Origin of the sequence: Micromonospora sp. DT68 (assembly GCF_049847245.1) — a bacterium.
Lineage (GTDB): Bacteria > Actinomycetota > Actinomycetes > Mycobacteriales > Micromonosporaceae > Micromonospora > Micromonospora profundi.
This window is the reverse complement of the sequence record NZ_JBNCNZ010000009.1, coordinates 1-56,580: the sequence shown is the minus strand read 5'-3', so window position 1 is coordinate 56,580 and position 56,580 is coordinate 1. Positions and strand designations below refer to the sequence as shown.

Annotated in this window: 53 protein-coding genes (1 of these 53 only partly in view); 21 read left to right on the top strand and 32 right to left on the bottom strand. The window is 70.3% G+C overall.

The features are described from left to right. Together ACPXB1_RS18015 and ACPXB1_RS18010 are read right to left on the bottom strand one after the other, a co-directional pair. On the bottom strand, positions 1-1,177 hold the 5' portion of the coding sequence (locus ACPXB1_RS18015; protein WP_425735554.1) for a helix-turn-helix domain-containing protein. It extends 113 nt beyond the left edge of the window; 1,177 of the gene's 1,290 nt are visible here — the first part of the coding sequence; its start codon is at positions 1,175-1,177; its stop codon lies off the left edge, out of view. Then, positions 1,164-1,325, bottom strand: coding sequence for a hypothetical protein (locus ACPXB1_RS18010; protein ID WP_425735553.1), 162 nt, complete (start codon positions 1,323-1,325; stop codon positions 1,164-1,166). The genes ACPXB1_RS18015 and ACPXB1_RS18010 overlap by 14 nt, the downstream gene beginning before the upstream one ends. A gap of 222 nt (positions 1,326-1,547) precedes the next feature. Between ACPXB1_RS18010 and ACPXB1_RS18005 the strand changes: the two genes are divergently transcribed. The 4 genes from ACPXB1_RS18005 to ACPXB1_RS17990 all read left to right on the top strand — a co-directional run bounded on the left by ACPXB1_RS18005 (position 1,548) and on the right by ACPXB1_RS17990 (position 7,461). Beyond that, positions 1,548-2,906, top strand: coding sequence for a hypothetical protein (locus ACPXB1_RS18005; protein ID WP_425735552.1), 1,359 nt, complete (start codon positions 1,548-1,550; stop codon positions 2,904-2,906). 40 nt (positions 2,907-2,946) lie between these two features. Continuing rightward, the gene (locus tag ACPXB1_RS18000) at positions 2,947-3,468 is read left to right on the top strand and encodes an NUDIX domain-containing protein (protein ID WP_425735551.1); all 522 of its coding nucleotides are present in this window, start codon (positions 2,947-2,949) and stop codon (positions 3,466-3,468) included. Between the two features lie 226 nt (positions 3,469-3,694). After that, a complete protein-coding gene (locus ACPXB1_RS17995; protein WP_425735550.1) occupies positions 3,695-6,688 on the top strand; it encodes a hypothetical protein in 2,994 nt (997 codons plus the stop codon). Positions 6,689-6,858: 170 nt separating this feature from the next. Beyond that, entirely contained in the window at positions 6,859-7,461 is a 603-nt protein-coding gene (locus ACPXB1_RS17990; protein ID WP_425735549.1) for a hypothetical protein, read from the top strand. Positions 7,462-7,534: 73 nt separating this feature from the next. Here the strand turns inward: ACPXB1_RS17990 and treZ are convergent, their stop codons facing one another. From treZ to glgX, 3 genes are read right to left on the bottom strand one after another with little or no spacing between them, the layout of a single operon-like run. Next, entirely contained in the window at positions 7,535-9,259 is a 1,725-nt protein-coding gene (treZ, locus tag ACPXB1_RS17985; RefSeq protein ID WP_425735548.1) for a malto-oligosyltrehalose trehalohydrolase, read from the bottom strand. Beyond that, on the bottom strand, positions 9,256-11,586 hold the full coding sequence (gene treY / locus ACPXB1_RS17980) for a malto-oligosyltrehalose synthase (protein WP_355594938.1): 2,331 nt from the start codon (positions 11,584-11,586) through the stop codon (positions 9,256-9,258). The genes treZ and treY overlap by 4 nt, the downstream gene beginning before the upstream one ends. 1 nt (position 11,587) lies before the next feature. Continuing rightward, on the bottom strand, positions 11,588-13,705 hold the full coding sequence (glgX, locus tag ACPXB1_RS17975; RefSeq protein WP_425735547.1) for a glycogen debranching protein GlgX: 2,118 nt from the start codon (positions 13,703-13,705) through the stop codon (positions 11,588-11,590). A 331-nt stretch (positions 13,706-14,036) separates the two neighbouring features. Between glgX and ACPXB1_RS17970 the strand changes: the two genes are divergently transcribed. The 4 genes from ACPXB1_RS17970 (at position 14,037) to ACPXB1_RS17955 (ending at position 16,922) form a co-directional block, all read left to right on the top strand. Continuing rightward, a complete protein-coding gene (locus ACPXB1_RS17970; protein ID WP_425735546.1) occupies positions 14,037-15,518 on the top strand; it encodes a glycosyltransferase family 4 protein in 1,482 nt (493 codons plus the stop codon). 239 nt (positions 15,519-15,757) lie between these two features. Further along, positions 15,758-16,102, top strand: a complete 345-nt coding sequence (locus tag ACPXB1_RS17965; RefSeq protein ID WP_355594942.1) for an ArsR/SmtB family transcription factor — start codon at positions 15,758-15,760, stop codon at positions 16,100-16,102. Continuing rightward, positions 16,099-16,569 (top strand): SRPBCC family protein, encoded by a 471-nt coding sequence (locus tag ACPXB1_RS17960; protein WP_355594944.1) that lies wholly within the window; start codon positions 16,099-16,101, stop codon positions 16,567-16,569. The genes ACPXB1_RS17965 and ACPXB1_RS17960 overlap by 4 nt, the downstream gene beginning before the upstream one ends. Next, on the top strand, positions 16,566-16,922 hold the full coding sequence (locus ACPXB1_RS17955) for a nuclear transport factor 2 family protein (protein ID WP_355594946.1): 357 nt from the start codon (positions 16,566-16,568) through the stop codon (positions 16,920-16,922). Before ACPXB1_RS17960 ends, ACPXB1_RS17955 begins: the two co-directional genes overlap by 4 nt. A 590-nt stretch (positions 16,923-17,512) precedes the next feature. On the opposite strand, the gene ACPXB1_RS17950 is transcribed toward ACPXB1_RS17955, so the two are convergent. The 9 genes from ACPXB1_RS17950 to ACPXB1_RS17910 all read right to left on the bottom strand — a co-directional run bounded on the left by ACPXB1_RS17950 (position 17,513) and on the right by ACPXB1_RS17910 (position 29,111). Continuing rightward, positions 17,513-18,796 carry a citrate synthase gene (locus ACPXB1_RS17950; protein WP_053659603.1) on the bottom strand — a complete coding sequence of 428 codons (1,284 nt, stop codon included), beginning with the start codon at positions 18,794-18,796 and terminating at the stop codon, positions 17,513-17,515. A gap of 242 nt (positions 18,797-19,038) precedes the next feature. After that, complete coding sequence (locus ACPXB1_RS17945; protein ID WP_425735545.1) at positions 19,039-21,189, bottom strand: sulfatase-like hydrolase/transferase; 2,151 nt, start codon at positions 21,187-21,189, stop codon at positions 19,039-19,041. After that, the gene (locus tag ACPXB1_RS17940; RefSeq protein ID WP_425735544.1) at positions 21,182-22,609 is read right to left on the bottom strand and encodes a methyltransferase; all 1,428 of its coding nucleotides are present in this window, start codon (positions 22,607-22,609) and stop codon (positions 21,182-21,184) included. The genes ACPXB1_RS17945 and ACPXB1_RS17940 overlap by 8 nt, the downstream gene beginning before the upstream one ends. Positions 22,610-22,625: 16 nt before the next feature. Then, positions 22,626-22,775, bottom strand: a complete 150-nt coding sequence (locus ACPXB1_RS17935; RefSeq protein WP_192902051.1) for a hypothetical protein — start codon at positions 22,773-22,775, stop codon at positions 22,626-22,628. 164 nt (positions 22,776-22,939) lie between these two features. Further along, positions 22,940-24,166 carry a glycosyltransferase gene (locus ACPXB1_RS17930; protein ID WP_425735543.1) on the bottom strand — a complete coding sequence of 409 codons (1,227 nt, stop codon included), beginning with the start codon at positions 24,164-24,166 and terminating at the stop codon, positions 22,940-22,942. Then, positions 24,163-26,481 (bottom strand): ArnT family glycosyltransferase, encoded by a 2,319-nt coding sequence (locus ACPXB1_RS17925; protein WP_425735542.1) that lies wholly within the window; start codon positions 26,479-26,481, stop codon positions 24,163-24,165. Before ACPXB1_RS17925 ends, ACPXB1_RS17930 begins: the two co-directional genes overlap by 4 nt. 45 nt (positions 26,482-26,526) lie before the next feature. Beyond that, positions 26,527-28,032: a sensor histidine kinase gene (locus tag ACPXB1_RS17920; RefSeq protein ID WP_355632245.1), complete on the bottom strand. Its 1,506-nt coding sequence runs from the start codon at positions 28,030-28,032 to the stop codon at positions 26,527-26,529. After that, entirely contained in the window at positions 28,010-28,756 is a 747-nt protein-coding gene (locus tag ACPXB1_RS17915; protein ID WP_355594958.1) for a response regulator transcription factor, read from the bottom strand. Before ACPXB1_RS17915 ends, ACPXB1_RS17920 begins: the two co-directional genes overlap by 23 nt. Before the next feature lie 103 nt (positions 28,757-28,859). Next, the gene (locus ACPXB1_RS17910; protein ID WP_355594960.1) at positions 28,860-29,111 is read right to left on the bottom strand and encodes a hypothetical protein; all 252 of its coding nucleotides are present in this window, start codon (positions 29,109-29,111) and stop codon (positions 28,860-28,862) included. A gap of 157 nt (positions 29,112-29,268) precedes the next feature. Here ACPXB1_RS17910 and ACPXB1_RS17905 point away from each other — a divergent pair, with 157 nt between their 5' ends. From ACPXB1_RS17905 to ACPXB1_RS17895, 3 genes are all read left to right on the top strand, one after another. After that, entirely contained in the window at positions 29,269-30,210 is a 942-nt protein-coding gene (locus tag ACPXB1_RS17905; protein WP_355594962.1) for a serine/threonine-protein kinase, read from the top strand. Positions 30,211-30,279: 69 nt separating this feature from the next. Then, positions 30,280-30,705 (top strand): OsmC family protein, encoded by a 426-nt coding sequence (locus tag ACPXB1_RS17900; protein WP_355594964.1) that lies wholly within the window; start codon positions 30,280-30,282, stop codon positions 30,703-30,705. A gap of 283 nt (positions 30,706-30,988) precedes the next feature. After that, positions 30,989-31,837: a hypothetical protein gene (locus ACPXB1_RS17895; protein WP_355594966.1), complete on the top strand. Its 849-nt coding sequence runs from the start codon at positions 30,989-30,991 to the stop codon at positions 31,835-31,837. 21 nt (positions 31,838-31,858) lie between these two features. On the opposite strand, the gene ACPXB1_RS17890 is transcribed toward ACPXB1_RS17895, so the two are convergent. The 5 genes from ACPXB1_RS17890 to ACPXB1_RS17870 form a co-directional block, all read right to left on the bottom strand. After that, positions 31,859-32,386 carry an ATPase gene (locus tag ACPXB1_RS17890; RefSeq protein WP_355594967.1) on the bottom strand — a complete coding sequence of 176 codons (528 nt, stop codon included), beginning with the start codon at positions 32,384-32,386 and terminating at the stop codon, positions 31,859-31,861. 156 nt (positions 32,387-32,542) lie between these two features. Then, complete coding sequence (locus tag ACPXB1_RS17885; RefSeq protein WP_053657802.1) at positions 32,543-32,986, bottom strand: response regulator; 444 nt, start codon at positions 32,984-32,986, stop codon at positions 32,543-32,545. 69 nt (positions 32,987-33,055) lie between these two features. Continuing rightward, entirely contained in the window at positions 33,056-33,403 is a 348-nt protein-coding gene (locus tag ACPXB1_RS17880) for an STAS domain-containing protein (protein WP_053657804.1), read from the bottom strand. 116 nt (positions 33,404-33,519) lie between these two features. Then, a complete protein-coding gene (locus ACPXB1_RS17875) occupies positions 33,520-34,569 on the bottom strand; it encodes a cobalamin B12-binding domain-containing protein (protein ID WP_355594970.1) in 1,050 nt (349 codons plus the stop codon). After that, positions 34,566-36,392, bottom strand: coding sequence for a SpoIIE family protein phosphatase (locus ACPXB1_RS17870; protein WP_355594972.1), 1,827 nt, complete (start codon positions 36,390-36,392; stop codon positions 34,566-34,568). The genes ACPXB1_RS17875 and ACPXB1_RS17870 overlap by 4 nt, the downstream gene beginning before the upstream one ends. 206 nt (positions 36,393-36,598) lie before the next feature. On the opposite strand from ACPXB1_RS17870, the gene ACPXB1_RS17865 reads away from it, so the two are divergent. Together ACPXB1_RS17865 and ACPXB1_RS17860 are read left to right on the top strand one after the other, a co-directional pair. After that, positions 36,599-37,003: an STAS domain-containing protein gene (locus ACPXB1_RS17865; protein ID WP_425735541.1), complete on the top strand. Its 405-nt coding sequence runs from the start codon at positions 36,599-36,601 to the stop codon at positions 37,001-37,003. Positions 37,004-37,070: 67 nt separating this feature from the next. Then, positions 37,071-37,418 (top strand): STAS domain-containing protein, encoded by a 348-nt coding sequence (locus ACPXB1_RS17860; RefSeq protein WP_355594976.1) that lies wholly within the window; start codon positions 37,071-37,073, stop codon positions 37,416-37,418. A gap of 102 nt (positions 37,419-37,520) precedes the next feature. Here the strand turns inward: ACPXB1_RS17860 and ACPXB1_RS17855 are convergent, their stop codons facing one another. Beyond that, positions 37,521-37,835 (bottom strand): hypothetical protein, encoded by a 315-nt coding sequence (locus tag ACPXB1_RS17855; RefSeq protein ID WP_355594978.1) that lies wholly within the window; start codon positions 37,833-37,835, stop codon positions 37,521-37,523. A gap of 201 nt (positions 37,836-38,036) precedes the next feature. On the opposite strand from ACPXB1_RS17855, the gene ACPXB1_RS17850 reads away from it, so the two are divergent. From ACPXB1_RS17850 to ACPXB1_RS17840, 3 genes are all read left to right on the top strand, one after another. After that, positions 38,037-39,014: a DUF2267 domain-containing protein gene (locus ACPXB1_RS17850; protein ID WP_355632234.1), complete on the top strand. Its 978-nt coding sequence runs from the start codon at positions 38,037-38,039 to the stop codon at positions 39,012-39,014. A 100-nt stretch (positions 39,015-39,114) separates the two neighbouring features. After that, entirely contained in the window at positions 39,115-39,894 is a 780-nt protein-coding gene (locus ACPXB1_RS17845) for a spermidine synthase (RefSeq protein WP_355632406.1), read from the top strand. A gap of 117 nt (positions 39,895-40,011) precedes the next feature. Beyond that, the gene (locus ACPXB1_RS17840) at positions 40,012-41,169 is read left to right on the top strand and encodes an AI-2E family transporter (protein WP_425735540.1); all 1,158 of its coding nucleotides are present in this window, start codon (positions 40,012-40,014) and stop codon (positions 41,167-41,169) included. Between the two features lie 26 nt (positions 41,170-41,195). Here the strand turns inward: ACPXB1_RS17840 and ACPXB1_RS17835 are convergent, their stop codons facing one another. Next, on the bottom strand, positions 41,196-42,497 hold the full coding sequence (locus ACPXB1_RS17835; protein WP_355594986.1) for an NAD(P)/FAD-dependent oxidoreductase: 1,302 nt from the start codon (positions 42,495-42,497) through the stop codon (positions 41,196-41,198). Between the two features lie 115 nt (positions 42,498-42,612). On the opposite strand from ACPXB1_RS17835, the gene ACPXB1_RS17830 reads away from it, so the two are divergent. Beyond that, positions 42,613-44,064: a M20/M25/M40 family metallo-hydrolase gene (locus ACPXB1_RS17830; RefSeq protein WP_355632411.1), complete on the top strand. Its 1,452-nt coding sequence runs from the start codon at positions 42,613-42,615 to the stop codon at positions 44,062-44,064. A 129-nt stretch (positions 44,065-44,193) separates the two neighbouring features. Here the strand turns inward: ACPXB1_RS17830 and ACPXB1_RS17825 are convergent, their stop codons facing one another. The 4 genes from ACPXB1_RS17825 to ACPXB1_RS17810 all read right to left on the bottom strand — a co-directional run bounded on the left by ACPXB1_RS17825 (position 44,194) and on the right by ACPXB1_RS17810 (position 46,996). Next, positions 44,194-44,721: a GNAT family N-acetyltransferase gene (locus tag ACPXB1_RS17825; protein ID WP_355594990.1), complete on the bottom strand. Its 528-nt coding sequence runs from the start codon at positions 44,719-44,721 to the stop codon at positions 44,194-44,196. Between the two features lie 172 nt (positions 44,722-44,893). After that, positions 44,894-45,610: a VOC family protein gene (locus tag ACPXB1_RS17820; protein WP_355595082.1), complete on the bottom strand. Its 717-nt coding sequence runs from the start codon at positions 45,608-45,610 to the stop codon at positions 44,894-44,896. Positions 45,611-45,733: 123 nt separating this feature from the next. Next, positions 45,734-46,591 (bottom strand): alpha/beta fold hydrolase, encoded by an 858-nt coding sequence (locus tag ACPXB1_RS17815; RefSeq protein ID WP_355594992.1) that lies wholly within the window; start codon positions 46,589-46,591, stop codon positions 45,734-45,736. Between the two features lie 117 nt (positions 46,592-46,708). Next, a complete protein-coding gene (locus ACPXB1_RS17810) occupies positions 46,709-46,996 on the bottom strand; it encodes a hypothetical protein (protein ID WP_355594994.1) in 288 nt (95 codons plus the stop codon). Positions 46,997-47,005: 9 nt separating this feature from the next. On the opposite strand from ACPXB1_RS17810, the gene ACPXB1_RS17805 reads away from it, so the two are divergent. Together ACPXB1_RS17805 and ACPXB1_RS17800 are read left to right on the top strand one after the other, a co-directional pair. Then, positions 47,006-47,833, top strand: a complete 828-nt coding sequence (locus ACPXB1_RS17805) for a DinB family protein (protein WP_355594996.1) — start codon at positions 47,006-47,008, stop codon at positions 47,831-47,833. Between the two features lie 206 nt (positions 47,834-48,039). Beyond that, complete coding sequence (locus ACPXB1_RS17800) at positions 48,040-48,630, top strand: carboxymuconolactone decarboxylase family protein (RefSeq protein ID WP_355632417.1); 591 nt, start codon at positions 48,040-48,042, stop codon at positions 48,628-48,630. Between the two features lie 67 nt (positions 48,631-48,697). On the opposite strand, the gene ACPXB1_RS17795 is transcribed toward ACPXB1_RS17800, so the two are convergent. The 5 genes from ACPXB1_RS17795 to ACPXB1_RS17775 form a co-directional block, all read right to left on the bottom strand. After that, positions 48,698-48,991 (bottom strand): DUF6510 family protein, encoded by a 294-nt coding sequence (locus ACPXB1_RS17795; protein ID WP_355595000.1) that lies wholly within the window; start codon positions 48,989-48,991, stop codon positions 48,698-48,700. An 82-nt stretch (positions 48,992-49,073) separates the two neighbouring features. Continuing rightward, positions 49,074-49,853 (bottom strand): ferredoxin reductase, encoded by a 780-nt coding sequence (locus ACPXB1_RS17790; RefSeq protein ID WP_355632420.1) that lies wholly within the window; start codon positions 49,851-49,853, stop codon positions 49,074-49,076. Further along, a complete protein-coding gene (locus tag ACPXB1_RS17785; protein WP_355595004.1) occupies positions 49,846-50,445 on the bottom strand; it encodes a sulfite oxidase-like oxidoreductase in 600 nt (199 codons plus the stop codon). Before ACPXB1_RS17785 ends, ACPXB1_RS17790 begins: the two co-directional genes overlap by 8 nt. Before the next feature lie 76 nt (positions 50,446-50,521). Next, positions 50,522-51,544, bottom strand: coding sequence for a TerC/Alx family metal homeostasis membrane protein (locus tag ACPXB1_RS17780; RefSeq protein ID WP_355595006.1), 1,023 nt, complete (start codon positions 51,542-51,544; stop codon positions 50,522-50,524). Positions 51,545-51,751: 207 nt separating this feature from the next. Further along, complete coding sequence (locus ACPXB1_RS17775) at positions 51,752-52,162, bottom strand: DUF2267 domain-containing protein (protein ID WP_355595008.1); 411 nt, start codon at positions 52,160-52,162, stop codon at positions 51,752-51,754. A 155-nt stretch (positions 52,163-52,317) separates the two neighbouring features. Between ACPXB1_RS17775 and ACPXB1_RS17770 the strand changes: the two genes are divergently transcribed. Next, the gene (locus tag ACPXB1_RS17770) at positions 52,318-52,593 is read left to right on the top strand and encodes a DUF2795 domain-containing protein (RefSeq protein ID WP_355595010.1); all 276 of its coding nucleotides are present in this window, start codon (positions 52,318-52,320) and stop codon (positions 52,591-52,593) included. A gap of 33 nt (positions 52,594-52,626) precedes the next feature. Beyond that, positions 52,627-53,295 (top strand): DUF1345 domain-containing protein, encoded by a 669-nt coding sequence (locus ACPXB1_RS17765; protein WP_425735539.1) that lies wholly within the window; start codon positions 52,627-52,629, stop codon positions 53,293-53,295. A 410-nt stretch (positions 53,296-53,705) separates the two neighbouring features. Here the strand turns inward: ACPXB1_RS17765 and ACPXB1_RS17760 are convergent, their stop codons facing one another. Next, positions 53,706-54,680: a pirin family protein gene (locus ACPXB1_RS17760; RefSeq protein ID WP_355595014.1), complete on the bottom strand. Its 975-nt coding sequence runs from the start codon at positions 54,678-54,680 to the stop codon at positions 53,706-53,708. A gap of 57 nt (positions 54,681-54,737) precedes the next feature. Next, the gene (locus tag ACPXB1_RS17755) at positions 54,738-55,553 is read right to left on the bottom strand and encodes a hypothetical protein (RefSeq protein ID WP_355595016.1); all 816 of its coding nucleotides are present in this window, start codon (positions 55,551-55,553) and stop codon (positions 54,738-54,740) included. Positions 55,554-56,580 lie beyond the last annotated feature (1,027 nt).

Sequence of the window (56,580 nt, the reverse complement as noted above, 5' to 3'; positions counted from 1 at the left end):
CCGGCGCGACACTGTCCGCGTCCACCAGCGCCCGCGCCGCCCCACGCACGTCACCCACCTGCAGGTACGCCCGCGCGACGTCAACCAGGTACGCGCCCCGATACTCGGCCGGCAACCGCCGCCACCCCTCCCGCCGCACCACGATCGCATGCCGCCGCACCGCCTCGGCGGCATCACCCCGCGAGGCCGCCACCAGCACCCGAGCCAGCTCGACGGCGATCGGCCCGAAGCTGGTGCGGTGCGTGTCGTCGTACCCCCGAAGGCCGGCGGCGATCCCCGCAGCCCGGCCGATCAGCTCGTCAGCGCGGCGGTGCTCCCCACACCCGGCAGCGGCGAGAGCGGCCTGAACCAGCAACGCCCCACCCACAGCCCACTCCCCCAGCCCCGCACCCCCGCGCCGGTGATCGCCCCCGCCCTCGACCTTGGTCCCGGCCCCGGTCCCGGTCCCGGTCCCGCTCCGGTGATCATGAGGTTGACGGGCGCTTTGATCTCCATCCCACCCGCCAGCCTCATGATCACCCGGGCGGGAGGAGGGTGGGAGGAGGCGGTTGGCTGCACTTTGGGTTGCGGTTAGGGCCAGGGGGTCGCGGTTGGCCGTGCGGAGCGCCTGGGCTACCGAGATCGTCGCTGTTGCCGCCAGCACCAGGTCGTCTCCGGCGGCGGCCATCGCCCGGTCGGCCGCCAGCCAGGCGAGGTCGGCCTCGCCGAGCTTGACCAGCAGGGACGAGGTGATCCGGTACGCCTGCACCAGCAACTCCGCCGACCCCGCGCCCTGGGCGGCGTCGAGCAGACCCGGCAGCACCCGCACCAACTGCCCGTAGTGCGCGTGCTGGTAGGTCAACCAGGCGTGCCCAACCTGCCGTCTCAGCTCGTCCGTCTGCGGTGGAGCCTGCGGGGTGTCGTAGCGGGCGAGAGCGGCCCGGATGTCGTCCACCCCGTCCGGCGTGCTCGCCGGGGTGCCCTGCGGCTGGCCGAGCAGCACCTCCGGATCGACCCGCAGCACGTCGGCCAACTCCTGGATCACCGAGTATCGGTCCAGGGCGCGGGCACCCCGCTCGATCTTGTCCACCCAGGACTTCGACCTGCGGACCCGGTCGGCGAGCATCTGCTGCGTCATCTGCCGCCGCACCCGCCAGTTCGCCACGCGGCGGCCGATGGGGAGGTCATCGTTGGTCACGCCGCCACCGCCGGTCCGGGACCGCGCGGGTCGTGTCCTCCACGGGTACGCGCTCCGCCTCGGCCTGGGCGAGAAGGCGCTGTTTGGCAGCCTCCCGCTCGGCCGCCTCACCCTGTTCACCCTTGTTTGCCGTGTCGCCGTCCTGCATCGCCACCTCCGTTAGCCGGGGCGCGAAGTTCCGACTTCGCCGCCGCTCAGGACCCCTCGATCAGCGAAGCGGGCCGCCGGTCAACGGACCAGATGGCAAGCGATGCGCTCGGTTGCGCTGCTCAGGACGTGGGTTGCGCATGGTTGCGCGGGTCCCCACAGGACCACAGAAGCCCATAGGCTCGTGACTGTTGGTAATTGGCTGATGCTTGGAGGCGGAACCATGGCGCGACCGGTGACCAACTCGGCGTTCGAGGGACTCCTGTTTGCTGCCGGCTACAGCAACGCTCACGCCGCCTTCGCTCGCCAGCTCAATCACGCCGGCCGCAACGAGGGCGCCTGGCGGTACGACGCTGCCAGCGTCTACTGGTGGCTGCGCGGTCGCCGACCTGGCGAACACGTACAGGCCGCCATGGCCGAAACGCTTGCCCGCAAGCTCGGTCGCCCAGTCGCCGCCGCGGAGCTGGGTTTCGGTGCAGTCGACAGCATCGAGATGTGTGTCTACCCCGAGTCCCTCGATGGGGCGATCGATACCGCCGTGCAGGTCTGGACGAGGTTGGCTGAGCGCATTAACCACCATGCCAGCGGAAGGTTCGACGGTGGCAAAGCGCGTGAGGCGGCGCTCGGCTGGCGGTATGACCTGCCCGATGAGACCGTCAGCCGCAGAGGCCGGCAGCAGATTACCGCCACCGACGTTCAATCGCTGTACGTGCTGGCGGACCACTTCACCGACCTCGACCGACGTCACGGCAGCGGTTTTCCGCACACCCGTGCAGTCATGGCCGACTTCCTCGTACGTCAGGTCGCGCCCATGTTGCACGGCACCTACACCGATACCGTCGGGCGCGACCTCATGCGCGCAGCGGCAACGCTTACCGGCCAACTCGCATTCATGTCGTACGACGCGGGCGACCACGCCACTGCACAACATCATGTGGCCCTCGGTCTGCGGCTCGCGAAGGCCGCAGGCGACCGCCTCTACGGCGCTCACCTGCTGGGTAACCTGGCCACCCAGGCTGTGTTCCTGGGACACGCCCGGGAGGCGGCACGGCTCGTCGAAGCAGCCCTGGATGGAGCTGGGCGGGCACCCGCCGCAGTCCTCGCTCGACTGCACGCCACCGCCGCTACCGCCTACGGGCAGACTGGTGAGCGGCGTGCCTGTCAAACCGCCCTCGCCAAGGCTGAGCGTGCTTTCAGCCGGACGGGCACAAATCACGGGCCGCGCTGGGTCGCCTACTTTAGCCCTGCCCACCTAGCCGGAACCGCATTAAGGTGCCTGGGCGACCTGCATCTACACGCCCAGGCTCTCCGCCACGCTCCCGAAGCGCTTGGCCTCGCCAGCCAGAACAGCCGGACCCGTGCCCTACACACCGCCCTCGTCGCCGTGACTCATGCCCGCGCGGGGGACACCGATGCTGCCTGCAATTGGGCATTGAAGCTCGGCCAGCGTGTCGAGGGCATCCGATCGGTGCGCGTTCGACAACGCGTCTGCGAGCTCATGATCACGCTCAAGCCTCAGGAGGCATCACCCCAGGTCAACGAGGTCCTGCATACCCTCGCTGCCATGCCGGCGGCCGTCTAGACCAGGAACGCACCCGCACCTGTCCGCTAGCGTCACCAAGGTGACCTGGACGGAGCCCGCCAAATGGTACGCCAACCTGGCTTCCTTCTACGCTGCCGCCGCCGCTTTCATCACCGACCCGGCTGGCAACGTCCTGCTTGTTAAGCCCGTCTACCGTGACCATTGGTCTTTCCCAGGCGGCTACGTGGACGAGGGCGAGTACCCACACGAGGCATGCGCCCGTGAGATCCACGAGGAATTCGGTGTGTCTCTCACGGTTGGCGATCTGCTCGTCGTGGACTGGTCGCCGCCTAATAAACCACGACCGAGAGCGATAATCAGCTTCACGTTCGACTGCGGTCCCATCGCCAACCTCGATGCATTCGCGCTAGCCGACCAGGAATTGGAGGATATCGCCCTTTTCGCGCCCCGCGAGGCAGAGCAGCTTCTGCCCTCCAACGTTGCTCCGCGAGTCCGTGCCGCGATTCGTGCACGCCACCGGGACGCTCCCGTGTACCTAGCTGGAGGCTCCACAACGCCGCTACCATCGCCAACTCCACGGCCGCTCGGTGAACCCGAGTAGCGGAGCGTAGGCACGCTTTCGCGAAGCCAGGATGACGGAGTGTAAGACTGCCACGAATTTTGGCGGCTTCGATCAACGACTAACATCAGCAAACTGTTGATCAATGTCGCCTTCCCGACAGCCGCCACCTTCGACCCATCGCGCTACTAAACAAGCCTATCGTTCGGGAACGCCATGCCTTAGCATGCATACGAGACATTGGTCCGACGCTGCACAGGGAAGGCAAATGGGCGGTCAAGATGCTCTGAGAGGTTTTGAGTATCAGTTTATGCGAACCCTCGAATACGCATTCGCGGCGCTCGAAGACAAGACAATCGGAGCGACGAGCCTCTGCGTCGAGAGCCCCACAAACTTGGACGGCCAAGGGATTGACTCAGAAGCTGTTGACTTCACGGTGCAGCGTGGAGAGCAGTGTATCATTGCAGCCCAGGTCAAGAGTGGCCGAACAAACTCCAGCCTCTCAGCATCGTCCGCACTACCGATTCTAATCCGCCTCATAAATACTCCAGCGGAGCAATACCTCCTCCTAACGAATCGTGCGCCAGGCAAAAATCTCATCGCACTTGCGGACACCCTATCGGCGGCCGTCTCCGAACCAAGAGGGCTGTCTGACAAAGTACTCCCATTGGTCGAACATGCGCCGAATGTTCGAGCACAACTGCTCGAACTAACCGCTCACGAATGGCAACAACTTGCACGATGTCGAATAAGTGTTGACGTGCGGACGAATGTTGATCTCCGCCGTCAGCTGCGTGAGTGGGTGCGCCTTCTGCGCCCAAAATACTCCGTCGAACGGCCAGGATGGGATGCCGCAGGCCTACTGCTTGGTTACTTGCTCTCACACATTCTCGCAAAGGCGGCGGGCGATAACGCCACCCTGACTCTCGATGAATTGCGTAAGCTCCTAATTGTCGACAACGAAACACTTGCGACAGCGGTCGCCGGGAAGAATTGGGCGAGTACGGTTAATGCTGCTCCACGACTGACTGACGTTGCACGACCTGACCTCTTGGAAGAAATTGCAAAATCTCTGAAGATCCCAAATCCAACGCCGCAAGTTCCAGCTTGCATTCTCAGTGGACTCTCTGGGATCGGGAAGACGAGCATTGCGGCAGCGTGGGCTGCAGATCGAGCCGATGACTATAAAGCCGTCTTTTGGATTGACGCCTCAGATAAGGCCTCCCTAGAAAATTCGTTCCGTTCCGTTTCTTTCTGGCTAGAGCGCAACGGTGATACAGATATGCCAGGCGACCCACTTTTGGATCGAGTTCAGGGGGGACTTGCCGCGCTGAGACAGCCTTGGTTGATTGTTTTCGACAATGCTCCTGATAGTCGAACCATTAAACCCTGGCTTCCACGATCAGGGCTTGGCCATGCTCTCGTCACAACTACAGATCCGACTGCATGGCATGGACCCTACGTGTCACGTATCACTGTTCCTTCCATGACACCTACTCAGTCCACACAACTGTTGAAGCGCCGACTTTTTGAAACAATCGACCTACCGCTCGACGCAGAGCGGAAACTCTTAGAGCTTGCAAAGGAGTTGCAGAACTGGCCCCTTGCTCTTGAATTGGCTTCGGCATACCTCGCCGACTGCCACGACGGCCTCGATGGAATTGCTGAATATCGCCATCTAATTATGCGATCGTTAAGCGATGAGGAAGCCATCCCGGTTGGATACCCACGGACCCTGGTCGGCGCTGTGCTGTTCGCGCTGCAGCGGATGCGCGAGCGCGCGGAGACAAGAGACTCTGCTAAATGCGCCCTGGGCGCTCTGTACTTTTCTTCGTTCCTTCCATCCCGTTTGATTCCCTTACACCTGCTGATGGCATGCATTTGGCTTGAGCCTCGCGAGGCTCTTCAACTTGAGCACCAAGGGCCCCTTCCATATCGTGGACAGGATCCCCCGATCGGCGAAATCTATCGAGATCTAATTAGGGATTCTCTGGCGTCTTCGGACCAACCGATCTTCTACGACGGCACTGGACGAAACAGCCCTCAATCAGTTGGCTACTCCATAGCAGTAAACGAAATCGTTCAAGCTGTCGTCCGATCCGAATTAGAAAGGCTGGACGTTACTAAGCCCGTCGTGACGCAACTGGCATTTTTCGCTCAACACTGGCTCGTGGGGCTTCTCGATAGAGACCACCTCGGCCTAGGAATGACCTTACTCGGACAATGCTGCCACCTTTCCGAATTCGCCATTGTGCACGGCATCGGCGCTTTCGAAATTGCCCTACTGTGGGGCAACACAGCGGCCACGCTGGCCCGAGTCGATGACTGGCCACGAGCTTTGGCATATCTTCGTGCCGAAGACGCCTACCTTTCAGAGGCAGGTTCAGATGATCCGACAATCGCATTTATAACTAAAGCTCAGCTTGCGGCCGCCATTACCAGGTCCGCACATCGCCCGTCCGATGTTATAGATGAAGTGACAGCCACGCTGAGTTGGCTGGCTGCTCGCACTGAATCCGCGATGCAGCACAACGCCACACAGGTCTCACTGCAGATTATTAACTGCTCGTCTCTTGCCACCGAACTGGCGCAGGAATGCCCTTATAGGTCAGACATTCTTGAACTTCGCCAGTTTTTCGAGTCGCGAGCTACTGCACTACAGTCAGAGCAGGGTTTTGATACACGAGGCCTTGAAGTCCTAAGGATCAACACCCTCCTGAGAGAGGGCATGAACGAGGAAGCCCATGACCTTGGGACGCGGCTGGCAGCAGAATCTGCCTTTGCTTTTTATCACACTACGATCAATCGATTACTCCTCGAGGCCAAACTGGCACTTGAGGATTGGTCTGGAGCCCTCACTATCGCTGACAACCTTCGGGAGGGCGTCGAGCGGGACGAGGTTGACTACTTGGATGCGAGCAGCCTCGTCATCAATGGCGGCATCAGGTGCCTTAGCTTCAACTCGGCACACAATCCCAAAGCGCTCCAGGTGCTGGAAGTTCTAATCAACACAGTTGACATATTCGCCGAGTTGCGGCATCCGTTTAGGCCGGGCGACGAGGCGAAAGTGAACATCTTCCGAGCTTACCTTGCTGCGATTAATGGGACCCAAATGGAGGCAGACATTTGGCTAACCTGGGTAGATGCTGCCGAGCTAGAGCTAGCCGAAAAAGGGAGACAAGTGGGGCTCGTGCAACTACACCGGACCCTTGTTCGGTGGTCGTCGACGGCAGCGCAAATTGTGTCGAGGGCTGAGTCTTGAGCCGACGACGAAAAGTTCCTCTAAGAAAGCCTATACCGGCACCACGGCCTACTGTTCCTCTAGCTCTCCACGTACCACAAGTACCCATGTGGAAGTCGCATTGGTGGACTACTGATGGGGTTCCATCGGAACAGAAGGTATTGCAGATCGTTGTGGCTATGCACCGACACGTGTTTGATGGAACGCCCGTTCGTTCGGCCGCTGAATACTGCTACGTCCTTGCTCGGGTATTAAATATCCTGGGCTATGATACGAAGATTGTTCGTGCCAGAGCCTTAATAAGGCATGCTACGGAGCGACAGGCGCCGCCGGTAGCGCTTGTCGGAACAGACAGTGAAGGGAACTATGCAACTACTGCGTCCGGGCGCTCACATGTGATCGTCCTGGCGCGCCATTTTCGGCGGTTCGTTGATGTTGCGCTATTCCTAAGACCGGAGTTCCGACGCGTTTACCCGACGAAGCCCGAGATTTCCTGGCCGGTTGTGTTTGGTTCTGCTACCGACGAGTTTCCTGAAACCGAGTTCTCGGCCATGACGGTCAGAGACACGTTCGCCATCCAATACGTGGTGGAACCCGAGCTTGCCATGGATCTGCGCCAGCTTGGATTCAGGCGCGAGACGGTGGTCGAACTTGAGCGCTTAGTAGCCGGAATCACATGGAAAGCTACTTCCGCGCTGCTGTCCGTCTACAGCAGCGATCCAAACCAGTTCACTCCGAACGAGCCAGTGTTCCCCATCCTCTTCGATCCTCCCCAACGAATACCAATGTCTTGACACATCTGAGTGGTTGCGCACCTCTCAAGCGGGACCTTGATTTGGGCCAACCTTAAGCTGCTCGTCGAACGCGTCAGAGCGCCACGATCGCCGCAGTCTCCGCAGGCAACTCGATCCGGTCACGCATCACCGTGACCCCCTCACCCGTGGCCAGCAGCACCCGCCGCGCCACCCCCGGCAGCGACACCCCCTGCCCCCGCCCAGCGAAGTTGGCGACGACAAGCGTCTCCCCCCGCCGCATCAGCAGGAACTGGTCCCCGTGCTGCACAGAAACCGTATGCATCCGAGGATCAGACAGGTCCGGCACCGACCGCCGCAGCGCAATCAGCCGCTGGTAAAACGACAACATCGAGGCATGCTCGGGCTTGTCCAGCTCCGCCCAGTCCAACCGCGACCGTACGAACGTCTCCGGGTCCTGCGGGTCGGGCACGTCTCCCTCGGGCCACCCGTGCGACGCGAACTCCCGCCGCCTCCCGGTCCGCACCGCAGAGGCCAACTCCGGCTCGGGGTGCGAGGTGAAGAACTGCCACGGCGTGGAAGCCGCCCATTCCTCCCCCATGAACAGCATCGGCGTAAAGGGCGCGGTCAGCAGCAAGACAGCGCCAACCCGCAGCAGCGAAGGCGACAGCGACGCCGAGATCCGATCCCCGGTGGCCCGGTTGCCGATCTGATCGTGGTTCTGCAGGTAGGCGACCAACCGATGCCCCGGCACCCGCGAATCCAGAGGCCGCCCATGGTGACGGTTGCGGAAACTCGACCAGGTTCCCGCGTGGAAGAACCCACCGGTCAACACGTCCGACAACGTCTCCAGCGAGCCGAAGTCCCCGTAGTAGCCCTGCCGCTCCCCCGTCAGCAACGTGTGCAGCGCGTGGTGGGCGTCGTCGTTCCACTGCGCGTGCAGCCCGAACCCACCCGCCTCCCGGGACGTGATGAGCCGTGGATCGTTGAGGTCCGACTCGGCGATCAGCGACAGCGGGCGACCCAGGTGCGTCGACAGGGACTCCACAGAAACGGCCAGCTCTTCGAGGAGCGGCACAGCCCGCGAGTCCGGCAGGGCGTGTACGGCGTCGAGGCGCAGCCCGTCGACGTGGTAGTCGCGCAGCCACATGAGGACGCTGTCGATGATGTAGCGGCGTACCTCGTCGGAGTGCGGGCCGTCCAGGTTGATCGAGCGGCCCCAACTGTTGCTCTGCTCGGCAAGGTAGGGCCCGAACTGCGGCGCGTAGGCCCCGGAGGGCCCGAAATGGTTGTAGACAACGTCGAGGATCACCCCCAACCCGCGAGCGTGGGCGGCGTCGACGAACCGTTTCAGGCCATCCGGGCCGCCGTACGGCTCGTGCGGGGCGAACCAGCAGACGCCGTCGTACCCCCAGTTGTGTTCGCCGTTGAAGGCGTTGACCGGGAGCAGCTCGATCAGGTCGACACCCAGGTTCACCAGGTGGTCGAGGCGGCCGATGGCCGCGTCGAAGGTGCCCTCCGGGGTGAACGTGCCGATGTGCAGCTCGTAGAGGATGCTGCCGGGCAGTTGCCGACCCGTCCAGGAGGAATCACTCCACTGGAACGCATGATGGTCGTAGCGGCGGCTCGGCCCGTGCACGCCCTCAGGCTGCCACTGCGACCGGGGGTCGGGCAGTGGGGTTTCGTCGTCGTTCAGCAGAAAGGAGTAGTCGGGGCCGGCGTCGGGCACCTCGACCCGCCACCAGCCGTCGGCGGCGGCGCGCATCTCGTGGTCGGTGTCGCCGGCCAGGCGCAGCCGCACCCGGGTGGCGTCCGGCGCCCACACGGAAAATTCGGTCATGAAACGGCCTCCTCGGCAGCGGTGGGAGGAGCCAGCAGAGCGACGGGGTAATCGGCCAGGAGGGTGTCCAGCGGCGTCTCTCCGCCACTGTAGACCCGCCCGGTAAACAGGTCCTTCATCTCGTTAACGGGAAGCGACAGGGCTGTGTCACACCACCCACCGGCACGCGCCAATCCGAGCGGCAGGCGGGTCGCCACCGCGATCGCGCCGCCCCTGTCGAACGCCACCACGTGCCGCCCCTGCGGCCCGTGCGCCGGCACCGGCCGGTAGGAGGTGAACAGCTCCGGGTGCGCCCGCCGCAGGCGCAGGGTCCGCGACACGACGAGGAGCTTCGCCGCTCCGTCGGTGTCGACAGCGGGACGCCAGCCGCCGTCGAGGCGTGCCAGCATCTCCCGGCGTACGTCGAAGTCGACCGGGCGGCGGTTGTCCGGGTCGACGAGGGAGTTGTCCCACAGCTCGGTGCCCTGGTAGGTGTCCGGCACACCGGGCATGGTGAGCTGGATCAGCTTCTGCCCGAGCGAGTTGCACCAGCCGGCCGGGGTGATCGCCGCGGCGAGTTCGGTCAGCTCGTCGTGCAGGCTCGGGTCGTCGTACATCAGGTCGACAAGGGTGTGCAGGGCCTGCTCGAAGCCCGGGTCGGGGTCCGCCCAACTGGTCGAGGCCGCGGCCTCCCGGGCTGCCTTCTCGGCGTACGCGTGCAGCCTCTCCCGCTCGATCGGCCACGCGCCGACGGCGGTCTGCCAGAGCAGGTGGGCGAAGGCCGGGTCGGGCAGCGGCGCGTACTCCATCCAGGCCTTGACCTGCTCGGCCCAGCGGCCCGGCAGTTCGCTGAGCACGGCGAGGCGGGCACGGACGTCCTCGCCGCGTTTCGTGTCGTGGGTGGAGACGGTGGTCATGCTGGCCGGCCAGCGGACCTGCTGGGCGGCGGCGAAGCGGTGGAACTCCGCCGGTGGCACCCCGAAGCGGGTGGGGTTGTCGCCGACCTCGTTGAGCGCCACGAACCGGGTCCAGCGGTAGAACGCGGTGTCCTCCACGCCCTTGGCCATCACCGCGCCGGTGAGCTGTGGGAACCGTTGGGCCAGCTCGTCCTCGCTGTCGCGCAGCCTGCGGGTGACCGCGTCCAGGGCAGCGGCCAGGTCGGGGCGGCGGCGGCCCGCCTCGGAGCGCGCGGCAGCGAGGTGCCGGGCACCGTGCGGCGGGTAGCCGCGGTAGACCGCGAACGCGGCGGCCAGCTCGGCGAGCGCCGCGCGGGCCAGCTCGGTGGGCACCTCGGGGGCGAGGGCGGCCAGCCGGGTCAGCTCGGCGGCGAGCAGTCGGGTGGCGGCGGCCAGCTTGGTGGCGTGGGTCAGGTCCTCCCACGAGGTGTGGTGCCCCGCGAGGCGGGTGTCCAGCGCGGTGAAGTCACCCTCGGCGTCGGTGTCGACGAAGAGCCCGCCGACCAGTGCCAGGGCGTCGTAGCCGGTGGTGCCGTCCACCGGCCAGTCCGGCAGCTCCTCGCCGTACTCCAGGATCTTCTCCACCACGAGCCAGACGTCCGGCGCGGCCTCCCGCAGCCGCGCCAGGTAGCCGGCCGGGTCCCGCAGCCCGTCCGGGTGGTCGACGCGGATGCCGTCGACCTCCCCGTCGGCCGCCCAGCGCAGGATCAGCTCGTGGGTGGCCGCGAACACCGCCGGGTCCTCCACGCGCAGGCCCGCCAGGCCCGTGATGGCGAAGAACCGGCGGTACGTCAGCTCGGCGTCACCGCGCCGCCAGGAGATTAGCTCGTAGTGCTGCCTGTCGTGCACTTCCCGCGCGCTGCCGTCGCCGGTGCCGTCAGCGATCGGGAAGCGGTGCTCGTGGTAGCGCAGCTCCCCGTCCACCAGCTTGAGGTCGTCCAGGGCGGCCGGGTCGTCGGCCAGCACCGGCAGCAGCAGCCGGCCCCGGTCCCAGTCGATGTCGAACCAGTCGGCGTACGCCGAGTCACGGCCCCGGCGCAGCACGTCCCACCAGGCCGGGTTGGCCGGCGGCACGGCAACACCCGCGTGGTTGGGCACGATGTCGACGACAAGGCCGAGCCCCGCCTCGCGCAGGGCGCGCAGCAGTCGCTGCCGGCCCGCCTCGCCGCCCACCTCCGGGTTGACGGTCCGGTGGTCGACAACGTCGTAGCCGTGCGCCGACCCGGGAGTGGCTGCCAGCAGGGGCGCGCTGTAGAGGTGACTGACGCCCAGGTCGGCGAGGTAGTCGACGATGCCGGCGGTGGCGTCCAGGTCGAAGCCGGGGCGGACCTGGACGCGATAGGTGGCTTGTACGGTGGCGTGTTCGGTGGCCTTTGCAGGGGTGGCCGCCATCTCAGATCGTCCTCTCCAACACCACGAGGGAGCGGTCCGGCACCCGGATGGTGCCGCCCGCGCTGATCACCGTGACGTCGTCCGGGGCGGGCTCGGCGGTGCTGATCACCCGTTCCCACTTCTGGCCGTACTCGCTGCCCGGCATCGTGAAGTCCAGCGCCGCGTCGTGGGCGTTGAAGCACAGCAGGAACGAGGCGTCGACGTGACGCTGGCCGTACTGGCCGCGCTCCCGGATGCCCTCACCGTTGACGAACAGCGCGACCGAGCGGCCGAAGTCGTTACCCCAGTCCTCGCCTGTCATCTCCCGCCCGTCCGGGGTGTACCAGGCCAGATCGGGCAGCGGCTCGTCGCTGCCACGCCCGCCCACCGGCAGGCCTGTGAAGAACCGGCGGCGGCGGAACACCTGATGCCGTTTACGGAAGTCGGTGAGCGTACGGACGAAGTCCAGCAACTGCTCGTCGGCGTTGTCCCAGTCGATCCAGGCCAGCTCGCTGTCCTGGCAGTACGCGTTGTTGTTGCCCCGCTGGGTGCGACCCAACTCGTCACCGTGGCCGATCATCGGCACGCCCTGCGACAGCATCAGCGTGGCCAGGAAGTTGCGTCGCTGCTTGGCCCGCAGGGCGAGCACCCCCTCGTCGTCGGTTTCACCCTCTACACCGCAGTTCCACGATCGGTTGTGGCTCTCGCCGTCGCGGTTGTCCTCGCCGTTCGCCTCGTTGTGCTTGTCGTTGTACGACACCAGGTCGTTGAGCGTGAACCCGTCGTGGACGGTAACGAAGTTGATGCTGTGGAACGGCCGGCGCCCGTCGTCCTGGTAGAGGTCGGCCGAGCCGGAGATCCGCGACGCGAACTCCGCGAGGGTGGCCGGCTCGCCGCGCCAGAAATCCCGCACCGTGTCGCGGTACTTGCCGTTCCACTCCGTCCACAGCGGCGGGAAGTTGCCCACCTGGTAGCCGCCGGGACCGACGTCCCACGGCTCGGCGATCAGCTTGACCTGGCTGACCACCGGGTCCTGCTGCACCACCTCGAAGAACGTCGACAGCCTGTCGACCTCGTAGAACTCGCGGGCAAGGGTGGCCGCCAGGTCGAAGCGGAAACCGTCGACGTGCATCTCGGTCACCCAGTACCGCAACGAATCCATGATCAGTTGCAGCGAGTGCGGGCTGCGCACGTTGAGGCTGTTGCCGGTGCCCGTGTAGTCGACGAAGTAGCGGCGGTCCTCCTCGCTCAGCCGGTAGTAGCTGGGCGCGTCCACACCCTTGAAGCTCAGCGTCGGCCCCAGGTGGTTGCCCTCGGCCGTGTGGTTGTAGACCACGTCGAGGATGACCTCGATACCGGCGGCGTGCAGCGCCTTGACCATGCCCCGGAACTCCTGCACCTGCTGGCCGAGACGGCCCAGCGCCGAGTAGCCGTGGTGCGGGGCGAAGAAGCCGATCGTGTTGTAGCCCCAGTAGTTGCGCAGCCCCAGATCGGCCAGGCGGTGATCGTGGACGAACTGGTGCACCGGCATCAACTCGATGGCCGTCACCCCGAGCCGGGTCAAGTATTCGATCATCGGCGGGGAGGCGATTCCCGCGTACGTGCCGCGCAGTTCCTCCGGGATGTCCGGGTGGCGCATCGTCAGCCCGCGTACGTGCGCCTCGTAGATCACCGAATGGTGGTACGGGGTGCGCGGCGGCTTGTCGTTGCCCCAGTCGAAGTACGGGTTGACCACCACCGACTTCGGCATGAACGGCGCCGAGTCCGTCTCGTTCATCCGCTCCGGCTCGGCCATGTCGTAGTCGTAGACCGCCGGGTCCCACTCCACGTCACCATCGATGGCCTTGGCGTACGGGTCGAGCAGCAGCTTGTGCGGGTTGCAGCGCAGCCCGTTCGCCGGGTCGTACGGGCCGTACACCCGGTAGCCGTAACGCTGCCCCGGCTCGATGCCCGGCAGGTACGCGTGCCACACGTAGGCGTCCACCTCGCGCAGCTCGACCCGGCGCTCCGCGCCGGTGTCCCACTCGTCGAAGAGGCACAACTCGATCCGCTCGGCCACCTCGGAGAAGATGGCGAAGTTGGTGCCCATCCCGTCGTAGGTGGCGCCCAGGGGATACCGCTCGCCCGGCCAGACCTGCATGTCGCTCCTTCAAAGCATGGTCATGTGCGCACCGCGCCACGGCGCGCCGGCAGAGGTCGCCCGCGCGCACGCGGGTATTGCCCCCCACCTCGGCGCGCCAATCCATCCTTTCAGGCGGCGACCGGAATCGGCCTGTCTGATGCGCGCAACGCCCCTCAGGTGTCCTCCGTCACGAAGATGCCGTTGAAGATGCGGTATCGCGCTCGATGCCCTTTGCTTGTCGGGGGACACGCGCGCGCATGGCCCTACTCGGCCCTGCGCCACCCCCTCCACTTCTCGCTTCGCCGCCACCGACGTCGGCGCGTACCACCATGCATGGACGGAGATTGATGTGACGACCCTGCGGGTCGACCAACAGCTCGCCGCTACCGTGGACCGCGCACACCGGCCCACAGTGACCTCCCGGCCCCAGATCCCGGCCCAGACCGGCCTTCCCGCGCAGGCTGACATGTCCGCGCAGGCCGTCCTTTCCCCGCAGCCCGGCGCGATCGTGCCGGCGCAGCCCGGCCCGGGAGTCCCCCCGCAGACCCGCCGCATCCTCATGCTGTCCTGGGAGTACCCGCCGGTGCTCGTCGGTGGCCTCGGCCGACACGTCCACGCGCTGTCGGTGGCGCTGGCCGCCGCCGGCCACGAGGTCACAGTCGTCACCCGCCACAGCGAGGGCGCGCCCCTTGAGGAGTACGCCGACGGCGTGCGCATCCTGCGCGCCCCCGAGGACCCGGTGACGTTCCCCCTCGCCACCGGCTCCCTGCTGGCCTGGACGATGGCGTTCAACCACACCCTCACCCGCACCGCGCTGCGCGCCACCGAAGCCGGCACCTACGACGTCATCCACGCCCACGACTGGCTCGTCGCCCACACCGCGATGACGTTGCGCGACCACCTGGACATCCCGCTGGTGAGCACCATCCACGCGACCGAAGCCGGACGGCACCAGGGCTGGCTGCCCGAGGAGATGAACCGCACCATCCACGGCGTCGAGCACTGGCTCAGCAGCGAATCCGGTCGGGTCATCGTCTGCTCCGGCTACATGCGCGACGAGGTGAGCGCCCTGTTCGGCGTACCGGCCGGTCGGGTCGACGTCGTCGCCAACGGCGTGGAGCCACACCGCTGGAAGGTCCCCGCACGCGCCGTCGCCGCCGCCCGCACCCGCTTCGCCGGAGACGGCCCGCTTGTCACCTTCGCCGGCCGCCTCGTCTACGAGAAGGGCGTCCAGCACCTGATCGCCGGGCTGCCCCGACTGCGGCAACGGCACCCGGGGCTGCGTGCCGTGATCGCCGGCGACGGCCCGTACCGTGCCGAACTGGAGGCCGAGGTGCACCGCCGCGGCCTCGGCGGCATGGTCAGCATGCCGGGCTTCCTCGGCGGCACCGACCTGCCGGCCCTGATGGCCGCCTCCGACTGCTTCGCGGTGCCCAGCATCTACGAGCCGTTCGGCATGGTGGCCCTGGAGGGCGCCGCCGCCGGGGCACCCCTGGCCGTCGCCGCCACCGGCGGCCTCGCCGAAATCGTCGAACCCGGCGTGACCGGAATGACCTTCCGCCCCCACGACCCCGACGGGCTCGCCGACGCCGTGGACGCGCTGCTGTCCGACCGCGACCGCTCACGCGCCATGGCACGCCGCGCCCGCCGGATGGTGAACGACAAGTACGGCTGGTCCGCCATCGCCCAGCACACCGCCGCCAGCTACGCCGCAGCCATCAGCACCGACGCCGAGTGCACCGCCGAACGCGCCGAGCAGCGCATGTCCCAGGGGCGGGCGCTGCCGGCGCTACCCGAAGGCAACCTCCTGGCCGCCGCCGGCCTGCGCTAACCGCCCCGACCCGACCTCCCGGGTCGACCGTCTCGGGCCTTCCGTCTCGGGCCTTCCGTCTCGGGCCTTCCGTCTCGGGCCGGCGGTGATCGACTCGCCTTCCTTGAAACCGGGGTGTCCCCGCCTTGCGGACACCCCGGTTTCCGTGAAGCCGGGTCGATCACCGCCGGCCTGAACGGATCGGGCGACTTTTGCAAGCGGTTGTTTGTGCAAGCGGTTGTTTGCGTTAGGGTCGGGTCGTGTCCACCTCACTCGCGGTGTCTGAGCCTGACCTCGACCTGGCCTTCGCAGCCCTCGGCGACCCCGTCCGTCGTGCGCTGGTGACCCGCCTCGCCCAGAGTGACGCCACGGTGGGTGAGCTAGCCGAGCCGTTCGACCTGACGCCGCAGGCCATCTCCCATCACGTCGGCGTGCTGCGGCGGTGTGGTCTCGTCGAGCAGCGACGCGAGGGCACCAGACGTCCCTGCCGGCTGCGGGCCGATCAGTTGTCGGTGCTCAGCGGTTGGATCGACGAGCAGCGGCGGGCCTGGGACGACCGACTCGACGCGCTCGAGCGACACCTCGCCGACGGAGCAGACCGATGACCGCCCGCGCGACACTGCACGGCGACGAACTGATCGCCCGGCGCCACCTGTCGGCAAGCCCCGAACGTGTTTGGGCCGCCTTCACCTCCCCGGCGAGCATCGCGGCGTTCTGGGGCGGTTCACACGCCACAGTGCCCGGCGAGTCCGTGACCGTCGACCTCCGTCCCGGCGGAGAGTTCGCGCTCGACACCCGCGCGCCGGACGGCGCGACCCACCGACTTCGGTTCGTCTACGTGAGCATCACCGCGCCGCACGAACTCGTGTTCGACGAGCCCGTCACCGGCCTGCGCACGACCGTCACCATCCAGCCCGCTGACGGCGGCGGCGCGGATCTCACGGTCCACCAGCGTCGGCTTCCCCCCGAGTTGCGCAGCACCCAAGCGGTCGACGGGCTCGCCTCGATCCTTGACGCCCTCGCCGCACACCTACAGCACGACCAGACGACACCGCCACGGAGGACTGCATGAACCAGACCACCCAACGCGACCTCGTCGCGGAATACTTCGCCGGCTTCCGGACCAGCGACCACCCGCGCATCCTCGCGACCCTCACCGATGACGTCGAGTGGGTCATTCACGGGCACCGGACGACCCGCGGCAAGGCGGAGTTCGACGGCGAGATCGAGAACCCGTCGTTCACCGGCAGCCCTCAACTCGACGTCCAGCGCGTACACGAGGACGGACCTGTCGTCGTCACCACCGGCGAGGGCCACGGCGTCAGCGTCGAGCACGGGCCGTTCCGGTTCGCCTTCAACGACCTGTTCACGTTCCGCGACGGGCTGATCGCCCGCGTCGACTCCTACGTCGTACCCCTGCCGTAGAGGCCCGCAACCCGCAATTCGCGGCCGCAGGTCCGCTTGAGCGCCGATGTAGACCGCCTCTCGCGCCGACCCACGGTTAGCCGCCCATGCCCACGCCCACGCCCACGCCCATGCGAGCCTGTCGAGCTGCCCCACCAATGGGGCGGGCGGCGGCCCTCTACCAGAGCCACGACGCTCCACATCCTGCGAGCCCCGTCGAGCTGCCGAGCCCCGTCGAGCTGCTGAGCCCCGTCGAGCTGCCGAGCCCCGTCGAGCTGCCGAGCCCTGTCGAGCTGCCGAGCCCTGTCGAGCTGCCCCATCGATGGGGCGGGCGGCGTTCCACCAGAGATCTACCAGAGTGCGACGCGCGCCGCACATCTTGCGAGCCCTGTCGAGCTGCCCCAGCAATGGGGCGAGGCGGCGGCGCTATCTACGAGGGCGGCGACGCGCGCCCCAGATTTGGGGCAGCTCGACAGCGGCCGAATACAGGTACCAGGGGGCAGGCACGGCGACCTGGCGAACACGACGGGACGGGCGGCGAAACGAAACGCGGCAGGCCGCCCACCCGATCCCGGGTCGACGGCCTGCCGATGATGCGAAGAGCGGAGGCGTCAGCGCTCGCTGAAGGGGACGTAGTCCCGCTCGGCGGAGCCGACGTAGACCTGCCGCGGACGGCCGATCTTGGTCTCCGGGTCGTTGATCATCTCACGCCACTGAGCGATCCAGCCGGGGAGCCGGCCGAGCGCGAAGAGGACCGTGAACATCTTGGTCGGGAAGCCCATGGCCTTGTAGATCAGGCCCGTGTAGAAGTCCACGTTCGGGTAGAGCCGACGGGAGACGAAGAAGTCGTCGTCGAGCGCGATCTCCTCCAACTCCATGGCGATGTCCAGCAGCGGGTCCGGCTTGGCCATCCGGCCCAGCACATCCTGCGCGGCCTTCTTGACGATCGCCGCCCGCGGGTCGTAGTTCTTGTAGACCCGGTGGCCGAAGCCCATCAGCTTGACGCCGTCCTCCTTGTCCTTGACCTTGCGGACGAAGGACCGGACGTCGCCACCCTCAGCGTTGATCTTTTCGAGCATCTCCAGCACGGCCTGGTTGGCACCGCCGTGCAGCGGGCCGAACAGCGCGTTCACGCCGGCCGAGACCGAGGCGAACAGGTTGGCGTTGCTGGAGCCGACCAGCCGGACGGTCGACGTGGAGCAGTTCTGCTCGTGGTCGGCGTGCAGGACGAACAGCATGTCCAGCACCTTCGACATCACCGGGTCGACCTCGTACGGCTCCGCCGGCACGCCGAACGTCATCCGCAGCAGGTTGTCCACGTACCCCAGGGAGTTGTCGGGGTAGAGCAGCGGCTGCCCGATGGACTTCTTGTACGCGTACGAGGCGATGGTGGGGACCTTCGCCATCAGCCGGACCGTGGAAATCTCCACGTGCTCGGAGTCGAACGGGTCCAGGCTGTCCTGGTAGAACGTCGACAGGGCGCTCACCGCGGACGAGAGCACCGCCATCGGGTGGGCGTCCCGCGGGAAGCCGTCGAAGAAGCGGCGCATCTCCTCGTGCAGCAGCGAGTGCCGCCGAATCCACTCGGTGAACTCGGTCAGCTGCTGCTCGGTCGGCAGCTCGCCGTAGATGAGCAGGTACGAGACCTCCAGGAAGGAGGACTTCTCGGCCAACTGCTCGATCGGGTACCCCCGGTAACGCAGGATGCCCGCGTCGCCGTCGATGTAGGTGATAGCGGATGAGGCGGCCGCGGTGTTCACGAAACCAGGGTCGTACGTCGTCATCCCGGTTTCTTTCAGCAGCTTGCTCACCCCGATGCCAGCGGGGCCCTCGACCGCAGGATGTACCGGCATCGACAGCTGCCCACCGGGGTGATCGAGCTTGACTTCCGTCATGTGGTTCCTCGCTTCGCCGGCAGATCTACGTTGAATTGCCTTCGCTTCTACCGTAATTGCGGCCCGGGGGACACTGCCCGCCGTGGTTCGGCGGTGAGGTATGCGTCACCCGATTCCCGACTCACCAGCCGGGAAACCTTCCGTCCCGCTCCCCGAGACGGCCCGAAGCGCCCCGAAGCGCCCGGAACGACCCCCGGACCGGACCCGTGTGCCGCAGCCTCGACGACAACGCTGGGACAGCCCTAGGACAGCGCGAGTCGGCGCAGCGTTCCGTCCCCCATGACCTGGTAGAGGTCAAGCGTGTTCGCCCCGGCCCGGAACAGCCGGTCGTCGGTGAGCAGCGCGGCGAAGCGGCGTCCTCCGGGGTCGGCCGGCACCACCGGGACCACCGCCCCGACGCGGCCGTTGACGGCCACCGCGAGTTGGGTGCCGTCCGGAACCGTGTCGGACACGTCGCCCCAGACCAGCGCCGGAAGGGTGCCGGTGTCCGGATCGGTCGCCTGGAAGGCTGCCAGGCCGGCTACCCGGGCAGTGCCGGCAGCCGTGCCGGCCAGGCGCGCGCCGCCACCCGCCGGGCCGGCACCCCCATCGGCCCCGCGCGCGCCGCCATCGGCCGGGCCGGCCCGTACCTCGGCGCCGACGAGAGGGTGCGGTGCCGGCGGCGGCGGTGGGGTGGGCACCCCGCCGGGGAAGGTGACAGGCTCGCCGGGCCGGTCGTAGAAGTGTTTCGTGCTGTCCGTGCGGGGCGCCTGCCGGGCGGAGCGGCCGTCAACGCGTCGGGGCAGGCGGATGCCGGCCTCGTCGGCGACGGTGGGCAGCAGGTCGACGTGCTCCCAGTTGCGGTCGTCGACGCGGCCGGCCTGCTGGCGGGGTTCCTTGATGAACAGGGGTACCCAGGCGACCTCACCGGCGGCGGCCTTGATGGCGTCCATGCCTCGGCCCTGCGCTCCCGGGCGGAAGCTCACCCCATGGTCGGCGGTGACCACGACGAGGGCCTGGTCGTAGAGGCCGCTGGCGCGCAGCGTCCGCAGCGTCTCGCCGATCAGCCGGTCGGTGTAGCCGAGCTGGGCGAGGTGCCGTTGCCGGGCCAGGTCGACCCAGCCGGCGCCGTCGTTGGGCAGGTCCTCCGGGGCGTCGTAGCGGGCACCGGACGGCAGGTACGCCCATGGTGAGTGCGGCATGAGCAGGTGCAGGAAGTGCAGTGTGGGCCGGGGTTCGGGTTTCAGCCCGGCGAGGAAACTGGTGAACCGGGCGGGCTGGTTGTCGTCGAGGCTGTCCCAGCGGAACTTCGGGTCGTCCGGGACGGGTTCGGCGGCGTCCAGACCGGCCTCGGCCCGGGTCTGCTCCCGGTAGGAGTCTTCCGGGTCGACGGCGCTCTCCGTCGGCCCGGCGATCTGGCCGAACAGTTTGCCGGTCTGCCGGACCAGCACGCCGAGCCCTTGATCGGGGGTGATCGGCTGTTCGCAGCGGCTCGGTGGGCAGAGGCGGGTGATGCTCTCCTGCGCCTTGACGTCGTAGAGGCCGCCGAAGGCCGTGAAGATGTTGTCGGGGTACTGCGAGTAGTGCGGCGCCACGGACCGCGCCGGGTAGCGGCCGGTGAGCATTGCGGGCAGCGCGTTCGGCGTCCATCCGCTGACACCTGTGGCGTTGCGGTACCAGGTGGACCCGCCGGCCAGTTCGGCGAAGTGCGGGAACCGTTGCGCGTCGATCCGCCCGTCGACGCCGAGCAGGCTGACAAGCGGCAGCTCGTCGAGGATCAGCATGACCACCGGCGGGTGCACGGCCGCGCCCTGCGCCGTACCGGCCGCGCCTCCGTCGCTGCGCGGCAGCACCACCGCCGAGGTGGGCGAGACGAGCAGGAACAGCGCCACGAAGGCCACCGGTCCGGCGGCGGCCAGTCGCAGCACCCGGCCCGGCGCCCGCCACCGTCGGTGCGCGGCAGCGCCGGCCGCACCGGCAAGAACCGCCACCAGCAGCACTGGTACGCCCCGAAGTGGCGTCGTGTGCCGGCCCACCTGCACGGCGAGGGCGGCCAGCAGCAGCCCCACGAGCGCGGTGTGGGTGATCGCGCGGGCGGTGCGGCCGGCCAGTCGACTGAGCGCTCCGAGCGCCACCAGGGGCAGCGTGGGCACGACCGCCACCAGGGCGACGAGCAGCAGGATCTGGCCGGGGTCGGCACGGTGGAAGAGGAAGAAGTCGGGGCTGCGGCCGAGCACGTCCAGCAGCGGCTGGGTGACGACCAGCCCGACCAGCGCGGTGACCTCCAGCAGCCGACCCACCTCGCCGCGCCAGCCCCGGTCCCATCGGCGCTGCGCCGACGTACCCGTGTCCGTGTCCGCGGCAAGCGGAGCGTCCGGAGCGTCCGGGGCAGGCGGGGCGGCCGGGTCAGCCACCCATCACCGTCCGGTAGAGCGTGCGGGTGCCCGATGGCAGTTCCAGCCGTTCGGTGACGCGTCCCCGGGCTTCCAGGAGCCGTTCGAAGGTGTCCCGACGGTAGTCGGGGAACAGGCCGTCGGGCTTGTTGGCGAGCAGGCGCTGGGCCATCGGGTCCTCCGGGTGGATGAACTCGACCACCACGGTTCCCGCTGGGGCGGTCAGTCCGGCCAGCCAGTCGACGACCTCGGGCAGCGGAACGTTGCGCCCGATGGCCAGGTGGTGCACGAGTGCCAGGGCGAGCACGACACCCGCCGAGGCCCGTTCGGCGAAACCGGCGCGCTCGACGCCCCGCCAGCCGCCGCCGGGCGACGGGTCGGCCAGGTCCACCACCAGCGGCAGGATCCGGCGTTGCCCCTCGGACCGCAGCGCCCGGTACAGCTCGTCGACCACTGCCGGGTCCTGCTCCACGGCGACCACGTAGTCGGCGTGTCCGGCGGCCAGTCGGGCGTACCGGCCGTCGTTGGCGCCCAGGTCGAGCACGAGGCGTGGACGGTTGGCGGCCACCGCGGCGACCACGAACTGTTCCTTGGCGACCCGGTCTGGCGCGGAGTAGCCGCAGGTGCTCCGGTAGTCCGCCCAGTGGCTGCCCGACGGGCGGTGCTCCAGCCTGCGGACGAGCTTCTCGATGCCGCGTACGGTGGCGGTTTGCAGTTCGCGGCTGTAGCCGGCGGCCCGCAGTTGGGCGCGGACGTCGCTGGTGCTGGCGGCGGCGTTGCGCTGTTGCATGGCGCCGTGCAGGTGCACGTGGGTGAGGACGCCGGGGCGCAGCCGGCGGGTTCCGCCGAACAGCGGGCGGAGCTGATCGGCTTCGATGCCGTCGACCTGGGCGCGCAGCCAGGGTTGGAAGTCCACGCCGAGGTGGGCGGTGAGCAGCAGCGGATAGAGCGCGGTCTGGCAGAACTGCCGGTAGCCGGCCCAGGGTTCGCCGTCGCGGACGGGCTCGAAGGAGCCGATGTCGATGAAGACCGGCTTGGCCCCACGCCACTGGAGGTTGTACGCGGAGCCGTCCTTTGTGGTGAAGCCGTCGGCGAGGGCGGTGCGCAGGATCTCCAGGTGCAGCAGCGCGGCGTCGCGCAGCATCCCGAACGACCACTCGTACGGGTGGGACACGAACGGGATCCGCTCGTGGCGCAGCACCGCCGCCCACGGTTTCCCGGCCGCGGCGGGCACGAGGGCCGGCGGGGCGTCCTCGGTGGCGCAGACCTTGCCGTCGGCCACGAGGGTGGGAAAGAACGGGCTGGCCGCGAGTGTCCGCCAGTGTTCGGCGGCCTGCGCGTCCAGCCCGCGCAGCACCTCGTCGCCGACGTGGAAGACCCGGTTGGCGGGGTCGCGGAAGGAGGCTGGCTCGGGGCGTACCCCGGTGGGTGCGGTTGTCATGTTGTCCCGACCGGTGTCAGCGCTGATCGGTGGGTTGCCGGCGGAACCGGTCGACCAGCCGCCGCCAGTAGAGCTTGGCGGCGACCGCTACGCCGGCCACCCCGCCCACGACAGCCTGCACGATAAGGCTGCCGGATCCCGCGTCCAGGTAGGCCAGATGGTTCACCGACCGCTCCTTCCCCTCGCCCGTCTCGACACCGGCGTCCCGGGCGTGCAGCGGTGAGGCTTTTGACCCAGAAAGCCGGACTTGTCTGCCACCGTACGCCGATCACCGCCGACGTACCGCCGCATCCCCGGACTCCCAGCCTCACCACAGGATGAGATCGGGGATCAGGTCCTCCTGTGGTGCATGCCGAGGCGCAGCAGCACGAAGCGCAGCACTGTGGCGGCGAGGTTCGCGGCCACCAGCACGACCAGTTCCACCGTCCGGGTGGGTGCGGCGACGGCCACGTGCAGCATCGCCAACGCGCCGCTTGTCAGCGCCAGGCCCAGCGCGAACGCCAGCAGTCCCTGCGCGTGGTGCCGACCGGCGTGCCGACGCCCGGTGATGCCGAACGTCAACCGCCGGTTCGCGGCCGTGTTCGCCACCGCCGTCACCAGCAACGCCAGCAGGTTCGCCGGCTGCGCGCCGAGCGCGCCCCGGGTGGCCACGAAGAGCAGCAGGTACGCGAGCGTGCTTGCCACCCCGACGGCCGCGAACCGCGCCAACTGGCGGGGCAACCCGACCGGCACCCGTGCCGGCGGTGCGGTCAGCGGAGCCCGGCCGAGCTGCGCGCGCAGCTCTGCCACCGGCAGCGCGCCGGTCAGCAGCGCCCGACCCAGCCGGCCCATCCCCCGCAGGTCCGCCACGGCGGTGGCGACGATGTCGACGCGGCTGTCCGGGTCGTCGACCCAGTCCACAGGCACCTCGTGGATGCGCAGTCCGGCCCGCTGGGCGAGCACCAGCAACTCGGTGTCGAAGAACCACCCGGTGTCGCGCACCAGGGGCAGCAGCTCACCGGCGACGTCGGCGCGGATCGCCTTGAACCCGCACTGCGCGTCGGAGAACCGCGCGAACAGCGCCCCGCGCAGCAGCAGGTTGTACGCCCGCGAGATGATCTCCCGCTTGGTGCCGCGTACCACCCGGGAGGTTCGCGCCAGCCGGGTGCCGATCGCCAGGTCGGAGTGGCCGGAGATGAGCGGCGCGACAAGCGGCAGCAGCGCCGCCAGGTCGGTCGACAGGTCCACATCCATGTACGCGAGCACCGGCGCCGACGACGCCGTCCAGGCGGCGGACAGCGCCCGGCCCCGCCCCTTGGCGTCCAGGTGCAGCACCTCGACGCCGGGCAGCTCACCGGCGAGACCGTCGGCGACCTGCAATGTGTCGTCCACGCTCGCGTTGTCGGCGATGGTGATCTGGAACGGGTACGGGAAGTGCTCGCTCAGGTGTGCGTGCAACAGGCGTACGCACGGCCCGAGGTCGGTCTCCTCGTTGTAGACCGGGATCACCACGTCCAACACGGCGGCGGTGCCCGGCCGGGCCTGGATGGCGGCACGGTGGCCGCTGGGCGCTGTCACGACGCCGCCTTGGGAGTGCTCAGGTCGTAGACGGTGACACCGTCGACGGTCTGCGCCGTGAAGCTCTCCGCGACCCAGGCGGCGATCTCCTGCGACGCGGAGCTGCCGCCGTTGGCCCGGAAGCCGCCAGCACCCAGGAAGTAGTGGATCTTCCCGTCGGCGACGTACCGCTGGAACTGCGCGAGCGTCGGCGACGGGTCACTGCCGTTGAACCCGCCGATCGCCATCACCGGGTCGCCGGTGGCCAACTGGTAGCCGGAGGCGTTGTTGGAACCGATGGTGGCCGCCGCCCAGGTGTACGACGCGCTGTCCCGTTCCAGCAGCTCGCGCAGGGCGGCGCTGGGCTCGCGGGCGTTGAGCAGCCCGCCCATCCCGCCACCGGCCGCAGGACCCTGCCTGCCGCCGGGGGGCACCTGACCGCCGTCGCGCCCACCGCCCGGGAAGCCGGGAGCCTGACCACCGGGCGCCTGACCACCGGGGGCACCGCCGCCCGGAAAGCTCGGCGCCTGGCCGTTGTTCTGGCCGCCCTCCGGGCTCTGGCCGCCGTCGGGACGCTGACCACCGGGCATCTGGCCGCCATCGGGGCGCTGGGCGCCGGGCATCTGGCCGCCGTCGGGACGCTGGGCGCCGGGCATCTGGCCGCCGTCGGGGCGCTGCATGCCGCCCGGGGGTTGCCCGCCGGGGAAGCCGCCGCGGCCGAAGCCGCCCGCCACGGACGGGCCGGCACTCGGGATCGAGCCGCCGTGCGGGGTCGCGGCGGTCTGGAGCGCGTACGCCGCCGGACCCGCCAGAGCCGCCGCCGCGCCGACACCCAGGACCACCGGCACCAGCCACCGGGGCAGCCGGCTGGCCAGCAGGATCCCGGCCGCGCCGGCCAGGCCGGCGACGAGTACGGCGGTGCGCAGCCACGGATACCAGTCGGGACTGCGCCCGAGCAGCACCCACGCCCACCAGGCGGTGACCGCCAGCGTGCCGGCGAGTGTTGCCGTGGCGGCCAGCGGACGCCACCGCTGCCACATCGATCCGACCGCCGGTGTGTCGCCCGGCTGCGGGCCGACAGCGGGCTCCCCGCCGGTGGCGGATGCGGGCAGCGGCCGGCGCTGCCGCCAGAGCACTGTGCCGCCGATGCCGACAAGCGCGCCGACGGCCGGGGCGAGCGCCACCGTGTAGTACGCGTGGAAGATCCCGGACATGAAGCTGAAGATCAGGCCGGTGACCAGCAGCCACCCGCCCCAGAGCAGCAGTCCGGCCCGGGTGCGGTCGGTACGCGCGGCCCGCCCGGCCGCCAGCAGCCCGGCGACCAGCAGGATCAGCGCTGCCGGCAGCAGCCAGGAGACCTGGCCGCCGATCTCGGCGTCGAACATCCGCAGCAGGCCGGTCTGCCCCGAGAACGGGCCACCGCCGCCGCCCATCCGGCCGTCGCCGACGCTGCCCACCTCGTCGCCGGTGATCCGGCCGATGCCGTTGTAGCCGAGGGTCAGCTCCAGGATGCTGTTGCCCTGCGACCCGCCGATGTACGGCCGGGCGCTTGCCGGGGTCAGCTCGACGATGGCCACCCACCAGCCGGCGGACACCACTACCGCGACGCCGGCCAGCAGCAGTTGGCGGACCCGCCGCCACAGCCCGGTCGGCGCGGCCAGCAGGTACACCCCGGCGAAGACCGGCACGACCAGGAACGCCTGGAGCATCTTGGTGAGGAAGCCGAAGCCGACGAGCGCGCCGGCCAGCACTATCCACCGGGTGCTTGCCGTCTCCAGAGCACGGACCGTGGCGTACGCCCCGCCGACCAGCAGCAGGACGAGCAGCGCGTCGGGGTTGTTGAACCGGAACATCAGCGTCGCCACCGGGGTGAGCGCGAGGACCAGGCCGGCGATCAGGCCGGCGACCGGTCCGTACCAGCGCTTCACCGTCGCGTACAGCACGCCGACGGAGGCGACCCCGCAGAGGGCCTGCGGGACGAGCATCGCCCAACTGTTCAGCCCGAAGATCCGTACCGACAGGGCCATCAACCACAGCGATGCCGGCGTCTTGTCGACGGTGATCGAGTTGGCGGCATCCGACGAGCCGTAGAAGAACGCCTTCCCGCTCACCGAGCCGGCCTGCACTGCCGCCGCGTAGAACGAGTTGGCCCAACCGGAGGCGCCCAGGCCCCAGATGTAGAGCAGGCCGGTGCCCAGGAGCAGGACCACCAGTGCGGCTCGGGTCCAGCCGGGCGTACGCGGCGGCGCGGGCTCCTCGGCGGGCGTGGCCGCCGGCGGTGGATCCGTCGGCGTTGGCTCGGCGGGTGTGGTCGGCGCGGTGTCGGTTCGGTCCATGAGCACCACCCTCGACCGCTGTCCTGTTCCGACCCCGTGCGCCGCCTATGCGCCAGCTGTGGGATTCGGCAGACGGACGGTGAACACGGTCCGGCCGGGTCGACTCTCGACCGCCACCGAGCCGTGGTGGGCCTCCACCACCGCCGCCACGATCGCCAGGCCGAGCCCGGTGCTGCCGTGCGCGCGGGACCGTGAGCTGTCGCCACGGGCGAACCGTTCGAACATCTCCGGTTGCAGCTCCGCCGGCACGCCCGGCCCGTCGTCGGCGACGGTGAGCACGGCGCTGTCACCCTCGACGGCCAGCGTGGTGGTGACGGTAGTGCCGGGCGGGGTGTGCACGCGCGCGTTGGCCAGCAGGTTCGCCACCACCTGGTGAAGGCGTGCCGCGTCGCCGGGGACCTGGATCTCCACCTCCGGCAGGTCAAGCTGCCAGCGGTGCTCGGGGCCGGCCACGTGGGCGTCGCTCACCGCGTCGACCACCAGGGCGGACAGGTCCACCGGTTCGGACGCGAGCGGCCGGCCGGTGTCGAGGCGGGCCAGCAGCAGCAGGTCGTCGACGAGGGTCGTCATCCGGGTGCTCTCCGACTCGACGCGCCGCAGCGCGTGCGCCACGTCGGGTGGTACCTCGTCGCGACCGCGTCGGGCCACCTCGGCGTACCCCCGGATCGCCGCGAGGGGGGTACGCAGCTCGTGGCTGGCGTCGGCGACGAACTGGCGTACCCGGGTCTCGCTGGCCTGCCGTGCGGCGAGCGCGTCGGCGACGTGGCCCAGCATCCGGTTGAGCGCCGCGCCGACCTGCCCGACCTCGGTACGCGGGTCGGTGTCGCCGGCCGGGACCCGGACCGCGAGCGCGACCTCACCCCGGTCCAGCGGCAGCTCGGTGACCCGGGTGGCGGTGGCGGCCACCCGGTTCAGCGGTCGCAGCGCGGCCCGCACGATCACGGCACCGGCGGCACCGGCGACGAGCAGCCCGGCGACGGCGACCCCTGCCTGCGCGGCGACCATCCACCAGACGGTCTCCTGGACGCCGGAGAGGGGGATGGCGACAGCGCGTACCCTGCCGTCGCGGAACTGCCGGGCCACGGCCCGGTAGTCGCCGCGCTCGCCCAGGTCGACGGTGCGTGGCGCGGCGCCGACCGGCAGCTCGGCCAGTACGGCGACCTCGTCGACCTCGACGACCTGCTCGTCGGGGAACGGCTGCTCGCTGGACGGGCTGTTGGTGAGGGCCGACGCGCTCGTCACACGGCCGTCGGTGATCTCGGCGACCACAGTGCCGGCGGGCGAACCGGGCGGGACGGCCGGTCCACGGCCCGGAAAGGTCGGGCGGCCGGGTCGCTCGTCGCGCATGGCCGTGGCGGGGGCCAACTGGTCGTCGAGCCGTTCGATCAGGAAGTGCCGCAACGCGACAGTGGTCAGCCCGCCGGTGGCGACGCTTACCACTGCGAAGAGCAGGACCAGTGCGAGAACCAGCCGGGTACGCAGTGACCGGCCGGCCAGCCAGCGGCGGGCGGCCCGGGGCGGGCGGCGGTCACTCGGCGGGTTTGAGGACATAGCCCGCGCCGCGCAACGTGTGGATCATCGGCGCTCGGCCGGCGTCGATCTTCTTCCGCAGGTACGAGATGTACAGCTCCACCACGTTGGCTTGGCCACCGAAGTCGTAGTTCCACACGCGGTCGAGGATCTGCGCCTTGCTGAGCACCCGGCGGGGGTTGCGCATGAGGTAGCGCAGCAGCTCGAACTCGGTGGCGGTGAGGGTGATCAGCTGGCCGCCGCGACGGACCTCGTGGCTGTCCTCGTCGAGGCTGAGGTCACCGACGGTCAGCACGGCGTCCTCCCGGGCGGCGACCGCGAAGCCGGAGCGGCGCAGCAGCGCGCGCAGCCGGGCGATCACCTCCTCCAGGCTGAACGGTTTGGTGACGTAGTCGTCGCCACCCACTGTCAACCCGGCGATGCGCTCCTCGACAGCGTCCCGGGCGGTCAGGAACAGCACCGGCACGGTCGGCGCGTGCTCGCGCAGCCCGCGCAGCACCTGGAAGCCGTCCAGGTCGGGAAGCATCACGTCGAGCACCACGGCGTCCGGCTGGAACTGCCGGGCCGCGCTCAACGCCGCCATGCCGTTGCCGGCGGTACGCACCTGCCAGCCCTCGTAGCGCAGCGCCATCGACAGCAGGTCGGTGAGCGTCGCCTCGTCGTCGACCACAAGCACCCGCACCGGTTCGCCGTCGGGGCGGCGCAACTCGATCCGGGTCGGCGCGCCCTGCCCATCCATGATCATGCCCCCATCGTGGGCGCGCGGGCTGTGCCGTGCCTCTGCCCCGGCTGTGTGCCGGCTGTGCGATCGGAGTGCACCGACGCCACCGGTCACCTCCGGCGTGGGGTCACTGGGAAACCCCGTAGGCGTCGGTACGCACGTACCGCATGCTCCAGCCGCCCAGCCCGTCCGGCTGGTCGCGCTCGTAAAGGTGGTCGGGGCCGGGCTGTGTCGGGCCGGTGCCGTCGGGGTGCCGCATGATCCACCGCTGGGGCGGAGCGCCGTCCGGGCCGGCGGGCAACTCACGCAGCAGGCCGTCCCCGGGACCGCCGACGAAGCGTACGGTGACCTCGCCCATCACGACGCCCCTCGTGAGCACGCCGGCACGCTCGGTGCGGCCAGCCCTGGCTCGCAAGCTACCGCACCCATCCGCCGCCCAGGGCGGGATCGGGCGACCCTGCGGTTTGCCCAGCTCGGAGCCCGGGTACCGAACCGGAGGCCCCCGCAGTGGGCGGGGCGAAGGTGAGGAGCGGTCGATGCGCACGCTGGACGGGCGGTACCGGCTCGAGCAGCGCATCGGGGTGGGCGGGATGTCCGAGGTGTGGCGAGCCCACGACCGCGTGCTGGACCGGCCGGTCGCCGTGAAGCTGATCTCCCCCGGCCGGGACGGCCAGCACGACACCGTCGACCGGATCCGCACCGAGGCCCGCAACGCGGCCCGGCTGGTGCATCCGAACGTGGCGAGCGTGCACGACTTCGGCACCTCACCGACGCTGCCCGGCCGCGAGTTGCCCTACATCGTCATGGAGTTGGCCGAGGGCGAGACGCTCGCCGCGCACCTGCGGTCCGGCCCGCTGGACTGGAGCATCGCGGTACGTGTCTGCGCGGAGGTCGCTGCGGCCCTGGCGGCGGCGCACGCCAGCGGCATCGTGCACCGCGACGTGAAGCCGGCGAACGTCGTCCTCACCCCCGCCGGGGTGAAGGTGCTCGACTTCGGCATCGCCACACCGGCAGGCACGTCTGATCCGTTGCCGGACGGGATGCTGCTTGGCACTCCTGCGTACCTGGCGCCCGAGCAGCTCGACGGCGCGCCGGCCACTCCGGCGGCCGACATGTACGCCCTCGGTGTGCTCCTCTACTACTGCCTCACCGGCCACCTGCCGTACCGGGCGAGCACCGCCTGGGAGCTGCTCAGCGCGCGCCGGTCCCGGCCACCCGAGCCGCTGCCCGAGATCGACGGGCTCCCGGCGGAGGTGGGCGAGCTGTGCCGGTCCTTGCTGGCCGACGATCCGGCACGGCGTCCGACAAGCCTCGTCGCCGCGCTGCTGCTGGCCGAGGCCGTCGACGCCCGGGTGTACGTGCCGATGGGGCTGCCCACGCCACGCCGGCCCGCTCCGACGTCGCCGTGGACCGAGCGGGCCGCCACCGAGGCCACCGAGGCGCTGTCGCTTGTCGACGGGTCGGCGCGGGCCGACTGACAGCGGGTCGCAGGGCGTTTCGCCAGCCCAGGGCCGGGTAGCCGGCGGGTGAGCGACGGGAGGAACGCGATGCCGGATCCGAGTCCCTGGCTTCAGGAGGCCACCGCGACCGCCGAGGGCGGCCACGTACGCACCGACGATGGTGGGCTCTCCACCGCGCTGGCGTCACCACTGGCGGCGCACTGCACCGGGTTGCGGCCGGAGCAGTTGCTGGCCGCCGCGTTCGCGTCCTGCCTGCACCACGCGGCGGTGGAGGCGGCCGGGGAGATCACCGACGAGGCGCACACGGTCCAGGTGCGGGCGGAGGCGAAGCTGGGGCGCGACGACGACGGCCTCTACCGGGCCGACGTGCACGCCTCGATCTCGTCGGCAGGCCTGAGCCGGGAGCAACTGGCCGACCTTGTCGAGTACGCCGACCGGCTCTGGCCGTTCTCCAGCGGCGACAGCAGCCGGCACCGGCTGACCGTCACACCTGCGGAGAACGGCCGGCACTGAAGCCACACGCACGGTCGGTCAGTCGACGGCGAGCACCCGCCGTTCGGTCACCCGATGCACCGACGAATGGGTGACCACGGCGGGTGGACCGACGCCCAGGCGCGGGCGCCACCAGATGCCCAGAGCCTCCCGTCGAATCGGGAATAACCGTCTCGCCCGATCCACCCTGATGGCGCTTTTGATGGCTCTGTATCCGCTCTGCCCCACGCGATCGGGGCAAATTGTGGCGCATGCCACCGTACGGACCGATCGCATCGGGCCGCTGACTCTCTAGCCTCGGCGGGTGCACCCCGACGACCCCTCCGACCAGAAGCTGACCGAAGCGCGCTCGACCACCCGTACGAGCGACGCCACATCAACCGAACGGACGATCGGCCGTCACCGGGCCCCCGAGCCGCCCCGCCGCGCCCTGCTCAGCTCGACCCCGGTCCGGGTCGCCCTGGCCACCGGCGTCACCTGCTGCCTCGGCCTGGCCGCCGTCGCCACCGTCCGCGCCACCGAGGACACTCCAGGGCCCGTGCAGCCCCTGGCCGAGGCTCTCACCGACCGCGCCGCCATCGCCGACGAACGCGCCTCCCGGTCGCTGGACCGCGACGTCGCCCCGGCGCGGGTCCTGCCCACCCCCTCGGCGTCGCCGACACCCACCCCCACCGCAACCCGCAAGGCGCCCAAGAAGCCCGTCAAGCCCCGCCGTCCCCGACCGGTAGCCGGGCTCGACCAGGCGCAGATGGACAACGCGAAGATCATCGTGGACGTGGGTCAGGAGCTGAAGATGCCCCGCCGCGCCCTCGTGGTGGCGCTGGCGACCGCCATGCAGGAGAGCAACCTCTACAACCTGGCAAGCGACGTGCTGCCGGAGTCCACGCGCTACCCGCACCAGGGCAGCGGCTCCGACCACGACTCGGTGGGGCTCTTCCAGCAGCGACCCAGCAGCGGCTGGGGCACCGTCGCCGAGCTGATGCGCCCGTCGTACGCCGCCCGGGCCTTCTACACAGCGCTCAGCGAGATCCCGGGCTGGCAGGACATGAGCGTCACCGCCGCAGCCCAGGCCGTGCAGATCTCCGCCTACCCCGACGCGTACGCCCGGCACGAGGATCGCGCCACCGCCGTGGCGGCGGCGCTCACCGTCTGAGCCCCGCCGCACACGAGCGCCTCAGCGCGTCGTACGGCCCGTCGGTGGCTCCGCGTCGCGCCCACCGGCCGCCACCCGGCTCGCCGGTACGCCCGTACCCGCCGCCGCCGTCGGGGTGTCTGCGGGCACCGGCTCGACAGTCACGCCGGCCAGGACCTCGTCCACGAGCGCCTCGCGCCGGCGCCGCGCGTACAGTGCCGCCTCGAAGTCGCGCCGGGCCTGCACGGCATCCGCGTACGCCTGTTCGCGGACCCTCCGGGCCTCCTCGCGGGCCTCGTCCAGCTCGAAGCGGGCCTGGGCCAGGATCTCGGCCGCCTCCTGGCGCACCGCGTCACCGGCCCGACGGGTGGTCTCGGCGTCGTCCAGGGCCAACCGCTGGAGCAGGCCGTTGAGCCACGCCACCTCCTGGCGGATCTCGTCCCACTCACGGGTCGCGCCGGCAGCGCCCTCCACGCGCGCCGCGAGCCGGGACAACCGGATCCCCAGCTCGTCCAGGCAGGAATCCACCTGCCGCTGGTCGTAGCCGGTCTTTCCCACGGAGAACCTCATCGTGTCGCCCCCCAGGCAGCTGTCGGTACTTTCCCCCACCTGGATCCTCGGTCGCGCGGACAACGACCGAGGGGGTTCGGGGAAATTGTTCAGCATGCGAGCGCCGGGGCGATTCGGCGACGGCCGATCACACGGCGGGGGGCGGTGCCGGACGGGTCAGACGCGCTTGGGCAGCACCACGACCCGGCCGAAGAACTCGTCGATGCGGCGCACCACATCGTTGAAGTCGTCCAGGTCGATGGGCTTGGTGACGTACGCGTTGGCCTGCAACGTGTAGCTCCCGACGATGTCGGTGTCGGCGTTGGAGGTGGTTAGCACCACGACCGGGATGGTCCGCAGATCCTCGTCCTGCTTGACCGCGCCGAGCACCTGACGCCCGTCCATGCGGGGCATGTTGAGGTCCAGCAGGATGACGTCCGGCCTGCGGGCACCGCTGTGCCGGCCTTCGGCCCGGAGGAACTCCATCGCCTCCTCGCCGTCGCTGACCACGTCGATGACCTTGTCAACGTCGGAGTCGGCCAACGCTTCCTCGATCATCAGTACGTCACCCGGGTCGTCGTCGACGACCAGGATGCGTACCGGCTGCGGGCTGTCGCCCATCACTACCTGCCTCGGGTCGGGAGGAACGGGACCGAAACGCTCATCGCGCCGGCGGGGAAATCTAGCCCATCAGGAAGCGCTGCGGGACGCCGGGTCGACGCTGTCGGGCTGATATCGCAGCACCTCTGCCAGACCCGTCACCCGCAGCACCCGGTCGACACGGCCGGTGGCGCCGGTGAGGCGCAGCCACCCGCCGTCGGCCGCGGCCCGGTTGTCACCACGAACGAACACAGCCATCCCCGTGGAGTCACAGAAGGTCAGGTCGGTGAGGTCGAGCAACATCCGGCGTTCGCCGTCGGCGGCCAGACGGTCGATCGTCGCGGTCAGCTCGCCGGCGGTGCTCATGTCCAGCTCACCGGCGAGCCGCAGGTAGACGCCACCGCCCTCACGCCCGGCGTAGCTGACGCTGAACGTCACCGTGCTCCCCCTCGCTCCACCGCTGGGTGGGACGTTTGCAGTGCGGCAAGTATACGCAGAGGCACGGACGTCACCGAGGGCGCGGTGATCACCCGGGACGTCCCGGGAGCGTGCCGTCAACGCACGGCGCCCGGGCCTGCGGTCGGCAAGCCGGCGCGGCTCAGCCGCAGCGTGCGCGCCGCCCTGGGGAAGTCACGCAACGCGCTGGCGTAGTGCGCAAGCGTCAGGTCCACCGCGTCGGCGGGCACGCCGCGGCTGGTCAGGATCTCCACAAGCCACTGAACGAACTCGGTGAAGAGCGAGGCGTCGTCGACGTACAGGGCGGCGGCCAGGGAGTCCACGATGTGCCCCAGGTCGCTGATCGTCGAGTCGAGCTGCGCGGGCGTGTACGACAGCGCCGCCGGCATCCGGTCCCGCAGATCGGTGAGCGCGCTGTCGATCAGCTCCCCCCGCCGGCGGACCAGGCTCGCGTACTCGTCGTCGGCCAGGTGCGACAGCTGCGCCGCAGGTACCCGCCGCAACGCCCGCTCGTCGGCGATCAGCTCCGATGCCGCCGGCGCGTTCGGCGCCCAGGCCGCGCCGAGTCGGGCCGCCCACCGGCCGTCCGCGCCGAACCCACGCCCGCCGACCACCACCGGTACGTCCGAGCGCCGGCACGCCTCGATCATCCGGTGCGCGTGCGGCAACCGCATCGGCAGCGCGCAGGCAAGCGCGACCGCCTGCGCGTCGTGCCGGTGCAGATACGACACCAGGTGCGCCGCCGGCACGCTGGCGCCGAGGAACGTCACCTGCCAGCCGCGCAGCCGCAGCACCTCCGCCACCAGCCGGGGCGGCAGCGCGTGCCACTCACCGTCCATGCAGGCCACCACGACCCGCCCGCCGGTCGGCCGGGGGTTGGCGTGCCGGGCCACTGCCGCCACGACCCGCTCGCTGATGTGCGTGGCCGCGTGCTCCTGGGCGACGCTCCACTCGTTGCGCGCCCACCGCTCGCCGACCTCGGACTGGGCCGGCGCCACAAGGTCGAGCAGCACCCGCTCGGGCGCGACACCCGCGTCGAGCAGGCCGAGTGCCACGTCGACAGCGGCATGCTCGTCGGCGTCGGCGAGGCAGGTCAGGTAGCCCGGGTAGGCGTCGGTCGGATCGGTGGTGGCGGCGGGCGCGGTCACGCAGGGCTCTCCCTCTGCTGTTCGGGCCCGGTGGGCCGCTCGGCGGGCTCTTCGGGCCCGGTCGGCCGCTCGGCCGGCTCGGCGGGCTCTTCGGGCGTCGGGACCGAGTGCAGGTGCCGTGCGGCGCGCGGACCAGCGCCGACAGCGCGCAGCGCCAGGACCGCGATGTCGTCGTGGTCGCCGTGTGCCAGCCAGTCACACGTGACCTGCTCGATGCGCTCGGCCAGGGCGGGTGCCGGCATCCGGTGGCACCCGGTCACGGCGGCGGTCAGCCGTTCCGTACCGAACTGCTCGTCGCCCCGGCGGCCACCACGGGCCTCGGTCACGCCGTCGCTGTAGAGAAGGCACGTCTCGCCCGGCGCCAGCCGGACGGTCACCTCGCCGACGCGTGGGTCGGGCACCACACCGATCAGCATGCCGCGCAGCGGCACCGACTCGACCTCGCCGGAGGCGCGCAGCACCAGCGGCGGCAGGTGCCCACCCCCGGCCATGGTCAGGGTGACGCTCCCGTCGCGCTGCGGCCGCGCCACCCCGAGCACGATTGTGGCGAAACGGCCCTGGCCGTGCGCCTGGGTCGTCTCCAGCAGCGCGTCGTTGAGCAGCCGCAGCAGCCGCCCCGGATGCGACTCCACCCGGTGCAGCGCCTGGAGGCACTGACGGAGCTGGCCGGTGAAGACGGCCGCCTCGACGCCCTTGCCGGAGACGTCGCCGAGGAAGAACACCGAACCACCGTCGGTGAGCCGGTGCGACCCGTAGAAGTCGCCGCCGATCCGCAACCCCGCCTGCGCCGGCCGGTAGGCGGTGCCCCACTGCACGCCCGGAACCTCGGCGGGCTCCACGGGCAGCAGGCTGGCCTGCAGGGTGTCGGCCACCTCCGCCTGGTCGCGGTAGAGAAGCGCGGTGGTCAACGCCGCGCCGGACCGCGCCGCGAAGGCACGCAACAGGTGGACGTCGTCCTCGTCGTACCAGCGGCTGGCCCGGCGGGCGACAAGCAGCACACCGGCCGGGGCGTCCCTACCTGGCACCGGGACGACCCGGGCCGCGCTGTCGACGCCCGCCAGGCCGGGAAGCCATCCGGCGTCGACGGCCTGCTCCACGAGCCAGTCGACGGCATGCGGCTCGACGCCGGTCAGCCCGTCGGCGATGGCTGTTGGTAGATCACTTTCGGACAACATGCCGCTGTCGACGATCGGCGCCTCGTCGTCGGCACGGGACGCCCGCCACCAGCGTGCCCGCCCGGCGCGCGGCGCCAGCACCAGTACCGACACCTCGGCGAGGGTCGGCACGGCCAGCCGCACCACGGCGGCGGCGGCCCGGTCGGGGTGCAGCGGGTTGCCCAGCTTGTCGCCGACCACTGCCAGGAAGGCGGAGCGGGCGCGCTCGGCCAGCAGGGCGTCGGCGCGGCTGACGCTCTCGGTGACGTCCTCGACGTACCAGCAGCACCGGCCGGCGGACAGGGGCACCTGCCGGGCGCTGAGCCGGCGACCGCGGTGGGTGAAACCGCTCGGGGCCGTCTCGCCCAGCCCCGGCACACCGGCCGAGGCGAGCGGCTCGCCGGGCACCACCTCGGGCAGCAGGCGTTCGGCCACCGGGCTGACATGTCGGACGACGCCCTCGGCGTCACAGACCACGAGGCCCTCGCGGAAATGCTCGACGACCTCCGACCAGGCGGGCGTGCCCTGACCCCGGTCGGGGGCGAGCGCCGGCAGCGTGGAGGTGGACCAGGGCTGGACGTCGGCGGGCCACGCCGGAGTCTGTGTGGTGCTCGGCGTGGAGATCCGTCCGTCGCCCGGGTCGAAGTCCCTGACGTCGGAAGCAGTCACCAGCTGAGCCTCACTCCTTGTCATCCACCCGAACCGCGCCTCGGCACCGGCGTCTGTGGTCAAATCTGTTCGACCCACCCTACGCCGATCCGTCCTGAGCGGCATCCCACGGCAGCTCGCGGGCCCTCCGTCGCGTACCGGGCGCTGTCGGTCGACCGTTGTTACGATCCCTTCGAACCGGCCGGGCCGGAGTCATCCGGAAGGGCGTGATCGTGCAATCCCCAGGGCTGCGACCAAACCCGGCACCGCTGCGCATGTCGATCGACGAGAGCGATCCCGGCAGGCCCCTGATCCGGGTCGGCGGCGAGTTGGCGTACGCCACGTCGGCGCCGCTGCGCGTCGAACTCGACCGGTTGCTCGCCGACGCGCCGCACACCCTCGTGCTGGATTTCGCCGACCTGGACTTCATCGACAGCACCGGCCTCGCCGTGATCGTCCACGGCTGGCGGGTGGGGCAGCACGTCGACACGACGCTGCTGCTGCGAGCGGTCCCCCGGTTCCTGGCGACGATCCTGGAGATCACCGGCGTCGCCGGGCTGCTCGGTCGACAACTGCCCGCCACCCCCCGGGCGATCGCCGGACCGGGTCACGGGCAGGCCGCCGCCGGGTGACCCGACAGCGGCAGACCGTTCACGCCCCCGGGTTGGCGTTGCGTACGGGGACTGGGAACATGGTGGGATGTCCCAGCAGCTGTTGACCATCGAGGTGACCCGGGTCGACGCCGGGCACACCCGGTTGCGGCTGAGCGGCGACCTCGACTTCGACACCGCTCCCGAGCTGGTCAGCGCGGTGGCAGACCTCCAGGGCGAGGGCCACGAGCGGTTGACGATCGACCTGAGCGCTGTCAGCCTCTGCGACTCCTCCGGGCTGAGCGCGCTGCTGATGGCGCACCGCGCCGCCGAGTCGATGGTGCTGAGCGGGGTCAGCCCCCAGGTGCAGCAGATGCTCGACCGCACCGGCCTCACCGAACTGCTGGCAGTGCAGACCGGCATCGCCGACGGCGACAACGTAAGAGCCATCGGCTGACGGCAACGACAGCCAACTGACGGCCGCGTGTCGTTCAGGCTCGGGAAAAGGGGGGGGTGGCCCCCCGACCCTGGGACCTGGGGTCGGGGGCCTGAGGAAGGTCTAGGGCGCGGTCATCGGCTGGAGTCGAGGGCCGGTCTCGCGCAGTTCACCGGCCGGTGCGGAGTCGACGTCCTCGGGTTCTCCCGAATCGGGCGTGTGGTACAGATAGCGGACAAACTCCCCACCCATCTCGTTGTCGTCCCCACCTGGCCACTGGCCGATACAGTCCATTCCGACCACTTCCCGGCCGGTTCCGTCGGCCTCCTCCAGCAGCGCCCACAGGCTCACCGGATAGCAGCGGGTGGCGTCCGGCGTGAGCTGCCAGCGCGCGTACCAGCCGGGTCGGGCGGGGACGATCTCGACGATCCGTTTCATGACGACCTTCCTTCCGCGTGCCTCGGAAGAACTGCGGTCCTGAACCAGATGCTGGCCCACGCGCGGGTGAGCGCCCCTCACCCGCGCCGGATGAAGCCGTCCGAGCGCTGGTCCTACCCGGCCGGAAGGGCCCGTTTCGGCTCCCGGGACGGCGGGAAGGCGACGGGCGCACGAGCAGATCCCCAGCGGAAGAGGTGTCACATGCGCAAGCAGATGGAGGGCGACAACCAGCGCCGCCGGACACTGGCCCGGCAGGCCCGGGAACAGGGCAGACAGCCCAGCCAGTTCGGCGCGAGCCTGAGCGCCTCGAAGCAGCTCACGAGCCTCGAACAGAGCAAGCGGGACGGCCCCCCGCCGGCCGGCCGGCACAAGTCGGACACCACGCGCGGTGGACCGGCTCCGCCGCCCGTCGGCACCGCCGACAATCCACGCCCGCTGCCGCCGCTCAGCGACAGTTCGACAGGTGTGACGAGCGTGGGCTACCACGACCTCGTCGACGACGTCCGGCGTCGCGCCGGTGTCGACTTCAAGACGGCCAAGGTGGGCGCCGAGGCGACAGTGCTGGTCCTGGCCTTCGCCCTGGAGGCCGCCGAGCGGCAACGACTGCTCGCGGCGGTGCCGAACTCGCTGCACGACGTCGTGCCCGTCGACGGCATCGAGCGGCACCAGGACCTGCCCGGCTTCCTGGCCGAGGTGGGCCGGATCAGCGGGCGTACGCCCGAGCAGGCCCGCTATCAGGCCGAGGCGACGCTCGCCGCGCTCGCCGACCACGACGGTGACCTTGTCGAGTCGCTGCACGTACCCGACGGTTTGCGGGAGCTGCTGAACCCGCCGGCTGCCGGCGGCGGCATCGTCGGCGCCTCCACGGCCACGCCAACGCTCGACGACGCCCAGCTGCGGGCGGCCCTGGACGACCTGCCCTACTGGGCGGGCGACAGCGACGGCCTGTACCGGGTGCTCGCGCTGCCGCCGGACAACCTGGACCGGGTGCTGGACCGGCTCGACCGGCTGCGCCGGGAGACCGGACGCGGCCCGAGCATCGGACGCCCCGGTGGCACGGCTGCCGTGCTGACAGTGCGCACCACCCAGGCCGACGGGGTGACGGCGCTCGACGTGGACCTCGCCCACTCGATCGACGACGCGATCGACGAGGTGGGCGCCGGGATGGCCAGCGGCTGACCGGCAACACCGACGCACGCGAGGGCCGGCGACGCGGGGTACGCTCCCGCGCCGCCGGCCCGTCGGTGCGCGCTGACGGCCGCTCGGTAGCGTGCCCCTCATGAGCCGCGCTGCCGACCGGTTGGAGCTTGTCGCCGATCCGGTTCGCCGCACCGGACGCACGCTGCTCGCCGCCGGTGTCGAGCAGTCGTACGTGGACGTCGAGGATCCTCTTCATCTGCACTTCGAGTACGTCCGGCGGATCGCCTCGGCGGCGCAGATCGCGGCACCGGCAGGTGCCCCGCTGGACGTGCTGCACCTGGGCGGCGGGGCGTTGACGCTGCCGCGCTGGCTGGCCGCCACCCGGCCAGGCTCCCGGCAACTGGTCGTCGAGCGGGACCGGGAGGTCGTCGACCTTGTCGCCCGGGAACTGCCACCGCTGCCACCGGAGGTGCGGGTCGAGGTCGCCGACGCCCGGGACGCGGTCACCGCCGCCCCGCCCGACGGGTACGACCTGGTGATAGCCGACATCTACCGGGCGGCCCTGATGCCCCGGCACGTCCGCAGCGTGGAGTTCGCCGCCGAGGTGGCCCGCACGCTGCGCCCCGGCGGGCTGTACCTGGTGAACGTCACCGACCTGCCGCCGCTGGTCGGTACCCGCGTGCAGGTGGCGACGCTGCGGGCGGTCTTCGGCGACGTGTGCGTGCTCGGCGACCGCCGGATGTTGCGGGGACGGCGCTACGGCAACCTGGTGCTCGCCGCGACGCCCCGGCCGGGTGGGCTGCCTGTCGGCCGGCTGGCGGTGGCCGCACTGCGGGATCCGGTGCCCGGTGGTCTGCTGCACGCCGCCGCCCTCGACACGTTCGTCGCCGGCGCCCAGCCGTACACAGACGCCGACTGACGGCCCCCGCGCCGACCGACGGTCTCGGGCCCGTCGGGGCGTACGGGAGGCCCGCAAAGCACCGGTGCCGGCCGCAATGCCGGGTTTCCGACGCCGCGCGTGGGGAAGGCGCGGCAGGTGAGCAACGCCGACGATCGGGCGACCGCCCGCCGCGCCCTGATCGTGATCGGCCTGGTGCTGGCGACCGCACTCGCGCTGGTCTTCGTGTACGCGACACACCGGGTGCTGATCTGGGTCGTGGTGGCCGCCTTCTTCGCCATCGCGCTCAAGCCGGCAGTGGACCGGCTGCAACGCCGGTTCGTCAGGCGGCGGGCGCTGGCCACGCTGCTGGTGTTCCTCGGCGCGTTCGTGATCTTTGCCGTCGTCGCCACGCTCATCCTGGTGCCGCTCCTGGACGATGTGGGCCGTTTCGCCGACCGGGCACCCGAGATGGTGCGCGACGCGCGCGCCGGGCGCGGCCCGCTGGGGCAGCTTCTGGAACGCACCGGCGCCCGGCGCTACCTCAGCGACCACTCCGACGAGTTGCGCGATGTCGGCACCCGGCTGCGTCAACCCGCTGTGGTGGTGCTACGCGCCATCGTGGAGACGATCACAGGGCTGGTCACTGTCGTCGTGCTCGCGTACCTCATGGTGTTGGAAGCCCCGCGGATCACCGGCGGCGTGCTCGCGGCGGCCGGGGACGGTCGGGGTGAGCGGCTGCGCCGGGTGGGCCAGCAGGTGTCGCGGACCATCACCGGCTATCTCACCGGAAACCTGCTGATCAGCGTGATCTGCGGGGCGTTGACGTTCGTGGTGCTGACGGTCCTCGGCGTGCCGTTCGCCGGGGTGATCGCCCTGCTGGTGGCGGTGACCGACCTGATACCGCTTGTCGGCGCGACGCTCGGCGCGGTGATCGCCACCGGTGCCGGCTTCCTGCACTCCCCCACCGCCGGGATCATCGTGCTCGTCTTCTTCGTGGTCTACCAGCAGGTGGAGAACCACCTGCTCCAGCCGCTCATCCTGTCCCGCGCGGTCCGGCTCAACCCACTGACCGTGCTGGTGAGCGTGCTGCTCGCGGTGGAGCTGGCCGGGCTGCTCGGCGCGCTGCTGGCCATCCCGGCCGCGGGCATCGTGCAGACACTGCTCCGCGAGTACGGCCCGCGCCGGTTCCGCCCGGCACCCGCCGCCGACGGCGTCGAACCCGAAGCTGGCGCAGAGCCCGAAGGTGGCGCCGAGCCCCGAGGTGGCGCTGGGCCGACCGGTGGCGCCGGGGCCGCCGACTCGCCTCGCGGCTGAGCAGCAGCGGCCGGATCGGCGGAAGCTCAGCGGGCGCGGGCCGCGACCTCGGGCGAGGTGCTCTCCAGCGGCACGGCGTTCGCCGGCACCAGACCGAGCTGGACCGCCGGACGGGTCAGCGCGGCGTCCAACGCCCAGTCGGCACCGACGCGCGTGCGGTTTCCCGGCATCGCCATCAGGTGGTACGCCCGGGTGACCGCCTTCGCCGGCAGGCCCGCCAGCGGCACCTGCAACGGGTTCGCCGCCGCGTCCTTGCCTCCCAGGTCGACGACCCACCCCAGGTCGTGGTGCTTGTACGGCTTGCGCCGGCCGAAGCCGTACGACGCGGCGATGTTGTGCGCGGCCAGCTTGCCCTGCCGCTGGGCATGCTGGGCGGTCATCGTGCAGACCTCGCCGGGTCGGGCCAGGTCGGGCACCGCGGAGGCGTCGCCGCAGGCGTACACCTCGGGATAGCCGGGGACGTTGAGGAACTCGTCGACGACCAGGCGACCCTTCTCGGTGCGCAGACCCAGCTCGCTGACGAACGGGTCGGGGCGCACCCCGACGCACCAGACGAGCGAGCAGGTGGGCACGTACTCGCCGTCGGTGAGCTTGACCCCGTCGGCGGTCGCCTCGGCCACCGAGGTGCCCATCCGGACGTCGACGCCGCGCCTTTCGAGCACCCGGTGGGCCGTCCGCGACATCCGCTTGTCCAGCTCGGGCAGGACACGGGGGGCGACGTCCAGCAGCATCCACCGGGGGCGGACGGTGAGCCGCGGTCGCTGCGCGTGCAGCCGGTCGGTGAACAACTGCCCGTGGGCGGCGACCTCGGTGCCGGTGTAGCCCGCGCCGACCACCACGAACGTGGCGCGCGCCTGCTGCTCCGCCGGGTCCTCGGCCTGCTCGGCCAGCTCGATCTGGCGGACGATGTGATCGTGCAGGTAGACAGCCTCAGGCAGGCCGCGGAAGCCGTGCGCGTACTCGGTGACGCCCGGGATGGGCAGCAGCTTGTTGACGCTGCCCACGGCGAGAATCAGCCTGTCGTACGCCAGCCGGTTGCGGTCGCCCTCGGCCTGGGTGAAACCGACCCAGCGGTTCTGGAGGTCGACGTGGTCCGCCTCGCCGATGACCACCCGGACGCCCTTGAGGGTCCCGGTCAACGGCACGGCGATCCGTCTGGGCTCGACCACGCCGGCCGCCACCTCGGGCAGCAGCGGCAGGTACAGGAAGTAGTCGGTGGAGTTGAGCACCACGATCTCAGCCCGGTCCCGGGCGATCCGGCTCAACGTCTTCGCCGCGTGGTAACCGGCGAACCCGGCCCCCACGATCACCACACGAGGTTTCGTCATTGCGGGGCGTTTCCCGTCGAATCCCCGGACAAACGTGCGACCCCGCGCCGAACCTGCACAACATCAACGACGGACGATATGGACAGACACCTCCATCGATGGGCAGGATGCCGGAATGGGATCAGACCAGACCGGCGAGCGGCCCACGAAGCCCACCCGCCGCAGCTTCCTGTCCGCCTCGGCCGCCGCCACCGCCGCGACCGCCGCCACCGTCGCGCTGCCCGCGCTCACCGCGCCCGCCACCGCCAACCCGTCGCACCCCGCCGGCCCCGGACGCCCCGCCCGCCCCCAGCGCCCCGACCGTGAGCTGCGCGACCTGCTGCGCCAGGTCGACCCCCGACGGATCGAGGCGATCGTGCGCCGGCTTGCCGCGTTCGGCACCCGACACACCCTCTCCGACCAGGACGACCCCCACCGGGGCATCGGCGCCGCCCGGGACTGGATTTACGCCCGCATGCAGGAGTACGCGGCCACGTCCGGCGGCCGCATGACAGTCGAGCTCCAGTCGTACGTCCAGCAGCCCGCGTCCCGGATCCCCACCGCCACCCGGATCACCAACGTCGTGGCCACAGTGCGGGGTCAGAGCGCCCCGAACCGGACGTACGTGGTGACCGGCCACTACGACTCCCGGGTCACCGACGTGATGGACGCCGTGAGCGACGCGCCGGGCGCCGACGACGACGCGTCGGGGGTGGCCGTCGTCATGGAGCTGGCCCGCCTGATGGCCACCCGTCCCACAGCGGCCACCATCGTGTTCGCCGCGGTCGCCGCCGAGGAGCAGGGCCTGTACGGGTCTGCGTACCTGGCCCAGCAACTCAAGGCAGCCGGCGCGGACGTGCAGGGCATGTTCAGCGACGACATCGTGGGCAGCAGCACCGCCGACGACGGCACCCGCGACCCGTACTCGGTGCGCCTGTTCGCCGAGGGCGTGCCGACGGCGGAGACACCTGCGGAGGCCACCACCCGGCAGTCCGTCGGCGGCGAGAACGACTCGCCGTCGCGGCAGCTCGCCCGGTTCGTCCGGGACGTGGCCGACAACGACGACACCGGCATGCGCGTACGGGTGATCTACCGGCGGGACCGCTACCTGCGCGGCAGCGACCACATCTCGTTCCTGCGGGAGGGCTGGCCGGCGGCCCGGTTCACCGAGCCCAACGAGGACTTCGCCCACCAGCACCAGGACGTCCGGGTGCAGGACGGCAAACAGTACGGCGACCTGCCCGAGTTCTGCGACTTCACGTACATCGCCCGGGTGGCCCGGGTCAACGGCGCGGCGCTCTGGTCACTGGCCCAGGCGCCCGGCACACCCAAGGGCGCCATCATCGTCACCACCGACCTGACGAACAACACCACACTGCGCTGGCAGCGCGGCGACGAGCCGAACCTGACCGGGTACGAGGTGGTGTGGCGGGAGACCACCGCCGCCGAGTGGCAGCGCGTGATCCCGGTCGGTGACGTCACCGAGGTCAGCATCGACCTGTCCAAGGACAACGTGTTCTTCGGCATCCGCGCGGTCAACAGCAACGGCCTGCGCAGCCCGGTGGCCTTCCCCCGCCCCGGCAGCTGACACCGCCGCGCGGCGCCGCGCGCCGCCGCCCGCCCGCCCGCCAAGATCCGCGCAACGTCAGGGATCCTGCTGCCTCAGCTGTTGGTGAGGCAGCACTTTCCCTGACGTTGCGCGGATCTTGGCGGGCGGTCACGTGGGGGTCGGCGCGGTGATCGCCCACCGTTCGTGGTCCCGCCACGCGCCGTCGATGAACAGGTAGTCCGGGGAGAAGCCCTCCAGCCGGAAACCCAACTTGCGGGCCACCCGCCGGGACGGCTCGTTGCCCGGCTGGATGTTCGCCTCCAGCCGGTGCAGGCCGCCAGCGCTGAACGCGTGGTCGATGACAAGGGCGACGCCCGCCGAGGCATGTCCGGTGCCGCTGTACGGCTGGAACGCCGCGTACCCCAGGTAGCCGCCGCGCAGCGCGCCCAGCACGATGCCGCTGATGGTGACGTAGCCGGCGATGTCACCGCTGGCCCGGTCGCAGATGAGGTAACCGGAGCTGTCCCGGCGGCGGATCTTGCGCAGATATCCGGCGTACTCCTCGGGGCTGCTCGGCGCGAGCAGCCACGGGTGGTGCAGGTCCCGACTGCGCCGCGCGGCGGCCACGAACTCGTCGACGTCGGTGGGGCGGGGTCGTCGGATCGCGGCGGGACCGCCGGTACGCAGGTATCTCACGGCCGCCCACTCTGACCGACCAGCGCGGCCGTTGTCCAACCCGCGCGTGCCTGTGTCTGTGCCGCGTGCGCGTGCCCGTGCGCAGTGCTCGAACCACGATTCAGTGGTCTCCCCTGGCCCGCGTGACCACCGGATCCTGGATCGAGTGGCATCTGGCGGGCCGGGCTGTGCGCTACCGGGGCGTCAGCACTCGGAACTCCGTGCCGTCGGGGTCGGCAAGCGCCACCCGCCCGGCCACGTCATGGTCGGTGTCGAAGCGCGTCGCGCCAAGGGAGAGCAGACGGTCAACCTCCGCCTGGTGATCACCGTCGGGGACGAGCTCGTACCGCACCCGGTCCCGGCCACCGTTCGGCGCGGCCGGCGGCCCACCCCAGGTGATCTTCGCGCCGCCGCGCGGCGACTGGATCGCGGTCTCCTCGTCCTGGTCCCAGACCAGCGGCCAGCCGAGCGCCTCACTCCAGAAGTATCCGACGGCCTGCGAGCCGTCACACGCCAGCGCCCCGACGAACCCGCAGCCCGCGAGGAAGTTGTTGCCCGCCTCGATGACACAGAACTCGTTGCCCTCGGGGTCGGCGAGCACCACATGGCCCTCCTCCGGGAGCTGGCCGACGTCGATGTGACGTGCGCCGAGTTCCAGCGCCCGTGCCACCGTCTGCTGCTGCTCCTCGGCGGATGCGCTCGTCAGGTCGAAGTGCATCCGGTTCTGCACGACCTTCGGGTCGGCGGTCGCCGCGAAGCGGAGCCGGAACCCGACGTCGTCATCCGGGAGCACCACTGCCCCATCGCGTGGATCGTCGACCATCTCCCGACCCAGGAGGTCGGCCCAGAACCGGGCGACACACAGGGGTTGACTCGCGTCGAAGCACACGGCGAACAGTTGGCTGGCCATCGCTCTGTTCATCTCCGATCCGCCGACCGTGCGACTCCACCAGCCGGCCCGGTCTGCCCTTGGGGCCGAAGCCTAGGACTGAGGCGCGTCGCGCGCAGCCGAGTATTCGCAGCGGAGCGGTGATCAGGCAGGCAGGAGCGCGGCGATGTCACCCAGAACCCGGGCCGCCGGTGCCGGGTCGACAAGCCACTTCAGGTGGCTGCTGGTGAGCGTACGGACGTCGTAGGGGTTCTCCGGCGTCAGCGCGTCGCCCTCGCGGATCATCCGGTCCTGCATGGCGAGCGGCACCGAGGTGTCCTCGGTCAGCCGCACGTACGTCCTGGGGATCCGCCCCCAACTGTCGGGCTGCGCCCGGTCGCCGGGCGTGCCGGCGTCGAGGTTCTCATCGGGCTGGAAGGTGTTGAGGAAGACCATGAACTCCTCGTCCGTCCCGTCGGCGAGGAAAGCCGCCTTCAGGGCCGCGAGGACGGCAGGGTCGGCGGTGCGGAAGTTGGCGCGCAGCAGCCCGAGCTCGGCAGGGTTCCCGACCATTGCCGACGCCAGGCCTTTGGTGTCGACAGTGGCCATCTCGGGCTCGGCGTAGTAGGCGCCGACGTGGAGGTCGACGGGGCACCAGGCGGAGACATAGACGATGCGGTCGATCAGGTCGGGCCGCTGGTTGGCTGCGACCGTGGCCGTCATGCCGCCACGGCTGTGTGAGACGAGGATGACGGGCCCGTTCCGCTTGGCCCGCTCCAGTGTCCCGATGAGGTGCGCGGCGTTGTCGGCGAGCGTGACGGACCTGATGGCCCCGGGCGCGGTGGCGAGCCCTTCGAGATCCTGCGGGGCCTGGTAGGCCCGCGGGTACGTAGCGGCGAACCCGTGCCCCGGAAGATCGACGGCAACCGAACGGTGCCCGAGGAGGCCGAGCTCGGCCTGGAGTGGCGCGAATGAGAACGAGTTCGCGAAAGCTCCGTGCACCAGTACGAACGTCGGTTGCATCTGTCCACACTCACTTTCTGGTGCCCTGCGGCGTCGGCGGCACGCACGTCGCGCTACGCGAACGGCCGCCGACCATCCGATGATCCACACTACTCAGCAGAAGATCATCGGCGCTACTCAGATCGCCGCATCGCCGGTGACCACGGCGAATGCGCCGGCCGGCACCCCTTCGAGAGTCGCGACCCGCGAGGCGGCGGCCAGCAGACCTGCCTCGTCCGCGCCGCTGAGGAAGAAGACGTAGACGTCGTCGACCTCCTCGCCGTCGTCGTACACCTCGATCACACCCTCGTCCTCCAGCTCGGCAAGGAAGGCCTCGACCGTGTCGATCCACTGGTACGCGTAGGTGCCGGCCTCGCCGGACGGCGCCGGTGTCAGCGGTACGTGGATCTCCACGATGACGGTCATGACGGCATCGTGCAGCACGCCAGTGACAGCGATCCGCCGGTGTTGTCGGACCCGCCCGTTACCGTCACCGCAACCGTCAACGGGGAGGGCGCGATGGGCCAGGGCGACTACGCGACGTTCGTCGACAGGGACCTGCGGGGTGCACGGTTCCACAGGTCGACGCTGGCCGGGGCGGTGATGCGCGGCGTCGACGTCAACGGGCTCGACATCGACGCACCGTGGCTGGCCGACGGCACACTGCTGGTAAACGGTGTGGACGTCGTGCCGCTCGTCGAAGCGGAGCTGAACCGGCGGTTCCCGGGGCGCGAGTTGAGGCAGGCGACGCAACCCGATGCCCTGCGCACGGCGTGGGCGGCGACCGAGCGGGCCTGGGCGGCGGCGACCGAGCGGGCCACGGCGATGCCCGAGGGCGCCGTCCACGTGTCGGTCGACGGCGAGTGGTCGTTCGCGCAGACGTTGCGGCATCTCGCCTTCGCCGCCGACGCATGGCTGGGCAAGGCGGTCCTGCGCCGGCCACAGCCGTTCCACCCGTTCGGCCAGCCCTACACCGAGTACGCCTCCGACGGCTTCGACATGTCGGTGTTCGCCACCGAGCAGCCCAGCTTCACGGAGGTGCTCCGGCTGCGCGCCGAGCGGCAGGCAATGGTGCGCGGCTTCCTGGCCACCGTCACACCGGAGCTGCTCGCCGAGCCTCGGCCCACCCCGTGGTCACCCGACCACGAGGAGCCGGTCGTGCACTGCCTTCATGTGATCTTCGACGAGGAGTGGCAGCACCTCCGATTCGCACTGCGTGACCTCGATACGCAGAGCCGCGAGTCGAGCGCCGCCCACCCGTGATCGACAGGTGACGGCAACCATCGGCTGATCGGCAGCCGCATTCGAGAACGCCGCCGACGTCGCCGCCGCCCTACCGCCGCCCTGTGGTGCGCCGACGCCACTGCGGTGACGCCATCTGAGTGACACCTCCTCGCTGACCTCGGCGCTCTGTCACGTGCCGGCCCCGGCCGGTGTCTCATGCCGAGACCACCCGACGAGGAGGAGCAATGACCGGCGACACAAGGATTCCCCCGGCCGAGATCACGGGCCTCTACGGCGCCGTACTGAAGAGGTTCAGCAGGAAGATGCTCGGCCGGGTGCCAGACGGGCTCGGTGTGCTGTGGCACCACCGGCAGGTGCTGAAGTTCAACTTCGGCAGCGGTCGACGGGCCGGTAAGTGGAACGAGTGCGACAAGGACCTGAAGTCGTACGCCCACATGGCGGTGGCATCGTTGATCGGCTGCTCGTTCTGCCTGGACCTGGGCTACTTCCAGGCGCACAACGAGGGCCTGGACGTGACAAAGGCCCGCGAGGTGCCGCGCTGGCGCGAGTCGGACGTCTTCACGCCGTTGGAGCGCGACGTCCTGGAGTACGCCGAGGCGATGTCGCAGACGCCGCCCACCGTCACCGACGAGCTGTCCGCCCGGTTGGTCGCACAGCTCGGGGCACCTGCGGTGGTGGAGCTGACCGCCTGGGTGGCGTTGACCAATCAGTTCGCGCGGGTCAACGTCGCCCTCGGCATCGAGGCCGAGGGTCTGGCGGCGTCGTGCGGCCTGGCACCTTTGGCGCAACCGAGCGGCGCAGCCGCACGCGCGTGACCGAGCGGCGCAGCCGCACGCGCGTGACCGAGCGGCGCAGCCGCACGCACGTGACCGAGCGGCCCGGTCACAGCGGGCCGGGGCGCGGCTGCTCCATCGGCATCGGGACCTGGAGGTAGGTGGTGCCGCGCAGGTCCAGCCAGGCCCGGTCGGGCCCGCGGACCAGTCGCAGCATCACCTCCTCGCAGGACGGGCAACGGGCGACCATGCCGGGCGCGTTGGCGAAGACGTGCAGGCTCGCCATCGAACCGGTCGTCCCGCAGTTCTCACAGCGGCCCGTCGCGGTGCTCAGATCGACGGCGAACAGCTCACGCAGCGGGCCGTCGAGCATGTTGCCGTCCAGGTACGACATCTCGGTCATCGGGTCTCCTCGACGAAGCGGGGCGGTGCAAGCAGGCGGGGCGAGCGGGGCGGTGCAAGCGGAGCAGGGCGATGCGGTGCCGTCAGCCCGTCGGGCCGAAACGTTCGGTCTTGACCCGCCGCGACGGGTGGCCGAGCCCCACCAGCAGGTCGGCGACGGTTTCCACGAACCCGGTCGGGCCGCAGACGTAGGTGAGCGGTTCCAGATCCGGTGGCCAGCCGTGGGTGTTCACGTCGGCCAACCCGATGCGGTGTGGTTCGCCGCGCCACCCCTCGGGCGCCTCACGGGTGTAGACATACGCGACGTCCAGCCCGAAGTCGTCGCGGGCCCGGCGGCGCAACTCGTCGCCGTAGATCAGATCGGCGGGGGTGCGCACCGAGTAGAGCAGCCGAAACGGCACCCTGCTGCCCGCAGCCCGCCGGGCGCGGATCATCGCCATCAGCGGCACGACGCCGGAGCCGCCACCGAGCAGCTGCACCGGCTCGGTCTGCTCCGGCCGCCAGATGAACCACCCGCCGAGCGGTCCGCGCACCTCCACCGGGTCGCCCACACCGAAAACATCGATGAGGTACGGCGACACCTCGCCGTCGTGGACCCGCTGCACCGTCACCTCGATGCGCGGCCCGCCGGGGCCGTCCACCACCGGCCCTGCGATCGAGTACGACCGGGCGGCCTGGTAGCCGTCCGGCGCTGTCAGCCGCAGGTCGACGTGCTGCCCGGGCAGGTGCCCCGGCCAGTCCGGCACCTCCAGCACGAGGGTCTGCGCGGTCCGCGTCTCCACCCGGCGCTCCACGAGCCGGCCCACCTGCCACCGGTTCGGCGTCGGGCGTCGGGTGCCCGCCGCGACAGCGCGCTCAGTCACCCTGGTACCGCTGTTCGCGCCAGGGGTCGCCGTAGTCGTGGTAGCCGGCGGTCTCCCAGAAGCCGGGCTGGTCCATCGTCTTGAGCCGGATGCCGCGCACCCACTTGGCGGACTTCCAGAAGTACAGGTGTGGCACCAGCAGCCGCGCCGGGCCGCCGTGCTCCGGCGCCAGCGGCGCGCCGTCGAAGGTGTGCGCCACCCAGGCCCGGCCGCCGCGCAGGTCGTCCAGTGGCAGGTTCGTGGTGTAGCCGCCGTAGGAGTGCGCAAGCGCGTAGTGCGCGCCGGTGTCCACACCGTCGAGCAGCGTGTCCAGTGAGACGCCCTGCCACGTGGTGCCGAGCTTCGACCAGCGGGTGACGCAGTGGATGTCCACCGTCGGCGTCTCCTGCGGCAGCGCCATCAACTCCTGCCACGACCACCGGCGTTCGGTGCCGTTCTCGACGGAGATGACGAACTCCCAGGTGTCCAGCGACACACGGGGCGTCGGGCCAGCGGAGAGCACCGGAAAGTCCTCGGTCAGGTACTGCCCAGGGGGCAGGGTCGGCTCCTGTGATCGGGGCCGACCCTGAAAGCCCGGTGACACGATTCCCATTGCACAGTCGTACCATTCGCGTCGGCCGGGGCGGGACCTTTCCCGCGTACCCCCTCGTCGTGCCGGCGTGCCGGCGTCAGTGCCGCTCGGAGACGACCTCGCGGCGGTCGGGTTGCTGCCCCCGGGTGGCGCGCAGGCTGGTCAGGGTGACCACCACGAGCACACCGATGATCACGCCGAGCGAGGCGAGGGTGGGGATCTCCGGCACGTTGTCCCAGATGCCGTGCGCCCAGTGCAGGCCGAGCTTGAGACCGATGAACGCAAGGATGATGGCCAGGCCGTAGCTGAGGTGCACGAGCCGGCTCAACGCGGCGTGCAGGACGAAGTAGAGCGCCCGCAGGCCCAACAGGGCGAAGGCGTTCGTGGCGAAGACCAGGTACGGGTCCTCGGTGATGCCGTAGACCGCAGGCACCGAGTCGACGGCGAAGACGATGTCGGTGGCCAGCACCGCCACCACCACCAGGGCGAACGGGGTGAGCGCCCGCTTCGCGCCCTGCCGGACGGTCATCTTGGTGCCGTGGTACTCGTTGACCACTGGCATGATCTTGCGCAGCAGCCGCACCGACCGCATCTTGTTGATGTCGACTTCCTGCTGGTGCCCGGAGAGGGCGTCACGCAGCAGCTTCGCCGCCGTGGCGAGGAGGATGATCGCGAAGAGCAGGAACGCGAAGTCGAGGGTCTGGAGCGCCGCCGCGCCCAGGGCGATGAAGACACCGCGCAGTACCAGCGCACCGGCGATGCCGTAGAGCAGCACCCGCTGGGCGAGCACGGACGGCACCGCGAACGCGGCCAGCAGCAGCATGAAGACGAAGAGGTTGTCGACCGAGAGGGACTTCTCGACCAGGTAACCGGTCAGGTATTCCACGCCCTGCTGGGAGCCGTAGCGGGCCCACACCCAGCCGCCGAAGGCCAGCGGCAGCGCGATGTAGAACGCCGACCAGCCGACCGCTTCCCGCATGGACACCTCATGCGGGCGGCGCGTCACCAGGAAGTCCAGGACGAGCAGCACCAGCACGCCGACGATCGTCACCGCCCAGAGGGTGGGCGTACCCACCGACGACAGTGAGCTCGCGGCGGACAGGGGCGACAATTCGGTCATCAGGTCTCCTCGAACACCATGTCATGTTCGAGGTCTCCTTCACCCATCGGAGATGGGCAACCACCCGAGGCGCGCCGGGCGCGCCGTACTGACCGGTATGGTTCGTGGGAAGTACTCCCCTCGCACGACCAGGTTAGGCCAGCCTGAATCACCGCGCCAAGCGGGACACCGATGGTTGCCCTGGCCAACCGCTGTAGGTACCGATCGTCAGGCACGGCGCAGCGTCGCGCCGGGAGCCATCGCCTGTTCCACCAGGTCGCGGTAGTCGCGCGGGAGCTGAGTGGCCACGTCGTCGAACTCCCCGCCGGTGATCGCCTCGCGCAGCGTGGTGAAGACCGCCCGGACGGCGTCGCGGGCGGCAATCTCGTCCACGCCCGCGCGCAACGCAACCCGCGCCACGAACTCGGCCGCCCCGAACCGGTCAGCCTGCTCGGTACTGGGGCTCGGCTTCAACACCAGTTGCAGGGGCTTCGGCAACTGGGCGGCCAGGTCCAGCACCTCGCCACCGGTCAACCGCTCGGCGAACGTCTCCAGCACCGCACGGGTCAGCTCGACCGCCTGCTCGGACGACGTAGCAGTGCGCTGGGAAACCTGGTCGACAAAGGTGTCGTAGTTCATGCGTACCCCCTCGGGCTTGTCGACGGCGCCTGCGGGTACCCGCGGCGGCGCGACGGAAACGGCGCCGATTTCCTGCGCCGGCCCGGCGTGAGCAGGCGGCGGGCGGGTAACCGCCGCCGGTCGTGACCACATCGATGCCACGAGGAGCCGCTGTTATGGCGAGCTACGCCGACGTCCTGCAGTACCTGTCGAGCCTGGACTACCCGGCCGAGAAGGACGACGTGGTCCGCGAGGCCGAACGGGAAGGTGCCCCGCCGGACGTGTTGAAGGCGCTGCGCGCACTGCCGCCGGCCGTGGACTACGCCAACGGAAACGAGGTCGCCCGGTCCGCCGGCATCGACGCCGCGCCCGAGGTGAGCCCGGCGCAGCGTGCCGAGCAGGCCCGGGACAAGAAACACAACCGGGTGTCGCAACACCTCCGCGGCATCTGACCCGACGGTGACAGATTCGGCCGGGCCGCCCGGATGACCGGCAGGCGTCCGCTGTCCCGCGGCCCGGACGGACACACCCCCGCCTCGGCGCAGGTCGTCGTGGTGGCAGTGGTCGGGATCGTCGCCGGCGGCGCCTTCGCCATCACGGTGTCACCGCCGCTCGCCCCGCTTGCCGGCTGGGACGCCGCCGCGCTCACCTGGCTGGTGTACGTGTGGCGCACGATCTGGCCGCTGGACGCCACCCGGACCGCGCGGCTGGCTGTCTACGAGGATCCCAACCGGGCCATCCGTGACGTGCTCCTGTTGGTGGCGTGCATCGCCAGCCTGCTCGCCGTGGGACTTGTCGTCGCCAGCGCGCGCTCGTCGCCGCCGGGTCTGGTCCGCGACCTGTCCGGCGGCCTGGGCGTGCTGAGCGTGCTGCTCTCCTGGCTTGTCGTGCACACCGTGTTCGCCGCCCGGTACGCCCGGATCTACTACACCGGCCCGGACGGCGGGGTGAACTTCAACCAGGCCGAACCGCCCTGCTATGCCGACTTCGCGTACGTCGCCTTCACCATCGGGACGACGTTCCAGGTCTCCGACACCAACCTCACGAGCAATGAGATGCGGCGGACCGTGCTGCGCCATTCGCTGCTGTCGTACCTGTTCGGGGCGTTCATCATCGCCGTCACGGTTAACCTGCTGGCCGGTCTGGCCCGCTGAGGGGTGCCGTGTTTGTTGCGGCCGCCGCCGGGCGCGGCGCGGGCGCTGGGGCGCTGGGAGGTGGCGATGGGGGGCGCTCTACCGATCGCGTCGACGCGTGTCAGGAGCGCCGGGACAGGCGGGCGCCCCGAGGCCACGAACCGCGACCAGGGGCGCCACGCAAACCTGCCCAGGCGATGAACCGCGCCCGAACCGGATCGCGGCCACCCAGCGGTGGATGCCCGCTCGAACCGAGCGGCCAGCACTGCCGGGTCCAACCCTACGACACAACATCCTCCGTACGGTCAGATTTTGCCAAACTGTGGGCCAGTGCACTTCCGAGGTGGTCGATCTCGGCGTGCTGTCCGCTGTCTGCATGACCTCACCGGTTCGCGTCGCGCTGCGTCGGCCGCCGTCACCGATCGGGCAGGTCAGCCGTGCAGGCCGCCGGTGCGGTCACGGGCCTTGAGTCGGGTGCTGGGCAGGGCCGGCGCTGGCAGCGGGGGCGCCGCGTCGTCGGCGACCACACCGAAGCGTTCGCCCCCGGCCATCCAGTCCTCCCGGGCGGCGACGACCTCCTCGTGCGAGCGACCGACGAAGTTCCACCACATCACCAGCGGTTCCTCGAACGGCGCGCCGCCCAGCAGCAGTAACCGGGCCCCCGTCCCGCCGCGCACTGTCACCTCCGAACGGCCCGTACCCAGGTAGAGCAGCGCCCCCGGCTCGAACCCGACCCCGGCAGCCTCCGCGGACCCGGACATCGCCAGCACTGCGTACTCGAAATCGGGCCGCAACGGCAGCGTCGCCGGCGCCTCACCACTCAGCTCCAGCTGCACGCCCACCAGCGGTGTGTGCACCACCGCCGGGGACCGCTGCCCGGCGAAGTCGCCGACAAGGAGAGTGAAGGTCACGTCGTCGTCGCGCCAGCGCGGCAGGTCGGCGTGGTGCGCGAAGGCCGCCGAACCCGCCCGAGCCGGGTCCGGCAGCGCCACCCACAGCTGCACGCCGTGCATCACCGGCGGATGCGTGGCCGGCGACCGCTCGGAATGGGAGATGCCGTGCCCGGACGTCATCACGTTGAGCTGACCGGGCCGGATCGGCTGGACGTTGCCGAGGCTGTCCCGGTGGATGATCTCGCCGTCGAGTAGCCAGGTCACCGTCTGCAGGCCGGTGTGCGGGTGCGGCGGCACCTCCATGCCGGGACGCTCCGCCACGTCGTCCGGGCCGAAGTGGTCCACGAAACACCAGGCGCCCACCATCCGGCGCGGACGCTGCGGCAACAGCCGACGGACCGTCGTGTAACGCCCCAACGGCACGTCGTGGCCGGGCAGCAGCACGCTGCCCGGATCCGCGTCGGCCACGCCGGGTGGTCGGGTCTCCGCCAGCATCGATTCGGTACGCTCCACCGCCCGACTGTACGCTCGCGCCCCGACATTTCCCCGGCATCCCCGCGCACCAGCGGATCATTGGACGGTGGTCACCGTGACCACTCCCGCGCCCGCCACCAGGTCGAGGAAGAGCCGATCCGTCGACCGGTCCCACCCCGGCGTACTCAACAACGAGCCCGCGGCCACCCCGGACCAGCGCTCGTCCGGCACCGCTACCGAACCGGCACCCGCTACAACCCGGACCCGCACCGGAGGCGAACCCGGCACCCGGACGTCGAGCTGACTGGTACCGCCCGTCAACCGCACAGTCGTCGTGCCTCCACGCACCGGCGGAAGGATCACCTCGCTACGGGCCGAGCCACCCACGAGCTCCACGCCCAGCAGCCGCGCCCGGGCCAGGTCGAGCACCTGCTCGCGTACGCCGCCGACGAGTTGAAGACGCCAGGCGACCCGCTCGTTGAGAAGCACCCGCGCCGCCCGCTCCCCGGTCTCGCCGCTGGCCACCACGCCCAGCCGGACGGTCTCACCTCGCACCGTCGGCCGCACTGTCACGCTCGACCCGGCCGGGCTGCTCATCCGGTACAGGTCGTCGCCCAGGTCGGCCACCCGCAGGTCGAACGAGGCCAGCCCGTCCGCGAGCACGAAGGTAGCCTGCTCACGTCCCGCCAGCGGCGCCGTCACCGTATGCTCGGCAACCGCCGCCGCGCCCTCACCGCCCGGCCCGCTGCCGTCTGGTCTGCTGCCGTCTGGTCTGCTGCCGTCTGCTTTGTTGCCTTGCCTGCTGTCGTCGGGCGCGCTGGAGTAGGTCATGCCGAGGCGGTTCGGCGCGGCGATGATCACGACGACGGCGGCGGCACCCAGGACCAACACGACGAAGGCGGCAGCCAGCAACAGCCGAGCGCCAACGGACCATCTCGTACGCCGCTCAGCGTCGGCCGGTAGCTCAGTCCCACGTGGCGGCTCAGCGCCACGCAGCGTCGCCGGCTCATGTGATGGCTCGGGCCCACGCGGTGGCTCCGGCTCGCGCGGTGGCTCAACTCCTTGCTGTGGCTCAACTCCTTGCGGTGGCTCAACTCCTTGCGGTGGCTCAACTCCTTGCGGCGTCGCCGACCCACGCGATTGCTCAGCGCTACGCGGTCGCTCCGAATCACGCGACGGCTCCGGGCCCGCCTGATGATCTTTTTCGTTCCCCACTGCGGTCATGTCTGCGTCCCTCCGCCGGTCCCCGCCGGTGGGTACGTACCCGCAGGCGAAACGGATCACTCCGCGCTGACCACGCCACTCCCCTCCGTCGCCGACCACCGCATCCCGGACAATTCCGGTTGGCCAACAGTCAGCTGCCGCACCGCCATAATGGGGGTCGCCTGCTGTCCGGGTGGGCGTTCCGCTGCCGGCGCCCCACAACTGTCCAACCTGCGCAAACCCCGGCTTCCTGCCCGGGGACACCTCGCCGGACGTGCCGATGGCGGCACCCGCATTGGCCGGACGTGCCGATCGTGGCACCCGTGTTGAGAGGTGCCGGCCACCGTCGTTGCCATGCCGATGGCTGGCACCCCGCGTTCATGGGTGCCAGCCATCAGTGGTGGTTGTCAGCCGCTGGTAGACGCCCAGGGTTGGAGGTGCCGGCCAGCGGCCGTGGTTGAAATGCCGATGGCCCGCACCTTCGGGTTCGAGGTGCCGGCCATCGGTGGTGGGTTGTCATGCCGATGGCCGGCACCCTGTGTTGGGTGGTGCCGGCCATCAGTCAGTGCGTCATGCGGGTGGGTCAGCTGTTCCAGTGCTGGGCGACGAGGTCGGCGGCCTGCTGCTCCCACTGGGCGTAGGCGTCCGGGTAGGCGGAGACCTGGACGGTCTGCGCGGCCACGGTCAGCGGCATGTCCTGCCAGCCGTCGACCTGCTTCAAACCCTTGAGGAAGGC

Bases quoted from the DNA above. Each gene is read 5' to 3' on its own strand.
- ACPXB1_RS18010 (WP_425735553.1), bottom strand. From the start codon at position 1,325: ATGCAGGACGGCGACACGGCAAACAAGGGTGAACAGGGTGAGGCGGCC.
- ACPXB1_RS18005 (WP_425735552.1), top strand. From the start codon at position 1,548: ATGGCGCGACCGGTGACCAACTCGGCGTTCGAGGGACTCCTGTTTGCT.
- ACPXB1_RS17995 (WP_425735550.1), top strand. From the start codon at position 3,695: ATGGGCGGTCAAGATGCTCTGAGAGGTTTTGAGTATCAGTTTATGCGA.
- treZ (WP_425735548.1), bottom strand. From the start codon at position 9,259: ATGACCGAATTTTCCGTGTGGGCGCCGGACGCCACCCGGGTGCGGCTG.
- treY (WP_355594938.1), bottom strand. From the start codon at position 11,586: ATGGCGGCCACCCCTGCAAAGGCCACCGAACACGCCACCGTACAAGCC.
- glgX (WP_425735547.1), bottom strand. From the start codon at position 13,705: ATGCAGGTCTGGCCGGGCGAGCGGTATCCCCTGGGCGCCACCTACGAC.
- ACPXB1_RS17960 (WP_355594944.1), top strand. From the start codon at position 16,099: ATGACCGCCCGCGCGACACTGCACGGCGACGAACTGATCGCCCGGCGC.
- ACPXB1_RS17955 (WP_355594946.1), top strand. From the start codon at position 16,566: ATGAACCAGACCACCCAACGCGACCTCGTCGCGGAATACTTCGCCGGC.
- ACPXB1_RS17950 (WP_053659603.1), bottom strand. From the start codon at position 18,796: ATGACGGAAGTCAAGCTCGATCACCCCGGTGGGCAGCTGTCGATGCCG.
- ACPXB1_RS17940 (WP_425735544.1), bottom strand. From the start codon at position 22,609: ATGACAACCGCACCCACCGGGGTACGCCCCGAGCCAGCCTCCTTCCGC.
- ACPXB1_RS17925 (WP_425735542.1), bottom strand. From the start codon at position 26,481: ATGGACCGAACCGACACCGCGCCGACCACACCCGCCGAGCCAACGCCG.
- ACPXB1_RS17920 (WP_355632245.1), bottom strand. From the start codon at position 28,032: ATGTCCTCAAACCCGCCGAGTGACCGCCGCCCGCCCCGGGCCGCCCGC.
- ACPXB1_RS17915 (WP_355594958.1), bottom strand. From the start codon at position 28,756: ATGATCATGGATGGGCAGGGCGCGCCGACCCGGATCGAGTTGCGCCGC.
- ACPXB1_RS17905 (WP_355594962.1), top strand. From the start codon at position 29,269: ATGCGCACGCTGGACGGGCGGTACCGGCTCGAGCAGCGCATCGGGGTG.
- ACPXB1_RS17900 (WP_355594964.1), top strand. From the start codon at position 30,280: ATGCCGGATCCGAGTCCCTGGCTTCAGGAGGCCACCGCGACCGCCGAG.
- ACPXB1_RS17890 (WP_355594967.1), bottom strand. From the start codon at position 32,386: ATGAGGTTCTCCGTGGGAAAGACCGGCTACGACCAGCGGCAGGTGGAT.
- ACPXB1_RS17885 (WP_053657802.1), bottom strand. From the start codon at position 32,986: ATGGGCGACAGCCCGCAGCCGGTACGCATCCTGGTCGTCGACGACGAC.
- ACPXB1_RS17860 (WP_355594976.1), top strand. From the start codon at position 37,071: ATGTCCCAGCAGCTGTTGACCATCGAGGTGACCCGGGTCGACGCCGGG.
- ACPXB1_RS17855 (WP_355594978.1), bottom strand. From the start codon at position 37,835: ATGAAACGGATCGTCGAGATCGTCCCCGCCCGACCCGGCTGGTACGCG.
- ACPXB1_RS17850 (WP_355632234.1), top strand. From the start codon at position 38,037: ATGCGCAAGCAGATGGAGGGCGACAACCAGCGCCGCCGGACACTGGCC.
- ACPXB1_RS17845 (WP_355632406.1), top strand. From the start codon at position 39,115: ATGAGCCGCGCTGCCGACCGGTTGGAGCTTGTCGCCGATCCGGTTCGC.
- ACPXB1_RS17835 (WP_355594986.1), bottom strand. From the start codon at position 42,497: ATGACGAAACCTCGTGTGGTGATCGTGGGGGCCGGGTTCGCCGGTTAC.
- ACPXB1_RS17830 (WP_355632411.1), top strand. From the start codon at position 42,613: ATGGGATCAGACCAGACCGGCGAGCGGCCCACGAAGCCCACCCGCCGC.
- ACPXB1_RS17820 (WP_355595082.1), bottom strand. From the start codon at position 45,610: ATGGCCAGCCAACTGTTCGCCGTGTGCTTCGACGCGAGTCAACCCCTG.
- ACPXB1_RS17815 (WP_355594992.1), bottom strand. From the start codon at position 46,591: ATGCAACCGACGTTCGTACTGGTGCACGGAGCTTTCGCGAACTCGTTC.
- ACPXB1_RS17810 (WP_355594994.1), bottom strand. From the start codon at position 46,996: ATGACCGTCATCGTGGAGATCCACGTACCGCTGACACCGGCGCCGTCC.
- ACPXB1_RS17800 (WP_355632417.1), top strand. From the start codon at position 48,040: ATGACCGGCGACACAAGGATTCCCCCGGCCGAGATCACGGGCCTCTAC.
- ACPXB1_RS17795 (WP_355595000.1), bottom strand. From the start codon at position 48,991: ATGACCGAGATGTCGTACCTGGACGGCAACATGCTCGACGGCCCGCTG.
- ACPXB1_RS17785 (WP_355595004.1), bottom strand. From the start codon at position 50,445: ATGGGAATCGTGTCACCGGGCTTTCAGGGTCGGCCCCGATCACAGGAG.
- ACPXB1_RS17780 (WP_355595006.1), bottom strand. From the start codon at position 51,544: ATGACCGAATTGTCGCCCCTGTCCGCCGCGAGCTCACTGTCGTCGGTG.
- ACPXB1_RS17775 (WP_355595008.1), bottom strand. From the start codon at position 52,162: ATGAACTACGACACCTTTGTCGACCAGGTTTCCCAGCGCACTGCTACG.
- ACPXB1_RS17770 (WP_355595010.1), top strand. From the start codon at position 52,318: ATGGCGAGCTACGCCGACGTCCTGCAGTACCTGTCGAGCCTGGACTAC.
- ACPXB1_RS17765 (WP_425735539.1), top strand. From the start codon at position 52,627: ATGACCGGCAGGCGTCCGCTGTCCCGCGGCCCGGACGGACACACCCCC.